The following is a 54803-nucleotide window of genomic DNA, read 5'->3' as shown; positions in this document are numbered from 1 at the left end:
GTTGCCCCCCTCGTCGACGACGGCGATGTTCATGGGCTGTCCGATTTCGGCGGCGCGCTTCTCGGCCGCGGCGATGATGTCGCGGGCTTCGGAGAGGGATGGCGAGGTCATGGGTTTCTCCTGATCTTGATGGTGCCTATGTGGATTGACTACTGGGTGCTGGCAGGGAGCGGACTGTTCAGGCCTTGACGTAGCCGTTGGGGTTGATGACGTACTTGGTGGCTGCGCCGGCGTCGAACTCGGCGTAGCCGCGGGGGGCGTCGTCGAGGGAGATGGCCTTGGCGTTGACGGCCTTGGCGATCTGGACCTTGTCGTGCAGGATCGCCATCATCAGCTGCCGGTTGTACTTCATGACGGGGCACTGGCCGGTGGTGAAGGACAGCGACTTGGCCCACCCCGTGCCGAGCGAGAGCGAGAGCGAGCCGTGCTTGGCGGCCTCGTCGATCCCGCCCGGGTCCCCGGTGACGTAGAGGCCCGGGATGCCGAGGGCGCCGCCGGCGGCGGTGATCTCCATGAGCGAGTTCAGCACCGTCGCCGGGGCCTCGTGGGAGGCGTCCCGGCCGTGGCCGCGGGCCTCGAAGCCGACGGCGTCGACGCCGCAGTCGACCTCGGGCACGCCGAGGATCTGCTCGATCTGGTCCTTCGGGTCGCCCTTCGAGACGTCCACGGTCTCGCAGCCGAAGGAGCGGGCCTGCGCGAGGCGGTCCTCGTTCATGTCCCCGACGATGACGACGGCGGCCCCCAGCAGCTGGGCGCCGACCGCGGCGGCGAGCCCGACGGGGCCGGCGCCGGCGATGTAGACCGTGGAGCCGACGCCGACCCCCGCGGTGACCGCGCCGTGGAACCCGGTGGGGAAGATGTCCGAGAGCATGGTCAGGTCCATGACCTTCTCGAGCGCCTGGTCCCGGTCCGGGAACTTCAAAAGGTTCCAGTCCGCGTACGGGACGAGCACGTACTCCGCCTGGCCGCCGACCCAGCCGCCCATGTCCACGTACCCGTAGGCGGACCCGGGCCGGTCCGGGTTGACGTTGAGGCAGATGCCGGTCTTGCGCTCCTTGCAGTTGCGGCACCGCCCGCAGGAGATGTTGAACGGCACCGAGACGATGTCCCCGACCTTGATGAACTCCACGTCGGGGCCGACCTCGACGACCTCGCCGGTGATCTCGTGGCCCAGCACGAGGTCCTTCGGCGCCGTCGTGCGCCCGCGCACCATGTGCTGGTCCGAGCCGCAGATGTTCGTCGTCACCGTCCGCAGGATCGCCCCGTGCGGGACCTTGCGCCCCACGTTCGCCGGGTTCACCCCGGGCCCGTCCTTGAGCTCGAACGTCGGGTACTCGGTGTCGATCACCTCGACCTTGCCCGGCTCCTTGTACGCAACCGCCCTGTTTCCAGCCATGATCACTTCCTCGTGCTCGATTAGCCCGTACCCGCTGGCCGGGCGCCGCAGCGCCCGCTGATGTGACGTGGAGCACCTGCCAGCCAGACCAGCGTGGACCCGTTCGCGAGGCGGGTGAACTACCCGTACAGGCGGCAGGTACCTACCCAATCGGGCGGCGCGCGCTGCAGAATTTCTCCATGGGGAAGGCAGCCGCGTCCGATGAACGGGACGAGTCCCGTTCCATCAATGGCGTCCAGGCCGTCGAGCGTGTGGTCCAAGCCCTCGAGATCCTGGCCCAGGAGGGCAGCGTCGCGGTCGGCGATGTGGCCGAGCGCATGGGCGTGCACAAGTCGACGGCCTCCCGCATCCTCGGGGCCCTGGAGTCGCATGGCTTCGTGCAGCAGAGCAGCCGCCGCGGCAAATACCAGCTGGGCGTCGGGCTCCTGCGTGTGGCGAGCTCGATTCCGCGCCGCCTGAGTCTGGTCCACACCGCACGGCCCGTGCTCGAGGATCTCGCGCAGCAGTACGGGGAGACAGTCAACCTGGCCGTGCTCCGCAATGTCTACGCCGTGAACGTCGACCAGGCCATGGGCTTGTCCAACGTGGCCAGCTACAACTGGATCGGGAACCTCACCCCCCTGCACGCGACGTCAAGCGGAAAGGTCTTCCTCGCCTATATGCCCGCGAGCGAGCGCGAGGATCTCCTCGGGCGGGCGAAGCTCGAGGCCTTCACCGCGCACACCCTTACACGCGAGCAGCTCGAAACGGAGCTCCCCGTGATCGTGCAGCGGGGTTATGCGATCACGCACGGGGAGCTCGAGGAGGGCCTCAACGCGGTCGCCGCGCCGATCTTCGGGCACACCGGCGATGTGATCGGCGCGGTGAGCCTCTCCGGCCCCGCCTTCCGCTTCGACCCGGAGGCCCACCCGGACGCCGTCAAGGCCGTCGTCGCTGCCTGCGAGGAGATCACCGAACTCATGGGCGGGCCGAGGCCCTGAGACCACCAACGGCTGCTGCCTCCTGTCGCCATGGGGCCTCATGACGACGACAGAGGCAGCAGCCGTTGTGCTGTGGCCGACCTATCCGTCCGACCGCCGCGTCGCTACTTCAGCCACGCCGCGACCTTGTCGGGGTTCGCGTCGATCCACTTCTTCGCGGCCGCCTCCGGATCCATGCCGTCCTTGGCGATGTAGCCGGCCACGGTGTTCTGGTCCTGGTTGGTCCACGAGAAGTTCTTGACGAGGGAATAGGCGGGGCTGCCGGAGTTGGCGAACTTCGTCGATGCGATCTTGTTGAGGTCGTACTTCGGGTAGTCGCACGCGACGGTCGCGCTGTCGGCGTCGCAGCCTTCCGTGTAGGCCGGGAGATTGACCTTCACGAGCGGGACTTCGGCCATGAACCACTGAGGGTCGTAGAAGTACCCGATGAGCGGGGTCTTGTTCTGCTCGGCCTGCCGGAACGCCTGGATGAGCGCGGGCTCACTGCCGGCGTAGACGACCTTGTAGTTGAGGCCGAGGTTCTTCACGAGCGCCTCGTCGTTCGTGACGAACGAGGGGTCGCCGTCGAGCAGCTGGCCCTGGCCGCCGGACTCCGAGGTCTTGAACAGGTCGGCGTACTTGTTCAGGTTCTTGTAGTCGGTGATGTCCGGGTACTGCTTGGCCATCCATGGCGGCACGTACCAGCCGATCACTCCGGTGTTGCCCGTGGGGCCGGCGTCAACGGCCGTCTTCTGCTGGTTGATGTACTTCTCGGTCAGGTCCGGGTGGCCCCAGTTCTCAATGACGACATCCACCTCGCCGCTGCCGAAGCCCTGCCACGCCACCTCTTCCTTGAGGGTCTTGTAGTTGACGGTGCAGCCGAGCTTCTCCTTGGCGAGCGTGCCGACGACATACGCGTCGGCCTCGTAGCCAACCCACGGGTTGAGGGCGATATTGAATGCGCCGCACTTCGCCGAGCCGCCGCTGGCGTTGGAGCCGCTGGAGATGTCACCTCCACCGCAGGCGGTGAGCGCCAGCGTCGAGGACATCACTGCGGCGAGGGCGACGGCGCCTAGCGCCTTGACACGTGGACTCTTGACGCCCGTACGGGCACTGTCCTTCTTCCAGACTTTCATGGGGCCTCCTTGATCAGGCGCTGCCGAAGCGGGCAGCCGCGTGCTGGGTGATGCGGTCGAGCATGATGCCGAGCGCGGTGATGGCGATGCCGGCGGCGAGGCCCTTGCCGAAGAGCTGGCCTTGCGAGAAGCCGGACACCACCAGGTAGCCGAGCCCACCGCCGCCGACAAGCCCCCCGACGACGACCATGGACAGGACGTAGAGCAGCCCCTGGTTGGCAGCGAGGACCACCGCCGCGCGGGACATGGGCAGCTGGACCTTCGAGACCATCTGCCACGAGGTGGTTCCCAGCGACTCCGCGGCCTCGACGGTGGTCGGCGAGACGCCCCGAATGCCGTCCGCGACGAGCTTCGTGGCGATCGGGACGCCGTAGGCGAGCGCCGCGACGATCGCGGTGAACCGCGTGGGCCCGAACAGGGCCAGAGCCGGGACGAGGTACACGAAGGACGGGATGGTCTGGAAGGCGTCCAGCACCGGCCTGACGATCGAGTCGACGAGCCTGCTTCGCCCCATCCAGACGCCGACGACGACAGCCACGGCCACCACGAGGAGGGTCGCGACGAGCGTGGTCGCGAGTGTCTTCATGCTCTCGTTCCAGAGCCCGGTTCCGAGGATGACCGCCACGCACACGAGCGTGACCGCGGTTGCCCGCCACCCGCCGAGGGCGAGGGCGACGCCGAGCAGCACGAGCGCCATGACCCACCAGGGGGACTGCGCGAGCAGCGACTCGAGCGGGTTGACCAGGAGCGCCGTGACGGTCTCCTTGAGCCATCCCGTGAAGCCGGAGAACGTGCTCACGGTCCAGTTGGTGGCTGCGGTGACCGCCTTCGCGAGCGGGCCGCCGAGGTCGGGCGACGCCGGGAACTTCGCGAGCGCCAGGTAGTTGTGCGAGAGGTAGACGGCGACGGCGGTGACCACCGCTCCGGCGATGATCACGAGGCGTCGTCCCCGCGGCCCGCGGAGGCCGCCGGCCCGAGTTCCGCGCTGGACGCGCGAGGCGATGCTCGAGCGTTCGGAGGCGGCCGTCGTCGTGCGGTCCAGCATGATGGCCATGAGGACGATGGCCAGGCCAGAGACGAAGGCCGAGCCGACGTCGAGCGACTGGAGTGCCTGCAGAACCGGCTGGCCGAGGCCGGGGCCGTTGATGAGCGCGGCGATCGTGGCCATGGAGAGGGCGGCCATCGTGCACTGGTTGATGCCGACGACGATCGTGCGCCGCGCCATGGGCAGCTGCACCTTGACCAGGGTCTGCAGGGCCGTTCCACCCATCGACGTCACGGCCTCGAGCGTGGTGGGCGAGACGTTCCGGATGCCGTGCTCGGTGATCCGCACGAGCGGCGGGAGGGAGTAGATGATCGTCGTGACGATGGCCGACGCGGGGCCGATGCCGAACACGAGCGCGAGCGGGGCGAGGTAGGCGAACGACGGGAGCGTCTGCATGAGGTCCAGCACCGGCGTGATGGCCGCGGAGACGCGCCGGCTCCGGGCCATCCAGATGCCCAGCAGGGGGCCGAAGAGGGCGCACAGGCCGACGGCGACGAAGGTCACGATGAGGGTGTCGATGCTCTGCTGCCAGTAGCCGAAGAAGCCGAAGAGCAGCACAGACACCGCGACCAGCAGCATCGAGCGCACTCCGGCCAGCGCGAACGCCAGCCACGCGAGCAGCACGGCAACCCCGAGCCATCCAACCTCGGGCACCGGCCGCACCGCCGAGGGCTGGCTGAAGAGGCCCTGCAGGAACGTCACGAGTCCGTTCAGCCCGTTGGTGATCGGCTGGACGACGTACTCGAAGAATGCCGAGCTCGTGCGGGCGGCATCGAAGCTGTCACGCACGCCGTTGAGCCAGATATGGAAGTCCGTCCGCTCGGCGCCGCCGATCTCAAGGGTCTGGCTCCCCCGGAAGAGGGCCCAGAAGGCGAGCCAGAAGAGGACGACGACGGCGAGCGCAAGCGGGCGCCAATGGCGCCGCAGGAAGGCGGATGCCTTGGCTTCCGGCCGCCCTGTCGGCGGGCGGGTTGCCGGTTCCGTGGAGTGCTCCCGCACTCCCGTGAGTGTGCTCATCGTGCACCACCCTCGCTGGGAGCCTCCTCCGCGACGACGACGCGCAGGATGTCGTCGTCGTCGACCACGCCCAGGAAGCGGTCGCCGTCGTACACCCGCGCGGGCAGCGAGGACTCAAGGACCTGCCGCGCGGCCTCCCGGACGATCTGGTTCGCCTGCATCACGGGCCCGTTGAGGGACTCGCCCTCGTGCGGCTGGCGCACGACGTACCGCAGGGTGAGCACGTGCGAGCGGGGGACCTCGGAGACGAAGTCCCGCACGTAGTCGTCCGCGGGGTTCGCGACGACATCGGCGGGGGTGCCGATCTGGACGATCTCGCCGTCGCGCATGATGAGGATGCGGTCGCCGAGCTTGAGCGCCTCCTGCAGGTCATGGGTGATGAACACCATGGTCTTGCCCACCTCCTCGTGCAGGCGGCAGACCTCGTTCTGCATGTCCCGGCGGATCAGCGGGTCGAGCGCGGAGAAGGGCTCGTCGAACAGGAGAACCTCTGGATCGACCGCGAGGGCCCGTGCCAGGCCCACGCGCTGCTGCATGCCGCCCGAGAGCTGGTCCGGGAACGAGTTCTCGTACCCCGAGAGTCCCACGAGGTCGACCATCTCCTGGGCCCGGGCGATCCGCCGCGACTTGCCCTCGCCGCGGACCTCGAGACCGTAGGCCACGTTGTCGATCACCTTGCGGTGCGGAAGCAGGCCGAACTGCTGGAAGACCATGGACATGTGGTTGCGGCGCAGGGCGCGCAGCTTGGTCTTGCTCGCCCGCGTGACGTCCTCGCCGTCGATCATGACCGTGCCGGCCGTCGGCTCGATGAGCCGCGTCAGGAGGCGGACGAGCGTCGACTTGCCCGAGCCGGAGAGGCCCATGACGACGAACACCTCGCCGCGGGCGACCTCGAAGGAGACATCCTTCACCGCCGCGACACACCCAGTCTTGCGCTGGAGGTCCTTCCGGCTGAGGTTCTCGTCGGGCGTGCCGATGATCTTGTCAGCCTTCTGGCCGAAGATCTTCCACAGGCGCTCGACCTTGAGGGCGGGTTCAGTGGAGTCCACGCGGGCTGTGGGGCGCGGAGTGGCAGGGTCTAGGGTCTGCGCAGTCATAATGGTTCCTCGTGCTGGGGGTGGGGGCAGAACGGCTCGGGCTCGGCGGGAAGGGGGACCGCCGAGGCGTTCGTGGATGGGGGGCTCAGGCGTGGCCGTCGACGGTGACTACCGGACTTCCTTCCGCATCCCGTGGCTGCTCTCCGCCGCCACGTCCCCGACGTGCTGCATGACCCAGTCGTGGAACGCGCCGATGTGGTGCTCGCTGGGCACCAGCACCCCGCCCTTGGCGTAGATCCTGGAGTGCATGCCCGGCTGGGTGCGCTCGCACGCGTCGAAGTCCTGCTGGTTCACCCGGTGGAACAGCTCCACCGAGGCCGAGACGTCCTTCCCGGACTCCACCACGCTGGGCAGGTACAGCCAGTCGCACTCCACGACCGTGCGGTCCGCTGCGAGCGGGAACATCCGGTGGATGATCACGTGGTCCGGGACCAGGTTCACGAACACCGTCGGCTTGATCGTGATCGCGTAGTAGCGCCGGTCCTGGTCCTCCGCCACCCCCGGGAGGTGGTCCAGGCCCTCGGAGCCGTCCACCGTGAAGCCCTTGATGTTCTCCCCGAACTCGGCCCCGTGGCCCACGAAGTACTGCGCGGCCAGGCCGTCGGCGAACTCCGGCAGGACCTCGGTCAGCTCCGGGTGGATCGTGGCGCAGTGGTAGCACTCCATGAAGTTCTCGATGATGAGCTTCCAGTTGGCCTTGACGTCATAGGTGATCCGCCGCCCCAGGGACAGGTTGGCCACGTCGTAGCCGTCGATCTTGTGGACGTCGCCGAGGCGCTCCTCGATCGCGCCCATGACGTCTTCCTCGAACGAGGGGGGTTCCTCGGCCAGGCACAGCCACACGTAGCCGAGGTACTCACGGATGTGCACCTTGACGAGGCCGTACTCGTGCCGGTCGATGTCCGGCATCTTGGTCAGGTTCGGCGCCGCGATGAGCTTGCCGTCCAGGTCGTACGTCCACGCGTGGTACGGGCACTGGAACGAGCGCTCGACCGTGCCCGAGTCCTCCATGCACAGCTTCACCCCGCGGTGGCGGCAGATGTTGAAGAAGGCGCGGACCTCGCCCTTGCGGTTCTTGGACACGATCACGCTCTCGCGCCCGATCTGGACCGTCTTGAACGATCCCGGCTTCTCCAGGTCCGCCGACCGGACCGCACAGAACCACATCTGCTCGAGGATCCGCTCCTGCTCCGCCCGGAACACGGCCTCGTCGACATACGTGGAGCCCGGCAGCGTCGCAATCAGGCTCTCCGAGATCCTCTCGCCGCCGTGAGGCGCGAACTTCTCCGGGGTGGTCGTCATGTCTTCTCCCTCTGGGTAGCACTGATCACTTCGCGGGAGCCGCACTCTGACGGAAGGCAAGGAGGTCACTTCATTGCGTCAGATGCAACTTGATTCGGCATGCACAACAGTGAGTCATGTCACAGAGGGGTGTCAAGCACTTTTGCGCCTTGGGGGGAGAATGTCACCCCGCCGAAACACGTGCCGGAGATGGGTCAGTCGACCCGGGTCAGGGGTAGGGACGACGACGTCCACCCGCCGGCCTGAGGACCTGCGGGTGGACGGTGAATCAAAGGGTGGACGGTGAATCGGGCCTCAGCGGGCGAGCTTCTTGAGGTTGACGCTCGGGTCGGCCAGGGCTCCGGCGTCGACTCTGATGCGACGGTCGATGATGCGACGTGCCGCGCGGACGGCGAGGCCGCCGTCGACCGCCGCGCAGCCGATGAGGTACCCCTCCGGGTCGAGGCGGAAGGCGATGGACGGGGTCCCGTCGAGCTCGCGCAGGATCGTTGTCCCGTCGGCCGTCATAGAGCCCACGCCCTCGACGTGGACGCCGTGCCGGTCGGACCAGAACCAGCTTGCCCCGTGCTCGGGACGGTCGTGGCCCAAGAGCGCCGCGGCCGCCGTCGTGCCCGTGTTCATGGCGTGCTCCCAGTGCTCCGCGCGGCGCAGAAGGGTCCCGTCGGCAGTCCTGATGCGCGAGGAATCACCCACGGCGTAGACGCGGGGATGTGCGGTGCGCTGATGCTCGTCGACGATCACGCCGTTGTCGGTCTCGAGACCGGCCGCCTCGGCGAGGCGCGTGTCGGGGACGATGCCGATGCCGACGAGCACGACATCGGCATCCACGGTCTCGCCCGAATCGAGGGCAATGTGGTGCCCGGAGTCGTCGACGGTGATGGCGGTGGGGATGCCGGTGACGAGCTGGACGCCCTTCTCCTCGTGCATGTCGTGGAGGCGGCGGGCCAGTTCCGGCCCGACGGCGGGGATGAGAGGCGGGTCCACGGGATCGATCAGGGTGACCTCGGCCCCGAAAGCGAGCGCCGAGGAGGCCGTCTCCGCCCCGATGAGGCCAGCACCGATGATGGCCAGGCGCGTCCCCGGCGCGAGGAGGGAGCGGAGCCGGTCGGCGTCCTCGCGGGTCCGCAGCTCGAGAACGGAGTCGAGGTCCCCGCCGGGGATAGCCAGTCGGCGCGCCAACCCGCCCGTGGCAAGCACGATGGCATCGGCGGTCAGCGTCCGGCCGTCCTCGAGGACCACCTCCCCGGCGTCGGGATGCACACTGACCGCGAGGCCGGTGACGACCTCCACGGAATTCTCGGCGAACCATTCGGCCGACGAGAGCTGAATGTCCTCGGTGCTGTGTGTGCCGAGCAGGTAGTCCTTGCTCAGCGGCGGGCGGTCGTAGGGCAGGCCGGCCGGATCCACGATCGTGACCGCGCCGTCGAAGTTCCGGGCACGCAGCTCCTTTGCCGTCGTGAAACCAGCCATCCCGCCGCCGACGATGATCACGGACTTCAGGGACATGGGGGATTACCTCCGTTAGCGAGTGGACGAGCAGCTGGGCCGAGGCATCGGCCCGACGTTGGGCGACAGCCAGGCTCCGCCGTCGACGCATCATCCCGGTCCGCCTCAACGCGGACCGCCAACTCGATGGCAGAGCGAACGGAGCTTGGCTGCCACAACGAAAGGACAAACATTCTGTGAACCGCACTTGACGCAACTGAACGCGCTATGCGCAACAGTGTGGGTGATCTCACAGATGGTGTCAAGGCTCAGGTCCGAGCGATGGCGGCGATGTCCTCGCTGAAGTCGTCCAGGACGGCCGGGGTCACGGTCGCCCTGGTCTCCTTGATGGCGATGAGGTAGTCGTCGGTCGAAACCGCTGCTGAATCCTCGGTCCCGCTGTAGACGGCGGCCTCGAAGGCGCGCTGCGAGGCCTTGCGAGCGGCGAACTCGATGTCCGCCGGGGTGAACCGCTCCGAGCTGTCCACGAGGAGGTCGACGTCGATCGCCTCCACTCCGACCGGCGGAAGATAGCGGCGCCAGATGGCGCGGCGCGCCTCGGCGTCCGGCAGGCCGATCGGGATGAGGTAGTCGAACCTCCCGTGGCGCAGGAAGGCCTTGTCGAGGGAGCGGATGAAGTTCGTGGCGCAGATGAGGATGCGCCCGTTCTGCTCGCGGAAGGCCGGGATGATCTTCAGGAGCTCGTTCGTGACGCCCTGCAGGCGCGAGGAGGCCTCGCCCGTGCGGTGGGCGGCGATCTCCTCGACCTCGTCGATGAACACGACCGCGTGCTCGAGGTCCTGGATCTCGAGGAACGTGTGCCGGAGCGCGGCGGCGAGGCCCGCCGGGTCGGCGGCGAGCCGGGACGGGGAGACCTCGACGAAGGGCCAGCCGAGGCGCGAGGCGACGGCCTTGGCAAAGGTCGTCTTCCCGGTGCCGGGCGGGCCGAAGAGCACCACGGCGCGCGGCGGCCGCACGCCGAAGTTCTCCGCGACGTCGGGCTTCGCGAGCGGGAGCACGAGGCGCCGCTCGATGATCTCCTTCTCCTCGCGCATCCCGGCCAGCTGGTCCCAGAGCCCCCGCGGCAGGATCCTGCCGCCGAGGTCGGTCAGCCGGGCGGCCTCCTGCGGCTGGAGCGGGATGGTGCGCTCGAAGTAGGCCAGGTCCCGGGTCTCGTAGCCGCTGTTGCGGTACGCCTTCGCCCCGGTCTCCCCCGCGGGCAGGAGCGCCGAGATGTGGAAGAGCCCGCGGGCGAGCAGGCGCTTCTCGAGCTCGGCGAGCAGGGCGCTGCCCAGCCCCTGCCCGCGCCAGGACTTGGCGAGGCCGAGCATGAGCACATGGGCACGGTCGCTGATGGCGCGGGCGACGACGACGCCGACCACCGTCTCCTGCACGAGCGCGACGAACGAGAGCCCCTCGGGGCATGCGTGCAGGATCTCGTTGAGCCCGTGGGCCGGGGCGGCGTCGGTGTCCCTCGTCTCCTCCCAGACTCGGACGACCTGGTCGAGGTCGTCGGCGTGGAACTCACGGATCTGCCACTGGGCCATGGAAGGGACCGCCTCTCGTCATTGTGAAGTGGTGTCCCTGAAGAGTATTCGGGACGGCACCGAACAGGAAAAGTGACGCTTTCCGACCTTTAATGTTCAGGATTAACGTGGCTGAGCAGGAGCGCGTCGCCAGCGCAGGATCGCCCGAGGGTTGTCCGAGGGCGTTCGGGGCCAGCCCCCTCGCCGTGGGAAGATCGAGACCAGCCGAAATCCAGAGACGGGTGAAGGGGCGCACAGATGAGCTTCGAGATCAGCACTTACAGGGACTACGCCGCGCTGGCGGGCCCTCCCAGACTGAACATGGTGACGGCGCCGGGGCTCCGCGCCGCCGTCGCCGATGCCCTCCGGGCCGGGCAGAAGCGCCTCGTGCTGGATCTAGCGGGCACCGACTTCATCGACTCCTCCGGCCTGGGCGCGCTCGTGGCCTGCCTCCGCGAGGCCCGGCAGGCCGGCGGCGACCTCCGGGTCGCCAACATCGGGCAGCAGGTCGAGATGGTGCTCGAGCTGACCGGCACGCGGCGGATCATCCTGGCCTACCCCAGCGTCGACGCGGCGTACGCGAACGCCTGAGCTCGGCGCGCGACGGCGACGACCTCCCCGCCGTCGAACATCACCCGACGGCGGGCGCGATGCCCGTGTGCGCCTCGAGCCTGCGCAGGAGCGCGTCCTGGAACCCCGGGTCGGTGGCGGCAGGATGGGGTCGGCGCGCCCTGCCGTGATGCCAGTAGCCGCCCGAGCGCGGGGAGATCTCCGCGGCGTCGGCGGTGGCGAGCCACTCCTGCGTGCGGTGCCCCTCGCCGAGGTCGTCCGGCGCGCCCGGACCGCCCATCCTGGTCGGGACCCAGCCCGGGTCGACGGCGTGGGCCATCGTGTCCGGCCGCAGCCGGGCGTACGCCATGGCGAGCGCGGTGACGTAGAGCTTGCTGTCCGAATAGGCCCGAGGGCGTGCACGGGCGAGGTCGACGCCGCGCAGGTCGGCCGAGCCCGACAGGTGCATCGAGCTGCTCAGGTAGACGAGCCGCGCCGCCCGCGCCATGAGCGCGGTCAGCGCGTACGGCGCGACGACGTTCACGGCCAGGACCTCGGGCCCCCGCAGGACCCCCGCGTTGTGGATGACGGCGTCGAACCGCCCGATCTCGTTGGCCTCCTGCGCGAGGCGCACGGTCTCGCCCAGGTCCGCGAGGTCCGCGTAGACGACGGCGCGCATCGCGTCGCGGAGGGCAGGGTCGGCGATGCGGCCGGGGCGGCGGGCGTGGAGGACGACGTCGTGCCCGGCCTCGGCGAGCGACGTCACCGTCGCGAGGCCGAGCCCCGCGGAGGCTCCGGTGACCAGGATCAGTGCCATGGCCTCCACCGTAGGCAGGCCCCGCCGCCGAGAGGGAGGCCCCTGCGAGTGCCCCCCCGGACGGGACGGCGTCAGTAGCGCCCGAGGATACTCTCGAGGGCGGCCCTGATCTCGGCCTCGCCGTGCGGCTCCTGCTCGACGGCCACGGCCGCCGTGGCTCCGCCGACCGTCACGCTGAAGCGGCCGCCGATGAACTTCACCGTCACCCCTGGCTTGCTGGCCTTGCGGAACTTGACCACGGGAACCCCTCTTCCGAGCCTTCGATGTCTTGGCTCCAGAATGCTCCCGGTCCCTCACAGGATGGGGAAGCAACGCGCGAGGATCCCCGCAGGCTTCGCGGGCATCAAGGCTTTGACGCCACTGATCCTCAGGAATTCCCGCTGGCTCGCGCCGCCTACGATTCCACCTCCTCGCGGTGCCTTCTTGACCGATAAAGACAGCTCTCGTACTATATCGGTACAGAAACCATCCGAAAGGAGCCACAAGCCGTGGAACTTCTTCAGTACGCAGCCCACACCCCCGCCTTCACGGCGAGCGTGGCGCAGTCCGCCCTGCCGCACGCGCCGGTCGTGACGGATGACGCCGCCCCTCGGCAGCGCTCGTGGGCCCGGTCCACCCGCGCCGCCGTATCCGCCGCCCTGCACCGCGCGGCCGAGGCCATTGCCCCGACGGGCGCCGCCGACGCCGCCGTCCCAGCGAGGCAGATGGGCTGAAATACTGGCCGACATGGGCAAGGTGACGCTGCAGACCATCGCCGACGAGCTCGGGGTGAGCCGGATGACGGTCTCCAACGCGTTCTCCCGCCCCGACCAGCTCTCCGCCGATCTCCGTGACCGCATCCTCGCAGCGGCCACCGAGCTCGGCTACGCCGGCCCCGACCCACGCGCCCGCGCGCTCAAGCGGGGAAGCACGGGAGCGGTCGGCGTCCTGCTCACCGACTCGCTCACCTACGCCTTCACTGACGAGGTGGCCATGCGCTTCTTCAGCGCGATCGCCGAGGAACTCACCAAGCAGGGGCTCGCCCTGACCCTGCTCTCCGCGGCCGAGACGGGCGGGCACGTGCCGGCGCGCGACGTCGGCATGGACGGCGCCCTCGTCTACTCCTGCGACCCCCACTCGCCCGCCGTCGACTGGCTGCTCAAGCGCCAGCTGCCCCTCGTGTACGTCGACCAGACCGACCGGCCCGGCATCCCGAGCGTCAACGTGGACGACCGCGGCGGCGCCCGCGCGGCCGCCCGGCACCTCGTCGACCTGGGGCACCGCCGGATCGGGCTCCTGTACAGCACCCTGAGCCGGGAGCTCGAGGTTGACGCGGACCCGCAGCCCTCGGCGCTGGCCCACGCCACGCGCGAGCGGTACCTCGGCTGGAGGGACGAGCTGGACGCCGCCGGCGCTGAGACGGTCAGCATCGGGGTCCCGATCGGCGGCCGCGACCACCACTACCGGGCGGGCCAGGCGCTCCTCGAGCGCCCCGAGCGGCCGACGGCGGTGCTGTGCTTCTCCGACGTGATGGCCGTCGACGTCGTCCGCGCGGCGCAGGACCTCGGGCTGCGCGTGCCCGAGGACCTCTCCGTCGTCGGTTTCGACGACAGCCCGGTGGCCACGCAGCTCCGGCCCGCCCTGACCACCGTGCGGCAGGACTTCGCCGAGAAGGGCCGGCTGGCAGCGACCCTCCTGACCGAGGCCCTCGCCCGCGGCGGCACCCCCGCGCGAGCAAGGCACCACCTGCTGCCGACCGAGCTCATCGTGCGCGGGAGCACGGCCCCGCCGTCAGGTCGGTGACACGAGGTCTGTGGGCCCGTGCTTGGTGGCCTTGTGCTGGTCGCCGGACTCGCGCGCGCAGTGGCTGCTGCAGTAGATCCCCTTGTCCGTCTCGACCCCGTGGCCGATGACGCGACAGCCGCAGTGCTCGCAGGCGGGCGCCATCATGTGGATAGCGCACTCGAAGCTGTCGAAGGTCCCGGTCTGCTGGCCCATCGTGATCGTGAAGGACCTCGCGTAGTCGTTCCCGCAGACGTCGCACCGTGCCATGGCGATTCGCTTCCTCTCTCTACTAGGCCCCTCCATTAGACGCTCACTCGAGGGGATGCTGTAGGGGCGGCTCGGTCGGTGTGGGCCATTGCGCTCCGGCGCGTAGAAGCGCAGCATCGGGGCAGGGAGGCGCGGGGCTGGGACCACTTCTAGTGAGGAGTCAACAGTGCCTGAGATCGAGGAGAGCGTCTCCATTTCGCGTCCGCCCGAGGAGGTCTTCGACGTCGTCAGCAATCCCGAGAACATCCCGAAGTTCGACTCGTCCGTCGTCCGGGTCGAGCTCCTCGGGGAAGGCCCCGTTGGCGTCGGCACCCGCTTCCGCGGAACGAGCAAGGTCCTGGGCCGGAGCTTCGAGTGGACGGCCGAGGTGGTCGAGCATGATCCGCCGCGGCGCTCCACGTCCAAGTCGGTGGAGGGAAAGATGGAATTCACCGTCTCCATGACCTGCGAGCCGGCGGACGGCGGAACGAGGCTCACGCAGCGCATCGAGGCGGGCACGGGACTGGGCGGCATCTTCGGGCGGGTGGGAGACACGCTCGTGCAGAGAACGCAGGCCCGCACGGTCCGGGCGAACCTCGAGAGCCTGGCCGAGTACCTCGCCGAGCATCCCAGCCTGTAGTCCCGGGCTCCCGGGCTCAGCCCTCAGCCGGCCTCCGGCTGAACCCGCCCCAGCTCCTCCCGCGCGTTGCGCGCGAGGCCGTGCTACCGCCGGACGGTGTTCGCGTAGCGGTCCGCCGGTCGCTGCTCGTCCCCGCGCTCGCGTACGACGCTGGGCCCGCCGTCTGGTGGCCGTCGCCCCTCGCGCAGGGGTCGGGTGAGCGGGAGGAGGAGCCGGAGCGGGTCCTGGCGTAGCGGACCCCAAGTCCGGAGGCTGGCAACGTGGGGCTTCAGGTCGTGAAGCGCGAGGGCCTGAGGAAGTCGAGGTTCTCGACGGTTTCCTTGCCGAGGGCCTCGAGGGCGGCGATCTCGCCGTATCCGGAGGCCATCTTGAAGCCCGCCCCGGAGAAGCCGGTGGCGGTGTAGATCCGACTGTCGGCGCTCAGCCGGCCGAGCAGCGGATTGCCGTCGCTCGTGAAGAGGTCCGGGAACGCGTCGGTGCGGACGATGTTCGGGTAGAGGCCGGGGAAGAACTCGCCCACCGTCTCGGTGGTCTCGGCGGTCTCCTCGGGGGTGAGGTCCCTCGAGATGGCCTCGAACCCGGCCACGGGTTTGCCGCGGCCGTCCAGGGTTGCCTTGACCGTGGCCCCGTCGACGCTCGGGGCGCCATACATGGAGCGGTCGTCATAGATGCGGATGAAGATGGGGAACAGCTCGGGGGCGAAGAGCGCGGGGTCCTTCGCGACGAACCACGAGAGGAAGATCCGCTTCATCTGGACGTGCGCCCGCAGGGCCTCGGGGAGGAGCTTCTGGGACCAGCCGCCGGAGGCGACGATGGCGTTCTCGAAGGTCCAGGACCGGTCCCCGGAGCTCACGACGACGCCGTCGGCGGTCTCGCGGATCCCGTCCACCGGGGTGTCGGTGAGCACGGTGGCGCCGTTGGCCTGCGCCGCGGCGACCGCGGCGGTGACGGCCTGGTCGGTCCGCAGCGCGCCGGCGTGGGGGTCGTAGACGGCGACGTCGTCCGGGCGCAGGTTGTGCTGCGGGTACCGCTCGGCCATCTCCTCGCGGGTGAGGATCCGGTGCTCGGCCCCGGTCGCGCGGGTGGTCTCGAGGACATGGGAGAGGTAGCGCCGCCCGGCGGTTCCGATCGAGAGCCCCCCGCAGCGGATCAGGACGTGCTGCCCGGTTTCCTGCTCCAATTCCGCCCAGAGCCGCTGGGAGCGTTCGAGGATGGGGTAGTAGGCGGGGTTCCCGCGGTAGATCTTGCGGAAGAGGCGGGTGTCCCCGCCCACGGCGCTGCGGCCGTGCGCGGGGACCTTCGCTTCGAAGCCGACCACCGAGTCGGACAGGCGGGAGGCCTGCCACAGGGCCATGCTGCCGATGCTGCCGAGGCCGATGACGGCCAGCTTTCCATCTGTCATTTTTTCGTCAGAGCACTTTCTCGAGGAAGGACTGGGGGCGGGATCCCCGCGGGTTGGCTATCCAGCGACCGTCGCGTCCGCGAGGTCCAGGGCGCGGTCCACGACGTCGAGCGCCTCGCGCAGGAGGTCGTCGTCAATGTTGAGCGGCGGCACGATGTGGATCCGGTTGAAGTTGGCGAACGGAAGCACCCCGCCGGCCTTGATCGCGCCGATGACGGCGTTCATCTCGGGGCTCGTGCCGCCGTACGGGGCGAGCGGCTCGCGGGTGGCGCGGTCGCGGACGAGCTCGATGGCCCAGAATGCGCCGAGGCCGCGCACATCGCCGACGGAGGGGTGGCGCTCCCTGAATCCGGCCAGCGCGGGGCCGATCACCTCGCGGCCGAGCCGGATGGCGTTCTCGACCATGCCCTCCCCCGCCATCGCGTGGATCGTGGCGACAGCCGCGGCACACGCGAGCGGGTGGCCCGAGTAGGTGAGCCCACCGGGGTAGACGCGCGTGCGGAAGGTGTCATGGATCTCGTCCGAGATGATGACGCCGCCAAGCGGAACGTAGCCCGAATTGACGCCCTTCGCGAAGGTGATGAGATCCGGCGTGACCCCCCAGTGGTCGACGGCGAACCACGCCCCCGTGCGGCCGAAGCCCGCCATGACCTCGTCCGCGATGAACACGATTCCGTGCCTCCGGGTCAGCTCGCGGACGCCCTCCAGGTACCCGGGCGGCGGGACGTAGATGCCGGCGGTGCCCGGAACGGTCTCGAGGATGACGGCGGCAATGCTGCCCGCGCCCTCGAGGACGATCATGTCCTCGAGGTGCTTGAGCGCGCGCTCGGTCTCCTCGGCCTCCGTGGTGGCGCCGAAGTAGGAGCGGTAGGGGTACGCAGGCAGGAAGTGCACGACCCCGGAGTCTCCGTAGTCATTGGGCACGCGCCGCGGATCGCCAGTGACGTTGACGGCGAGCTGCGTTCCGCCGTGGTAACTGCGGTACGCCGAGAGGATCTTCCTCCGGCCCGTGTGGAGGCGGGCCATGCGGATCGCGTGCTCGTTGGCATCGGCGCCGCCGTTCGTGAAGAACACGCGGTTGAGGCCCTCCGGGGCGAGTCCGGCGATGAGCCGGGCCGCCTCGGAGCGGGCGTGGTTGACGTGCTGTGGCGCGATCGTGCACAGCCGCTCCGCCTGGCAGAGGATCGCCTCGACCACCGCCGGATGCTGGTGCCCGATATTCGTGTTGACGAGCTGCGAGGACAGGTCGATGAAGCGGCGTCCCTCGCCGTCCCAGACCTCCGAGCCCGCGGCCTTGACGATGGTCATGGGGTCGATGAGGTCCTGCGCGGACCAGGAGTGGAAGACGTGCGCGCGGTCGAGCTCGTAGGCGCGGCGGCCGACGGCGAGCTCCTCCTCGGTCGGCGCGGGCGCCCCGCCCAGGGTGTCAGTGGTCATGGTTCTGCTCCCTCGTGGGCCGGTCAGGAGTTGGTCGGGAAGCCGAGGTTGAGGCCGCCGTGGCTCGGGTCGAGCCAGCGGCTCGTGACGACCTTGCCCCGGGTGAAGAAGTGCACGCCCTCGGCGCCGTACGCGTGGCTGTCGCCGAAGAGCGAGTTCTTCCAGCCGCCGAACGAGTAGTAGGCCATGGGGACGGGGATCGGGACGTTGATCCCGACCATGCCCACCTGGACCTCGTTCTCGAAGCGGCGGGCCGCGCCGCCGTCGTTCGTGAAGATCGCGGTGCCGTTGCCGTACGGGTTGGCGTTGATGAGGGCGAGCCCCTCGTCATAGCCGGACACGCGTACCACGGAGAGCACCGGGCCGAAGATCTCGTCCTGGTAGATGCTCATCTCGGGCGTGACGTGGTCGAAGAGCGTGGGGTTGAGGAAGAAGCCGTCGCCCTCGGCGTCAGGCGTGGGGTTGCGGCCGTCGATGACGAGCGTCGCGCCCGCCTCCTCGCCGGCGTCGATGTAGCCGGCCACCTTGTCGCGGTGCGCCGCGGTGATGAGCGGGCCCATGTCGCAGCCGCGCGTGCCGTCGCCGACCCGCAGCGTGCGGGTGCGCTCGGCGATCTTGGCCACGAGCTCGTCGGCCACCGAGTCGACGGCGACGAGCGCCGAGATGGCCATGCACCGCTCGCCTGCGGCGCCGAAGCCCGCGTTGACCGCGGCGTCGGCGGCGAGGTCGAGGTCGGCGTCGGGCAGGACGAGCATGTGGTTCTTCGCCCCGCCGAGGGCCTGAACGCGCTTGCCGTTCGCGGTGCCGCGCTCGTAGACGTACTTGGCGATCGGCGTCGAGCCCACGAAGGAGACGGAGGCGACATCGGGCGACTCGAGGAGCGTGTCGACGGCGTCCTTGCCGCCGTGAACCACGTTGAACACGCCGTCGGGCAGCCCTGCCTCCTGCCAGAGGGCGGCGAGCCAGTTCGCGGCCGTGGGGTCCTTCTCGCTGGGCTTGAGGACGACCGTGTTGCCCGCTGCGATGGCCACGGGGAAGAACCACATGGGCACCATGGCGGGGAAGTTGAAGGGGGAGATGATCGCCGCGACGCCGAGGGGCTGGCGGATCGAGTGGACGTCGACCTTCGTGGAGGCGTTCTCGGTGTAGCCGCCCTTGAGGAGGTGGGGCATGCCGCACGCGAACTCGACGACCTCCTGGCCGCGCGCGATCTCGCCGAAGGCGTCGTCGAGGACCTTGCCGTGCTCCGCCGTGATGATGGCCGCGAGCTCGGCCTTGCGCTGGTTCAGCAGCTCGCGGAAGGCGAAGAGGATCTGGGTCCGGCGGGCGAGCGACGTATCGCGCCAGGCCGGGAAGGCGGCCTTGGCCGCCGCGATCGCCGTCTCGGTCGTGGCCCGGTCGGCGATCGCGACGCGGCCGCTGGTCTTCCCCGTCGCAGGGTTTACGATCTCGCCGAGGTGCACGCCGGCCTCCGGCTCGACGGGCTTCCCGCTGATCCAGTGGGTGACGGTCTGCATGAACGTTCCTTTCGACGATGGAGGAGCTGATTCCTATCGTCAACAATCTGCAACATGAGCAACACCTACATGATGTTCTGAATTAAGGCGTAGCTCTTTACACTATGTCCATGCCGTCCATCGGGAAGCCCGTCCTCACCGTCCGGAGCACCCTCGACCTCGCCCCCCTCGCCGTCGGCAAGCCCGAGGTGCTCGTCGGTGCGGAGCGCCTCGACGCCCCGGTGCGGTGGATCCATATCGCTGAGGGCACCGAGATGAGCGAACTCCTCGAAGGCGGCGAGCTCGTGCTGACCACGGGCCTCGCCTTTCGGCGGGACCGTGAGGACCCCGAGGCCGCGGCGCGGACGTTCCTCGAGCGGTTCCTCGCCGCGGGAGCCGCGGGCGTCGTCGTCGAACTCGTCGGGGACGACGACGAGCCCGACGCCGAGGCCGCCGCCGTCCTCAGGCGCGCCGCGGCCGGGGCTGCAGGGCCCGTCGTCCTGCTCTCGCGGCGCACGCGGTTCGTCCACGTCACGGAGCACGTGCACCGCGTGCTGGTCAACGCCCAGCTTGAGCGCGTCGAGCGCGCCCGGCGCGTGCACGAGGCGTTCACCGCGCTGAACCTCGAGAGCGCGAGCGAGCAGCGGATCGTCGACCGCACGGCGGAGCTGCTCGGCAGCGCGGTGGTCTTCGAGGACACGGCCCGGCGCGTGCTCTCCTACGCCCCGCGGGACGCGGACGCGACCCAACTCCTGCGCGACTGGCCCGAGCGGTCAAGACTCTCCGGGTACACGGGACGCACCGAGCGGGCGGCCAGCGGCGAGGGCTGGCTCCAGACGCCGGTCGGCCTCCCGGGCCAGCGCTGGGGGCGCCTTGTCGCCCCCGAGCTCCTCACGGGAGGCGATCCGGCGGCGGAGGGCGACGCCGTCCAGGTCCTCGAGCGCGCCGGCCAGGCCCTCACCATGGCGCGCATGGCCGGCAGGGACCGCCGCGAAGTGCTGCACCAGGCGCGTTCAGGCCTGCTCCACGAGCTGCGCCAGGCGACGCCGCCCGCCGACGCGGAGGCCGTGGCGCGGGCCGCGTCCCTCGGCCTCGACGCCGCGGACGCCTACGTGCCCGTCGTCGTCCGCCTGGACCGGGCGCCGGCAGAGCCGCCCACCGGCCTGCAGCTGCGCGAGCGCGCCGTGCTCGAGGCGCTCGACGCCCTCGCGTCGAAATCCCGCCAGCCGCTGCTCGCGGCGAGCCTGCGCGCCGGCTCCATCGCGGTGCTGCTCTCCGTCCCCGGGCCGGCACTCGAGGACTCCGCGCTGCACCGGCTCGCGGGGTCGCTCTCTGTTCCGGGGTCGTCGTGGACCATTGGCGCCGCACCGGCCCATCGCTCGCTCGTCGCGGCCGCGCGGTCCCTCGACGCCGCCGACCAGGTCGCCGAGACGGCCGCCGCGCTCGAGGCCCGCGACCGCCCGTTCTACCGCTTCGCCGATCTCCGGCTACGGGGCCTCGTCGCCCTGCTGCAGGACGATCCACGGGTGCGGGCCTTCGCACGAGCCGAGCTCGCGCCGCTCCTCGACCCCGTCGACGAGGACTCCCTGGCCCTGCTCGAGCAGTACCTGCGGCACGGGGGCAACAAGGCTTCCCTGGCCCGGGGCTCGCACCTGAGCCGGCAGTCGCTCTACGCGAGGCTCGCGAAGCTCGAGGAGCGGCTCGGTGCTCCCCTGGACGACGCCGAGTCCCGCGCGGGCCTCACGCTCGCCCTGCTGTGGCACCGGTTGGGCCGGGCGAGGGCCAGCCGCTAGGCGGACCGATTCGCCGAACGATCAGGGCCCGCTTCGGCAGATTCTCGCCGAAGCAGGCCCCCTGCTCGTGGAAGCTAGTGGCGGATCTCCAGCCTGCTGCCCTTCGACTGCGAGATGTGCGCCTGGTCGAAGAGCGGCGCGCCGCTCAGGGATGCCTCGGAGAACGATCCCGAGCTGGTCGAGACGTAGTTGTAGACGCCCGGCTCGACGAACCTCACACTGAATCCCTGCTGGGTCGGCGCGCCGACGGCGTTCCACTGCAGATCGACGTCGAGCGTGGTCCCATCCGTGAGCGGCACGGTTGCCTTCGCGTGGACCGCGTTGCGGTTGAAGTCGAAGACCTCTGCGGGGGCCATCCCGTCCACGTACTGCAGAAGCTCATGAGTGCACTCATTCGCCATGAAGTCGTAGTACGCCACCATGGGGCCGAACCCCTTGTCGAAGGCCAGCAGATCCTTGCGAGACACGATGCATCCGTCAGGGCTCCTCGTCTCAGAACTCGCGAAGGCGAATTCCCCGCTGTACTTGTCACTGACCACCTGGGTTGCTGCGGAAGCGGACGGCGCCATGAGGAGAGTGACCCCCATGGCCGCGACCAGTGCCGAAGCGAAGGAACGGACGGAAGCGCGCATTTTGCACCTGACTTTCGAGGAGTTAACTGCCGGTGCAAATGATGGTCGCATCGCAGTTATGGCCGGGACAAGGGGTTAATCCAATCGTTAGCGTTTTTAGCTCGCTCCCGTGATCAGAGCTGGTGCGCCCCGGATCCAACAGGTAGCGCCAGCACACAAGACAGGTACCGACTACTCGTGACTGTCGGTTTGCCTGATCCGTAAGCTCCGGATTGAGCCATCATGTGGGCCAACCCTTGACGCGACATCCAAGACGTGGCTCTCCCTACGCAGGAGGAACTGATGCGGTTCTCAACAGGATTGGTCCCGCGGCGTGCGGGGATCATCGGCGTGATTCTGGCGGCGCTCATGGTTGCCGGAGGCATTCAGCCAGCTGTGGCGGGGACGGTGACCTCCACGATCCCGGTCGGGTCGACTCCAACTCAGGTTGCCATCACCCCAGACGGGTCGACGGCCTACGTCACGAACTTTAATTCGGACACGGTGTCGGTCCTCAGCGTGGCGTCCGGCATGGTGACCTCGACGATTCCTGTCGGGTCAGGTCCAAAGGATGTTGCGTTCAGCCCGGATGGGTCGAAAGCCTACGTTGTGAATTTGCGTTCCTCCACGGTGTCGGTCATCCGTGCTGATTTGGGTACGGTGACCTCAACGATCCCTGTAGGCGGGCTACCGTATGGCGTTGCGTTCGCCCCGGACGGGTCGAAAGCCTACGTCACCAACTACAGTTCCGGCTCGGTATCGGTCATCAGTGTCGAGTTGGGCATCGTGACCTCCACGATCCCAGTAGGGCTGGGTCCGGAAGGCCTTGCATTCACTCCAGATGGGTTGAAGGCCTACGTCGCCAATTTGGGTTCCGGCACGGTGTCGGTGATCTCTGTGGCCGCGGGCACGGTGACCTCCACGATTCCGGTGGGGCCAGGTCCGCAAGCTGTAGCGTTCGCGCCGGACGGCTCCATGGCGTACGTGACGAACCGCAACGCCAACACGGTCTCGGTCATCAGTGTTGGGTCGGGCACGGTGACCTCCACGATCCCGGTAGGGTCGGGGCCGGAAGGCGTTGCGTTCACCCCGGACGGGGCGACGGCCTACGTCGCCGACACCGATTCCAACACGGTCTCGGTCATCAGTGTTGGGTCGGGCACGGTGACTTCCACGATCCGGGTAGGGTCGCGTCCGGAAGGCGTTGCATTCACCCCGGACGGCGCGACGGCCTACGTCACGAACGCCGGTTCCAACACTGTGTCGGTCATCGATGTGCTGTCGTCACCCCCGGTGTTCACCGCGGCCACCCCGCCGACCAAGGCGAACACCCGTGCCGCCTATAGCTACACGTTCGCCGCCACGGGTGCCCCGGCCCCGACCTTCCAGGTGTCCTCCGGCGCGCTGCCCGCAGGGCTGACCCTGAACGCCACCACGGGGGTCCTGTCCGGAACCCCGACCAAGGCCGGCAAGTTCACGTTCAGGGTGACCGCCACCAACGGAGTCAGCCCCGACGCGGTCACGAACCGCATCACCATCACCGTGACCAAGGCGAACGCGCGCTAGACGGGGATGATGAGGTCCGCCCGGGATCTAGTCGCCTCGATAACGCGGGCGTTGGCCTCGTCGGACCGGAGCACCCAGTCTCGGGCGTGCTCAGGCGGCTTGCCGAACTCGATGTGCCGGCGGATGAGCCGCTCGACCCGTGCCGCCGGCTCCGCGTCCACGTACCAGACCTCGCTGATCCACGACCTGGCCGCGGCCCACGCCCCGTCCTCGAGTAGGAGATAGTTCCCCTCGGTGACGACGAGCCGAGCCTCGGGCGGGACGGCGATGGCGGCCGCGATCGGCTGCTCGAGCTCCCGCTCGAAGCCCGGCGCGTACACGGTACGACCGCGCTCCGACGCGAGGCGAGCGAGCAGCGCGGCGTACCCGTCGGCGTCGAATGTCTCCGGCGCGCCCTTGCGGTCGGCGAGGTGCAGGCGCTCGAGCTGGACGTCCGCGAGGTGGAAGCCGTCCATGGGGACGTGCGAGGCCCAGTCCTCGCCGTGCTCGTCCCGCACCCGCCTCAGCAGAAACTCGGCGAGGGTCGACTTCCCCGCCCCGGGCGGGCCGCAGATCCCGAGGATGGCCCTGCCGCCATCCTCGGGCACGAGGGCGGCGGCCCGGCGGGCGAGGTCGTCGAGATTCTGCGTCTTCAGGGTCGGCGCCTGCGCCCGACGATGGCCTCGGCCGTGCCGACGAGAGCCACGGCCGCAATGACGGCGACGATGAATCCGAGGACGTTGAGCTCGAAGATGTCGCCGGTTCCAAGGAGGTTGGCCACGAGGCCTCCGATCACGGATCCGGCCAACCCCAGCAGCAGCGTGGCGACCAGGCCGAGGTTCTGCCTGCCCGGCTTGATCAGACGCGCAAGGGCACCGATGATCAGCCCGGCGACGATGAATCCAATCATCCTTCTTCCCTTCTTCCCGCAGCATTCGAGCCGGAGGTTCTTCCTACCCCGAAGGACGGACCCTCAATCGAGGCAGAACTCGTTTCCCTCGACGTCCTGCATCACGATGCAGGACTCGTTCTCGTCGTCGGCGGGCAGCAGCCGGACGCGGACCGCGCCCAGCGCGACGAGCCGCGCGCACTCGGCCTCGAGCGCGGCCAGGCGCTCCTCGCCCACGAGCCCGGTCCCGACCCGCACGTCGAGATGCACGCGGTTCTTGACGACCTTGCCCTCGGGGACGCGCTGGAAGAACAGCCGCGGGCCCACGCCGGAGGGGTCGACACAGGCAGACCATGAATCCTGCTGTTCAACCGGGGGCGGGACGACGTACCCCAGCACGTCGCACCAGAAGAGGGCGACGCGCTCGGGCTCCGCGCAATCGAAGGTGACCTGGACCTGCTTCACCGGCGCCATTCGCCCACCCTAGCCGCGCTTGCAGGGCGGGGGTCAACCCCCAGGCCCGGGGAGAGCGTCCCCCGCGGAGGCGCCGCCCGCCGTCGTCCGCGACCGCCACGCGCCCTCCCACTGACGCGTCATCGCGGGGTAGACGACGAGCAGGCGGAACGGCCGGATCGCCGCGAGGTACAGGCGCCCGAACCAGCCGTTGGGGCGGACGAGCACGGCGCACGAAGGCCGTCGGCTCGACGGGAGGCGGTCCGAACCGGGCGTGAGCCCGGCTCGCGGGCTCACACCGAGTACTCCACCGGCCTCCCGAACCACGTACGGGAGGGGTTGCTCACGGATGGCGCCTCGCGGTGGACGTCCGGCTGGGCGGCCCAGGCGACGGCGTTCGCGAGCACCCGCCGGACCTGCGGGTGGTGGTAGACCGGGTACTCCTGGTCGCCGGGGCTGAAGTAGAAGATCCGGCCCTTGCCGCGCGTGAACGTCACCCCCGAGCGGAACACCTCGCCGCCCTCGAAGGAGCTCACGAAAATCAGGTCGTCCGGGTCCGGGATGTCGAAGAGCTCGCCGTACATCTCCTGCTGCGGGATGACGATCGGGCTCTCGACGCCGCGCGCGATCGGGTGCGAGGGCTTGACCGTCCACACGAGCTCGCGCTCGCCCTCGTTGCGCCACGCGAGTGAGCAGCTCGTGCCCAGCAGGCGCGTGAAGATCTTCGCGAAGTGGCCCGAGTGCAGCACGATGAGGCCCATCCCGGCCAGGACGTGCCGCTGGAGGCGGTCGACGACGTCGTCCGCGATCTCGTTGTGCGCGCGGTGGCCCCACCACAGGAGCACGTCGGTGCCAGCGAGGGTCTCCTCGTCGAGCCCGTGCCCGTCGTCGTAGATCGTCGCCGTGTCGATGCCGGCGCCCGGGTAGTACCCGCGCAGCCCCTCGGCGATGGCCCCGTGCATCCCGCCGGGGTACATCTCGGCCATGGTCTCGGGCTCGTTGTGCGCCTCGTGGACCCCCTCGTTCCAGACGAGGATGCGCAGGCCGTCCGCGTTCACCGGGAAGGCGTTCACAGCGCCACCTCCCGCTGCTCGCGGGCCGAGCGGTAGCAGGCGTCGATGATCTGCGCCCGGTTCAGGGCCACGGAGCCGTCGACGGCGCCCCAGCCCGCCTCGCCGCCGCGGACGGCGTCGACGAACTCCTCGACGACGGCCTGGTGGCCGCGGCCGGGCTCGGCCTCGAGGAGGTAGTCGGCGTTCTCGCCGTCCTTCTCGGTGTAGACGTGCAGGTCCGCGACCGGCGTCATCGAGGCCCCGACGGCGCGCAGCGAGGCGCCGCCGTCGGTCGCGTAGACCAGGAAGTCCAGGAGGTCCTCCTCCTCGCGGTAGCTCGCCCAGCCTGCCTCGATCAGCAGCGTCGCGCCGCCCTCGAGCCGGAGGAACGCGGAGGCGAAGTCCTCGACCTCGAAGGGGTGGTCCGACTTCATCGCCGTGTACCGGGCGTTGCCGCCGCGGCCGCGGGGGCCGAGCTCGGCGTGAGTGGCCGCCGTGACCGAGACGACCTTGGGCTCGCCGAGGAGGTGCAGCGCGTAGTCGAGCACGTGCACGCCGATGTCCGCGAGCGGGCCGCCGCCCGCGAGCTCGGGATTCGTGAACCAGCTGCCGAGCAGCGGGATCCCCGAGCGGCGCAGCCACGAGGCCTTGGCGTAGTACGGGCGGCCCAGCTCGCCGGAGTCGATGACGGACTTGAGCTTCTGGATGTCGCCGCGCCGGCGGTGGTTGAAGGCGACGTCGAGGACGCGGCCGTTGCGCCGCGCGGCGTCGACCATCGTCTGCCCCTCCTCGGCGGTGCGGGCGAGGGGCTTCTCGCTGAGCACGTGCAGGCGCCGGTCCAGGGCGGCGACCGCGATGGGCGCGTGCAGGAAGGTCGGGACGGCGACGCTCACGGCGTCGAGGCCCTCGAGCTCGATGAGGTCCTCCCACCGGGCGAAAGTGTTGGGGATCGCATACTCCGTCGCCAGGGAGAGGAGCAGCTCCTCCTCCATGCCGGCGAGCGCGACGATCTCGACGCCGGGGATGGTGCTGTAGGCCTTGAGGTGCTGCTGGCCCGCCCAGCCGATGCCGACGACACCGACCTTGAGGGGTGCCGGTGCTGCGGATTCTTGGTTGCTCACGATCGTTCCTTTTCTTGGATGGTGGAGACGGGGGCTAGCCCTTGACGGACCCGGCCGTCATGCCGGAGACGATGCGCTTCTGGCACAGCAGCACGAGGACCACGAGGGGGATGGTGATGAGGACGGAGGCGGCGCTGATCGTTCCCAGGGGCTGGTCGAACTCGCTCGCTCCGGTGAAGAACGCGATCGCGACGGGCACGGGTCGGGCGTCGGGCGAGGTCGTGAGCGTGACGGCGAGCAGGAACTCGTTCCACACCGAGACGAAGACGAGGATCGCCGTCGTCGCGAGACCCGGCACAGCGAGAGGGAGGATGACCTTGCGGAACGCCTGGAACGGCGAGGCGCCGTCGATGGCGGCGGACTCCTCGAGCTCCCGCGGGATCTCCCGGAAGAACGAGGTGAGCGTGTAGATGGCCAGCGGCAGTGCGAACGTGAGCTTGGGGATGATGAGCCCGAGCAGCGTGTCGTAGAGGCCGATCTCCCGCCAGATGGCGAACATGGGGGCGGCGATCGCGATGGCAGGGAAGGTGGTCACCGAGAGGATGAGGGTGAGGATCAGCCCCTTGCGGCGCATCGTGAGCCGCGCGAGCGCGTAGGCGGCGAACGAGGCGAACACCAAGGCCACGCCCGTGGTGACCACCGCGATGACCACGGAGTTCCGCAGCGCGAGCAGGAACTCGGCGTTCTGCAGGACCGCGAGGTAGTTCTCGAGCGTGGGTTCGCTCGGAAACAGCTCGCCCTTCCCCAGGCTGGCCCCCGCCTTGAGCGAGGTGTTGACGAGCCAGTAGAAGGGCACGAGCGAGAACGCCATGACGGCGAGCGCGAAGATCCACACGAGGGGGTGGAGCTGGGCCCGCCCACGGGGCGTGCGCCGCGTCGCCGCGGTGCCGACCCTCCCCGCCCGGACCCGGCTGGGACGTTCCAAGAGCGTTGTCATCGGTTCTCCTTTGCGGCGGCGCGGATGTTGCTGCCGGCGAAGCGGATGTAGACCATGGACACCGTCATGACGGTCAGGAAGGTCAGGATCGACAGGGCCGAGCCCTCGCCGACGAGCCGGTTCTCGCGCAGCTCGCGGTACGCGAGCATCGACATCGACTCAGTGCCGTTGGCGCCCCTCGTCAGGACGAAGGGGAGGTCGAAGACGCGCAGCGAGTCCATCGTGCGGAAGATCGCCGCGAGCACGATCGCGGGCTTGAGCAGCGGCAGGGTAACGCCCCAGAACGTCTGCCACGGGCCGGCGCCGTCGAGCTCGGCCGCCTCGTACGTCTCCCCAGGGATGACCTGGAGTCCGGCGAGGATGAGCAGGGCCGCGAACGGCGTCGTCTTCCACACGTCGGCGAGAACGACGACGGCCATCGCGTACCCGGGCTCGCCGAGCCACACGATGTCCCCGCCTGGGAGGCCGAGAGACGAAAGCACCGTGGTCACGAGGCCCAGGTTGGGCTCGAACATCGTCTCCCACGTGATGGCGCTGACGACCGTGACGATCGCGTACGGCAGCAGCACGACCGTGCGCAGCAGGGCCCGACCGCGGAAGGCCAGATTGAGCAGCAGCGCCATTGCGGTGCCCAGGATGAGCTCGAGCGAGACGGACAGGCCCGCGAAGGTGAAGGTCTGCCCGACGGCGGTCCACCACTCGCTACTCGTGAGGGCCGCGGCGTAGTTCTCGAGACCGACGAAGCGGGACAGGCCCGCCTGCCGGACGCTGTACTGGTTGAGCGAGAGCCACAACGCGTAGCCGATCGGCAGGGCCGCGACGAGGGCCATGAGGATCAGCGACGGCGCGGTCATGCGTGCGGCGAGGCGCCGTTCGGCACGGTCGCGGTCGGCGGTGCCGCGGTCCGTGCTTCCGTGGCCGCGGATCAGGGTTGGCAGGGCCATGTCAGAAGCTCTTCTGGGCGGTTTCGATCTCTTCGGCCATGGCCTTGACGGCCTCGTCCGTGGAGGCGGTGCCGGAGAGGACCGCGTAGACGTTCTTGTTGATGGCCTGGGAGATCTGCGGGTACACAGGCGAGACGGGCCGGGGCTTGGCACCCTTGACCGAGGCGAGGAGCTCCGGTGCGAACGGCATCTTGGCCTGCACCTCCGGGTCCAAGTAGGCGGCCTCGTTGACAGGGGCCTGGGAGTTGTCCATCGCGACGTGCTTCTGCCACTCCGGGCTCGTGGCGAAGGAGATGTAGGCGACGGCGGCGGACGGGTTGGCCGAGTGCGCCGAGATCGAGAAGTTCCAGCCGCCGAGTACGCCGCTGGCCGGGCGCGTCCCGTCGAACGAGGGCAGCGGGGCGACCCCGAAGGTGTCCTTGAGCGGCGTCGCGTTGAGCAGCCGGTAGACGTGCGGCCAGTTGCGCTGGTAGCCGAAGTTGCCGGACTCGTAGGCCAGCCGCGTGGGGTCCTCGTTGTACGTCAGCACGGCCCGGTCCGCCGAGCCGTTCTTGAGGCCGGCGGCCATGAAGTCGAGGACGTCGCGCGTGATGTCGTTGTCGACGACGACCTTCCCGTCCTCGTCGAGCACGTCGCCGCCGGCGCTGTAGAGCAGCTCGAGGAAGTTCACCGTGAGGCCCTCATACTGCTTGCCCTGGTAGACGAGGCCGTTGCCGGGGGCCTTGGCGGCCTCCTCGTACAGCTGCTGCCAGGTCTCGGGTCGGGCGACCTTGTCCTTCTGGTAGTAGATGAGGCCAGCGTTGGTGTAGAACGGCGTCGCCCACTGCTTGCCCTCGTAGGTGACGGCCTTCACCGTGGAGGGGATGAGCCCGTCCCCGATGCCCTCGACCAGGGCGGTCTGGTCCAGAAGCCAGCCCTGGGAGGCGAACTCGGCCGTCCAGATCACATCGGTCATGAAGATGTCGCACTCCGTGGACTTCCCCTCGAGCCGCTGGACCGCCTGCGTGCGGGCCTCGTCCGTCGTCGCGCCGATCTCGGTGTAGGTGGCCGTGAGCCCGGGATTCGCGGCGGCGAAGGCCGCCGTCGTGTTCTTGTGGATGCCGCTGACATCCTTGCCTCCGCAGATCGTGATGCTCCCCTTGGCATCCTTGGCGGAGGCGGGGTCGACGGCGGGGGCGCTCGGGCCGCCGCTCGAGCCTCCGCAGCCCGTCATGAGCACGCCCGCGGTCACGGCCGTTGCGAGGGCTTGGGCCAGTCGCCGATGTCCTGGCGCTGCGAATCGCTTCACTGCTGTCCTTCCGTGTGTCCATGGCCCGGGCGCAGCGGCGTCATTGCCGTCGCTGGGAGCCGGGGTGCGGGCGAAAGCCGCCTGCCGCCGTCGTGCCTCGAGGGCCGCGGTGCTGCAAATACTTGCAGGATGATGTGATCTACGTCAACAACTCGGGTTACTGAAGCCAAAGTCCCCTGTATTTGCAGGGAGATAGCGTTTGCGAAACTCCTGGCCCGCGATGGACGAGACGCGACCATTTACCTCGGCAGGGGGGCGCCTCCCGGAGATGCAGGTGCGAACGCGCGTCGAATTCCGCGAGCGGTTGCGAACCCGGTGTGGACCTCTCGCAAGCGTTTGCGCTACGATCCGCACGTGGTCGGCATTGAGGCAGTAGCGAAGAAGGCGGGGGTCTCCATCTCGACCGTGTCCCGGGCCCTGAGGGACGTCCCGGGCGTCTCGCCGGCAACGAGGGACCGGGTACGGGGCGCGGCCGCGGAGCTAGGCTTCGTACTGTCGGTCAGCGGCTCACGCCTGGCCACGGGCAGAACCGGCACGGTCGCGATCATCATCCCGACGGCGGGCACCTGGTTCTTCGGGCAGATCATCACCGGCGCGGGCGCCGTCGTCCGTGCCGCCGGCACCGACCTGCTGCTCTTCGAGCTCGGCGATCCCGAGGGACGCCAGCGGTTCTTCACGGACCAGCGACTGCGCGGCCGCGCCGACGGCGTCATCGTCCTCTCCGTGAACCTCACGCCGAGCGAGACCGAGATGATGCGGCAGCTGGACATCCCCGTCGTCTCGCTCGGCAACAAGATCGAGGGCTTCGGCTGCGTGCGCGTGGACAACCACGCCGCAGGCGTCTCGGCCGTGCGGCACCTCCTGAACCTCGGCCACGAGCGCATCGGGTACATCGGCATCGACAACCGCGCGAACGTCACGTCCGGCAGCACGGTGCTGACCGAGCGGGCCGCCGGGTACCGGCAGGCCATGGCGGACGCGGGCCTCGCCGTCGAGCCCGGCTTCGAGCAGTGGGAGGTCAACACGGCCGACGGCGGGCGGCGCGCCATGTCGCGGCTGCTCTCCGCCCAGGTGATGCCGACCGGCGTGTTCATCGGGTCCGACGAGATGGCCTTCGGCGCCCTCGACGTCCTGCGCTCCTCCGGCCTGTCCGTGCCGGGTGACGTCTCGGTGATCGGCTTCGACAACCACGCGTTCTCGGACATCGTGGGGCTCAGCACGGTGGACCAAGGCGTGCGGGAGCAGGGCGAGGCCGCTGCGCGCCTCCTCCTCGACGCCATCGAGGCGCCCGACCGCGAGCGCGCCGACGTCGTCCTGCCCACCCAGCTCGTGCTGCGCGGCAGCACGGCGCCGCCACGGCCGGCGCGGACGAGGGAGCCGGCGGAGCAGAAGACCCCGGAGCTGCCGGCCGGCCGCTGAGCGCGTCCCTTGCGGAATCCTGCGCGAACCCTTTCCCACCTCTAGCGCGAACCGGTAGTACTGGCGCGAGAATGGCACCCATCGGGGTGAATTTCGGCCATCGATGCATTGAAACAATGCAGATTGCCCGGTGGCCACAAAGGGGGGAAACATGGAACACGTGGGCTTGGGGGCATCGTCATGAGGGTCCTCGTGGCGGATGGTGACCAGGAATCGCGCGAGGCGCTCGAAGCGGCGGTGCGGAAGGCCGGCCACGAGTGCCTCACGGCGTCGGACGGCGACGGCGCGTGGGAGCTCTTCCTCGAGCAGTCGCCGCACGTCGTCGTCGCCGACCTGCTGCTGCCCGGCCATGACGGGCTCTCGCTCTGCCGCAGGATCCGCGGCCACGACGCCGCCGGCCGCACGTATCTGCTGGTGCTCGCCTCGTCCACCGCGGACGAGGACGTGCTGTCCGGGCTGGCCGCTGGCGCCGACGACTACCTCGTGAAGCCCGTGGACGCGGCCGCCCTCCACAGCAGGCTCATGGTCGCGCACCGGGTCACGACCCTCCACGCCGAGATCGCCCGCTACCGGTCCGCGCTCTCCGACCGGACCAGGACGGACCCGCTCACGGCGCTGAGCAACAGGCTGCGCCTGAGCGAGGACCTCGCAAGCATGCACGAGCGCACCCAGCGGTATGGCGAGCGGTTCGCGGTCGCGGTGTGCAGCGTCGACGGCTTCGCCGACTACCGCGAGCGGCTCGGCGAAGCCGCAGCGAACCGGGTCGTGCAGGTCATCGGCTCGGCCCTGGTCGCCGGGGTGCGCAAGAGCGACCTCGTCTACCGATTCGGCGGCGCGGAGTTCGCCATCGTCCTCCCGCACCAGGCCTGGGCGGGCGCCCTCGCGGCCATGGACAGGCTCCGGCAGACGGTCCAGGACCTCAACATCGAGGACGGGGAGAGCCCGGCGGGGGTGCTGACCCTCAGCGCGGGTGTCTCCGTCGTCGGGCCCACGCGGGCCGTGAGCTCCGAACGCCTCATCGAGGAGGCAGACCAGGCCCTCTCCCGGGCCCGGTCCAGAGGGGCGAACAGGGTCGTGTTGGCAGAACCGGAGGTGGAGATCGTCGGCCCGGGCTGGTGACGGACGGCCCTGAGGACGAGCAGCTAGGCTGAGGGAGATCGCGGAAAGGGGCACACGTGGAACCAGTGCAGATCCCGGGCGGCAAGGGGAGGCTCGTGCTCCGCCCGGACGGAGTGCTGCATCTGCAGTGGAACGAACATGTCGTCATCGAGGGCCGGGACGCGAAGGCCGCGATGGACGCCGTGAACGAGGTCTGCAAGGGCACCTCCCATCCCATGCTCGTGGACATGGCCACGACGAAGTCGGTCACCCGGGAGGGCCGCGCCGTCTTCTCGATCCCGTGCGCCGCTTCCAGGATCGCCCTGCTGGGGTCGAGCCCCGTGGACCGGGTGATCGCGAACTTCTTCCTGGGCGTGCACACTCCACCCTGCCCCACGCGCTTCTTCACCTCCCGGGCGGAGGCCATGGCCTGGCTCGTCGACAGCAGGGACGAGGGCTGGACCCCTGGCCGCGGGGACGCGCGGCGCCGCCGCGCGAGCTGACCCATGGCCCCCAGTCCCCAGGACGACGAGCTGCGTGCCCCCTCCGACCCGCGCCTGCAGCAGCTCGTCGACGCCATCCTGATCCTCGCCTCGGGCGACCTGAGCGCCCGCGTCGAGCCCTCCGAGGCGGGGGACGACCTCGATGCCGTCATCACCGGCGTGAACCTCCTCGCCGAGGAGCTTCACTACATGTACGCGGAGCTCGAGAACCGGGTCGAGGAGCGGACCGCCATGCTCCTGCGGACCCAGGCGGAACTCGAGCAGCTGGCCGTCACCGACGTGCTCACGGGGCTGCCCAACCGCTCGATCCTGAGCACCATCACGGCCCGGACCGCGCACGCGGCCGCCGTCATCATGGTGGACCTCGACTCCTTCAAGGAGATCAACGACACCCTCGGGCACGACACGGGGGACACGGTCCTGGTCGAGGTCTCGCGGCGGCTCAAGTCGGCTGTCCGCGGCAGCGACGTCGTCGCCCGCCTGGGCGGCGACGAGTTCGCGATCCTCATCCGCGACACGACCGAGCATGAGGCCGCGCAGATCGCCCGGCGGGCCCTCGACGCGCTCCAGGAGAACGTGGCCGTGGGCGACGTCTCCGTGCGGGCGACGGCGAGCATGGGCGTGAGCGTGGGCCCCGCCGACTGGCCGCAGCGCCTCAGGGACGCCGACATCGCGATGTACGAGGCGAAGTCGCGCGGGCGCAACAACGTCCAGCTGTTCCGGCCGGAGATGCTCAACGCCACCACCGAGCGGGCCAGGACGGCGGCGGAGCTCCGCACTGCACTGCAGGAGGACGAGCTCGAGCTCGTCTACCAGCCCGTCGTCGACCTCGACTCGGGCCGGGCCGTCGGCGTCGAGGCCCTCGTGCGCTGGAACCACCCGACGCGCGGCATCGTCATGCCCGGCACCTTCATCCCCATCGCCGAGGAGATGGGCCTCATCGTCGACCTCGGCCGCTCGGTCCTCGAGCAGGCGATCGCCCAGATGCGGGTCTGGATGGACGAGGCCCCCGACCTGGCGCCGTTCACGGTGCACGTGAACCTCTCCGCCACAGAGCTGCGGCGCCCGGGCCTGGACCGCGACATCAGCGCGTGCCTCGAGGCCTACCAGGTCCACCCGGGCCGGCTCGTCCTCGAGATCACCGAGACGGTGCTCATGACGCGCGGCAGCGAGGAGGCACGCGTGCTCAGCCGGCTGAACGACCTCGGCATCCACCTCCAGATCGACGACTTCGGCACCGGGTACTCGTCCATCAGCTACCTGCGCGACCTCCCGGCCCAGACCGTCAAGGTGGACCAGTCGCTCATCAGCACCATTGACTCCGACCCGGACCAGGCGCGGTTCGTCGAGGCGGTGCTGCACCTCATCTCCTCGGCGGGCCTCAGCGCCGTCGTCGAGGGCGTCGAGACCGCCCGGCAGGCGGAGCTGCTCCATGCCATGGGCTGCCCTTATGCCCAGGGGTTCTTCTTCAGCCGGCCGGTGCCGCCCGAGCGCGTCCTGGGGGTGCTGGCCGAGTTCTCGTCCGCCCACGGCTAGTCTTGGTGCATGCGACGCCTCGCCGACCGGATCCGGCTCCTGCCGAAGGTCATCAGCCTTGCCTCGCATGCCCCCCGCAACCCGGGCGTGGCCTGGGAGCGCTACTGGACCAGCGTCGGCGCCGAGGGCGGGCAGATCCTGTGGGACTCCGGGCGGCGCGACGAGGGCCGCCCCTACGAGGAGCTCATCCGCCGGTACCTGGACACCGGCCTGCCCATCGTCGACGTCGGCTGCGGCAACGGGATCTGGACGCGCTGGCTCGCCGAGCGGTTCCCGCGCGCGATCGGCGTCGACCTCTCGGAGAGCGCCGTCGCGCAGGCCGCCGAGGAGGCGGCCGGGGTGCCGAACGCGGAGTTCGACGCCGTCGACGCCCTCGCCGAGGGCGCCGGGGCTGCGCTCCACGAACGGTACGGCGAGGCCAACGTCTTCGTGCGCGGCGTCTTCCACATCCTCAAGCCCGAGGCCCAGCGCCGGCTGGCCGCGAACCTCCACGATATGGTCGGCTCGCGCGGCCGGGTCCTCCTCGCGGAGACCAACTTCCGCGGCTCCGGCCTCGCCTACCTCCAGCACCTCGGCGCCACGAGCGGCTACATCCCGGGCCCGCTCCGGAAGGCCATCGAGATGCTGCCCCGGCCCGGGCACTTCGGCGCCGCCGAGGTCCGGCGTGCCTTCCCGGGCTCCGAGTGGCACCTGCTCGAGGAGCGCGACGTCGTCATCGAGACCGTCCCGATGGCCGAGCCCGGCGTCCCCGAGCGCATCCCCGGCTACTGTGCGGTGCTCGCCCGCCGCTGACCGGCTGGAAAATGGCCGCTCAACGGAGGCGATATGGCCACTCAACTGGGGGATGTGGCCACTCAAGAGGAAGGACATGACCCCTCAACGGTGAGTGGCCACCTTCTCTCGCTTGAGTGGCCAGTTCCCCTCAGCGGACCGGGCGCAGGACCCTCGCCGCCCTGAGGACCGCCTCGGTGACCTCGGCCAGGCCCGGGGAGTCGAGCGTCCAGGCCTGCCAGTAGAGGGCCAGGTCCTCGGTCCAGGCCGGGTCGAGCTCGACCAGCAGCCCCCCCGGGTCCTGCTGGTCCGGCACCATGCCCCACCCGAGCCCCGCGCTCACCGCCTCGACGTACTGCACGGAGTCCGGGATGAAGTGCTGCGGCGGCGCGGCGTCGGGCGCGACGCGGGCGAGGAGCGCGAGCTGGTGGGAGTCCTTGCGGTCGTACTGCATGACGGGCGCGGCCGCGAGCGCCTCGGGCGTCGCGCCGCCGGGGAACCACCGCTCCACGAACTCCGCCGAGGCCTTCGCCCGGTACACCATCGTCCCGAGCGGCCGGACGCGGCAGCCCTGCACGGGGCGCGGGTCCGCGGTCACGGCGCCGACGGCGTCGCCCGAGCGCAGGAGGTCCGCCGTGGCGTGCTCGTCGTCACGCAGAAGCTCGACGGCGATGCGGCCTCCCAGCGCGACCTCGCGGATCGCGGGCGGGAGCCACGTCGCGATCGAGTCCGCGTTGGCCACGATCGGCACCCGCAGCCGCTCGGCGACGCCGCCCGCCGCCCCCGGCCGGGCGCCGTCGTGCGCCTCCTCGGAGCGGAGGGCGAGGAGCGCCTCGTCGGCGAGGAGCAGGAGCTGGCGGGCCGAGCGCAGGAGCCGCTCGCCGGCCGGCGTCGGGACGACGGGCTTGAGCCGGCGAACCAGGACGCTGCCCACGCTCTTCTCGAGCGCCTTGATGCGCTGGCTCACGGCGGACGGCGTGAGGCGCAGCTCACCCGCGGCGGCCTCGAACGTCTCGTGGTCGACGACGGCGGCCAACGCCCGCAGCTGCTCCAAGTCCATGAGGGGAAGACTAGTCCGGGGGCTTGCGCCTCGCCGGGCCGGGTAAATCGCAGGGGCACACCTGCCGCCCAGCAAGGAGGGGACCATGGCCGAGACAGCACCCGGGACCGCATCGGGACGGAGCGGGCCCGACGTCGTCGACATCCTCACGAGCGACCACCGGGAGATGGTCGAGCTCATCGGCCGGATCGAGGGCGCTGCCGACGCGGCGGCCCGCCGGGACCTCGCCGACACGGTGATCGCCGAGGTCATGCGGCACGCCGTCGCGGAGGAGATGTACGTCTATCCGGCCGTCGAGAAGCATGTGCCGAACGGCAGCGAGGACGTCGAGCACGACAAGGGCGAGCACGCCGAGATCGTCGAGGTCATGAAGCGGCTCGAGGACGTCGACGCCGCCGAGCCGCACTTCCTCGAGCTCGTCCGCGAGCTCGAGGGCAAGCTGCGGCATCACGCCGACGACGAGGAGTCGGAGCAGTTCCCGAAGCTGCGCGAGCACCTCCCGGCGGACGACCTCGTCGAGCTCGGGCGGAAGGTCGAGGCCGCGAAGAAGATAGCGCCGACCCGGCCGCATCCGAGCGCGCCGCACTCCGAGCTGTTCCACAAGACCGTGGGGGCCGGCGTCGGCCTCGTCGACCGGCTGCGGGACCGGCTCATGGGGCGGGGCAGGGACTGAGGACCTGTTGAGGGGCGCCCCTCCGGGGCGCCCCTTCACTCGTTGCGCGACCTACGCGCCCGCCCAGCACTCGACCGCCACGGGGCCGGCGCTCGTGCCGGCCCGCGAGACGGTGGCGAGCGAGCCGTCGTCGCCGATCCGGTAGCACGTGACGTGCGCGGACACCTCCCCGCACACGAGCAGGAACCGTCCCGACGGGTCGATGGCGGCGCCGGCGGGCTGCGTCTCGGTGCCGATCCTGCCCACGAGCTCAAGCAGACCGCCCTCGCGGACGGCGAAGCACGCGAGCGTGCTCGAGGAGCGCTCGGTCGTGTAGAGGAAGCGGCCGTCCGGGGTGAGCCGCAGGTCCGCGGCCCAGATCACGCGGGGGCCGGGGTCAGGGCTCGTCGACGAACGCACCGCGCCGGGCCCGAGGCCCAGGCCCTCGACCGCCGAGACGCGCTGGAGCAGCTCGAGCCGGCCGTCCTCCGCCTCGCGCGCGTAGACCGCGACCGTGCCGGAGAGCTCGTGGACCACGTACGCGCGGTCGCCGGCATCGTTGAGCCGGAGGTACCTGGGGCCGGACCCCGGCTCCGCGGCGACGTGCCCGCTCGGCGTGAGGACCCCGCCGTCCGCCTCGGAGCCGTCCGCGGGGAACCAGCTGATGCGGTCGTCGCCGAGCGAGGTCGCGTAGAGGAAGCGGCCGTCGGGGCTCACGACGGCGCAGTGCGCGTTCTGGCCCGTCTCGTAGGTCCGCGGGGCGCCGCCCTCCGCGCCCGGGAGGGGCACGCGGTCGAGCCGGCCGCTGCCGTACGAGGCGCTGTAGAGGTCCCGGCCGCCCGGCGCGACGGTGATGAAGCAGGTCGAGGCGGGCAGCTCGCGCTCGCGCGCGCCGCCGTCGCCCGCAGCGGTCCGCGCGCCGTCCGGTCCGAGGTCGACGACGGTGGGCCGGGGCCCGTTGCAGCCGGCGTACAGCGTGCCGTCCGGTCCGACGGCGAGGGCCGCGGCGCCGTCGAGCCCCTCCACGCGGCCGAGCGGCGAGAGCGTGCCGGTCTCCGGATCGAGGGCCAGGGTGTCGACGGTGCCCGCTCCGGGGCACGCGAGGGCGACGAGGGTGTGCTCGGACATGCGGGGCGCCTTTCTCTGGTCTCTGCCCCCGTTTCTACCCGGCCGGGGTGGGGGGACACACTGCGCGGGTCATTAGAGTTCTTCATGGTGCTTCAGAAATCATGAGTTGTTCTTATCTAGTCCCGCCCGTACCGTCGAAGGCGTGATCCTCTCCTTCCTCGCCGGCCTCGGCGCGAGCCTCGGTCTCATCGTCGCCATCGGCGCCCAGAACGCCTTCGTGCTCCGTCAGGGCATCCGGCGCGAGTGGGTCCTGCCGGTCGTGCTCGTATGCGCGGTGAGCGACGCGGCGCTCATCTTCGCCGGCGTGGCGGGGATCGGGGCCGCGGTGCAGGGTGCCCCGGGCCTCCTGGACGCGATCCGCTGGATCGGGGTGGCGTTCCTCGCCGCGTACGGGGCCTTCGCGGCCAAGCGGGCACTCAACCCCGGATCGCTGCAAGCCTCCGACGGCCGCGGCGCCGGCACGGCCTGGGCCGCCGTCGGGACCGTGCTCGCGCTGACCTGGCTCAACCCGCACGTCTACCTCGACACGCTCGTGCTCCTGGGCTCGCTCGCGAACGCCCAGGGCGAGGGGCGCTGGGCCTTCGGCGCGGGCGCCGCGACGGCGAGCGCGGTGTGGTTCCCGCTCATCGGCTACGGCGCGCGCTCACTCTCGGGCGTCTTCGCCCGGCCCGCCGCGTGGCGGGTGCTGGACGGCTTCGTCGCCGCGCTCATGTGGACGCTCGCGGCGATGCTCGCGTTCGGCGGCTGACGCACGACGGCGCGTGCCGCCTCCGCAATCCACTTTGCGGATCGAGTCACGCAGGATGACAGAAGTCGGGCAGGGAGCGGCTTTAATGGTCAGGTGGTGGGAGGAGCCTGATGATACGTGCCCTGATTGTGGAGGACAGCCCGGACATCACGGGCCTTCTCGCGTCAACCCTCAGCCGCCAGGGCTATGAGACCGCGTCCGCCGCCACGGGGCACGCCGCCCTCGACGCCGCGCGTCGACTCCGGCCGGACCTCATCACGCTCGACCTCGGCCTGCCGGACATCGACGGCCTCGACGTGTGCCGCAGCCTGCGCTCCTTCACGGACGCGTACATCCTCGTCGTCTCGGCCCGCACCGACGAGGCGGACAAGCTGGCCGCCTTCGAGCTCGGCGCCGACGGCTACCTGACCAAGCCCTTCAGCCCGCGCGAGCTCGCCGCGAAGGCCGCGTCCCTCGTCCGCCGCCCCCGCACCGCGCTGGAGGAGGAGACCGAGGAGGACACCGCCGCAAGGGTGCAGCGCGGGCTCCTCCCCGAGCACGCCCCGTCGCTGCCCGGGTACGACCTCGCGGGCGCGTGCCGGCCCAGCCGCAGCGTGGGCGGGGACTTCTTCGACTGGGAGTCCGACGGCGGCTCGCTCGCCGTGAGCCTGGCCGACGCCATGGGCAAGGGCATGGGCGCCGCGCTCGTGGCCGCCACCGCCCGCGCGGTGCTGCGGCCCGGACGCCTCACGCGCAGCGCCGCGGACCTCGTCCAGCGCGCCGCGGGCAGCCTCGACCCCGACCTCATCCGCCTCGGCTCGTTCCTCACCCTCCTGCACCTGCGCCTCGACGGCCCGACCGGCCGCGTCACCTACGTCGACGCGGGACACGGCCTCGGGATCCTCGTCCAGGCCGACGGCCCCTGGGAGCGGGTCGTGAACAGCGGCCCGCCGCTCGGCCTGCTCCCGGGGGCCGTGTGGACCGAGCACGAGCTCGGGCTGCCGCCCGGCGGCACGGTGGTCATGATCAGCGACGGCCTGCTCGACCCGTTCCCCGGCATTGAGGAGGCGCTCGGCGCCGTCGCCTCCGCGGCCGCAGCCGCCCCGGACGCGCGCTCCGCCGTCGAGGCGATCCTCGCCCTCGGCGACGTCGCGGAGGATGACCTCACCGCCGTCGTCCTGCGCCGAGCCAGCAGATGAGCGGGTGCCCGGCGGCGGCCGGCCCGCGGGCAGACCTGCGGGCCGGGCGTGCCACCGCGGCGGCCCTCCTCGCCCTGCTGTTCGCTGCCCTCGTGCTGCTCGCCCCCACGGCCCCGGCGGCCGCCTCAGCTGACGTCGCGGCGGCGGACGACGGCGCGGGGCCGGGCCCGCTGCTCGGCGCGGCCCTCGACTGGGGCACCGATTCGGCGGCAGGCCACGCATCCCGCCTGGGCGCGCCCGCGGCCCTGTACGCGAAGGCCGTCCCGCTGCCGCTGAACGGCCAGGAACGGGCGTACCTGCACAGCTTCTTCGCCCAGGTCTCGGCCGAGGGCGCAGACGCCCTCCTCACAGTCTCCCCGCAGCGCGGCCTCGACGGCGTCGGCGACGCGGAGGCCGGGGCGTTCGCGCGGGACGTCGCGGCGGCCGCCGAAGGCTTCGGCGGGCGGGTGCTCGTGAGCTTCGCGCCGCAGATGAACGCCCCGTGGGTCCCGTGGGGGCAGCGGCCCGGCGCCTACGTCGAGGCGTACCGGCGCGTGGCCCAGGCCGTGCACGCCGAGGTCCCGCGGCCCGTCATGGTCTGGGCCCCGGCCGCGGGCACCGACTACCCCTTCCGGCCCGCGTCCCGGACCGCCCCGCCCGGGGCGCAGCTGTCCGAGCTCGACACCGACCGCGACGGCGCCTTCGGCCCCGGCGACGACCCCTACGCGCCGTACTACCCGGGCGACGAGGCCGTGGACTGGGTGGGGCTGAGCCTCTATCACGACGCCTCCGCGGGCACGGCGGCCCCGAACACCCTCCCGGCCCCGGACGCCTTCGTGCGCGGGCTCGGGGGCCCGGCGGGCACGGCCGACGGCGCGGGCTTCTACGGCGCCTACGCCGAGGCGCGCGGCAAGCCCCTCCTCGTCGAGACCGCCGCGTACTACTCGCGCCAGGCCGGCGGCCCGGGCGAGCTCGAGGTCAAGGCCGCCTGGTGGCGGCAGGTCTTCTCTGCCGTCGAGTCGGACAGGTACCCGCGGCTCGCCGCCGTCCTCTGGAACGAGACGCTCGAGCGGCGCGCCGACGGGGCCGCCGTCGTGGACTGGCGCGCGACGGCGGAGCCGCAGCTCGCCGCCGACTTCCTCGCCGCCGCCCGCGCCGCCGGGGTCACCACCGGTCCGCTGCGAACGCCCGCGCGACCGAACGGCGGGCTCGCCGAGACCGGCAGGGGCACCGTCCTGGCCGGCCCGGCCGGGTGGGCCGCTGCGGCCCTCGTGCCCGGCCTCGCGGCCGGGCTCTGGGTCCTCGCGCACCGGCGCGAGGCGCGGCGCCTGCGGTATGACGACGACTCGGGCCGCGACCAGCGCATCGACCTGCTGCGCGGCCTCGCGATCATCCTCGTGGTGGTGAACCACCTCGCCCTGCCCTCGCTCTTCCAGCTCGGCACGCAGGAGGCCATCGGCGTCGTCTCGGGCGCCGAGTTCTTCGTGCTGCTCTCGGGCGCCGTGGTCGGCATGGTCTACGGGCCGGCCGCCGCGCGGGACCTGGCCGAGGCAACCGGACGCATGCTCGGGCGGGCATGGAAGCTCTACGTGACCGCCCTCGGCGTCGTTCTCGCGGTGTGGGCCCTGAGCCTCGTCCCCGGCGTGGACGCCCACGCGGTGACGACCTTCACGGACCAGGGCACGGGCGCCGCGGGACGGGGAGCGGCCGGGCGGGTCTACGACCTGTACAGCGGCATGGAGGGCCTGCTCGAGTACCCCGTGCCGGCCGGCCTGGTCCCGCAGGTGCTCCTGCTCCAGTTCGGCCCGTGGCAGTTCAACATCATGGGCCTCTACGTCGTCCTGCTCCTGCTGGCCCCGCTCGTCCTCGCCGCGCTGGCCCGCGGCTGGACCTGGCAGGTCCTCGCCGTGAGCCTCGCCGCATATGCCCTCGGAAGCATCTACCGGGTCCACGTGCTGCCGGCCCAGTTCGAGGACGCCTTCCCCGTGCTCGTGTGGCAGGTGCTCTTCGTCCTCGGCCTCGCCGCGGGCTACCACCGCGCGCGGCTCGTCGGGTGGTTCGGCGACGGCCGCCGGCGCCCGCTGCTCGCGCTCTGCGTCGCCGGCGCGGCCGCCTTCACCGTCTTCGCGTGGTGCAGCCCCTACCTCGGCATCCCGCAGGACGTCCGGCTCGGCCTCGTGCCCGAGGGCGCCTTCAGCACCGCGTACGACGCTTTCTTCGCCCGCACCTACCTCGGCCCCGGGCGGCTCGCGAACGTGCTGCTGCTCGTCGTCGCCGGCTACGCGCTCCTGACGGCGTTCTGGCGGCCTATCCAGTCCTCGGTCGGGAGGTTCCTCGTCCCACTGGGCCAGGCGACGCTGTACGTGTTCGTCGTGCACGTCTTCCTGGCCCTCGCCATCGCGAACATCCCGGGCCTCGACGGGGACAACGTCCTGGTCAACACGCTGGCCTACGTCCTCATCCTCGCGGCGCTCTGGGTCATGGTGAGGACCAAGTTCCTCTTCCGGGTGATCCCGCGGTGAGCACCATGCAGAATGGACCCATGCTGGGAGCTAGGGGGTTCGGGGAGGAGCCGCGCGACAGGAGCGCCCTCATCGTGGAGGACGGCGCCGACACGGCCCTCGTGCTCGAGGCGGCGCTCGCGCGGCAGGGCTTCGTCACGGAGACGGCCGCGACCGGCCACGCCGCCCTCGAGGCAGCGCGCCGCATGGGGCCGGACATCATCACCCTTGACCTGGGCCTGCCCGACATCGACGGCCTCGAGGTGTGCCGCACGCTGCGCTCGTTCACCGACGCGTACATCGTCATCATCTCCGGCACCTCGGACGAGGACCACCGCCTCGACGGCCTCGAGTTCGGCGCCGACGACTTCCTGTCCAAGCCCGTCAACCCGCGCGAGCTCGCGGCGCGCGTGGAGGCGCTCATGCGGCGCCCGCGCGCTCCTCGCCCCTTCTCGAGCGAGCTCGAGACGGCCGCCCGCGTCCAGCGCGGGCTCCTCCCCGCCCAGGCCCCGTCCATGCCGGGCTACGACGTCGCGGGCGCGTGCCATCCGAGCCGCAGCGTCGGCGGCGACTTCTTCGACTGGGAGTCCGACGGCACCGTGCTCGCCGTGACGCTCGCCGACGCGATGGGCAAGGGGATGGGCGCCGCGCTCGTCGCCGCGACGGCGCGCGCCGCGCTGCGCGGGGGCCGGCTCGAACGCGGCGCCGACGCGATCGTCCGCCGGGCGGCCGAGGCCCTCGAGGCGGACCTGGCGCGGCTGTCCTCCTTCATCACGCTCCTCCACCTGCGGCTCGACGGCACGAGCGGCCGCGTCGACTACATCGACGCCGGCCACGGCCTCGGGCTGCTCGTCCACGCGGACGGCAGCTGGGAGCGCGTGGTCAACGGCGGGCCGCCCCTCGGGCTCATGCCCGGCGCGGCATGGAAGGCGGGGGCCCTCACAATCGAGCCCGGGGACGCGATGGCCGTGATCAGCGACGGCGTCCTCGACGCCTTCGCGACCCTCGCCGAGGCGCTCGAGGCCGTCGCTGGGACGATCGCCGGATCGGCTCGGGCGGCGGAGGCGGTGGACGGGATCCTGCGGCTCGCCCCCGATGCCGAGGACGACGTCACCGCCGTCGTCCTGCGCCGCCAGCCAGCAGAAGCAGCAGCAGGGACAGCCCCAGCAGAGTCGCCGTGAGCCTGCCCTGGCTCCGCCTCGTCGCCGCCCTGGCCGTCCTCGCCGGCGTGAACTACGTCGGCTGGCGGTGGGTCGCGTCGGTGAACTGGGACGCGTGGTGGATCGCCGTCCCACTCATCCTGGCGGAGACCTACTCGCTCATCGACGTGACCCTGTTCGCCCTCACGATGTGGCGGCTCAAGGACCGCGGCGAGCCCCCGCCCGCTCCGCCTGGGCTGACCGTGGACGTCTTCATCACGACTTACAACGAGCCGATCGACCTCGTCTTGGAGACCGCCCTCGCGGCGCGGGCCATCCGCTACCCCCACACGACGTGGGTGCTCGACGACGGCGCCCGGCCCGAGCTGCGGCGGCTCGCCGAGGAGAACGGCCTCGGCTACGTCTCCCGCGGCCCCGAATGGGACGGGATGCCCCGGCACGCGAAGGCGGGCAACCTCAACAACGCCCTGCAGGAGACCCAGGGCGAGTTCCTCCTGATCCTCGACGCGGACCAGATCCCCGATCCGCTCATCCTCGACAGGACCCTCGGCTACTTCTCGCACCGTCGCGTCGCGCTCGTGCAGACGCCGCAGTGGTTCTTCAACGTCCCGGACAGCGACCCGCTCGGGAGCCAGGCGCCGCTCTTCTACGGGCCCATCCAGCAGGGCAAGGACGGCTGGAACGCGGCCTTCTTCTGCGGCTCGAACGCGATCCTGCGCCGCGAGGCGCTCATGCAGCTCGGCCTCGTCGGCTACGTCCGGGAGACACAGGGCCGGGTCGTCAAGGCGCTCGAGGCGGGCCGCGGCGTCGTCCGGCGCGCCCTCCGCCGGCCGGAGGCCCAGGCCGACGGCGTGCAGGGGCTCCTGCGCGAGGTCGACCGGGCGCTGCGCACGGGCCGGCAGCAGCTCGACGCGGGCGCGTCCATCGCCGAGGTCACCTTCCGCGTGCAGAACCAGGTCAACGGCGCAGTCAAGTCTCTCGTCGCGGCAGACCTGGCCAAGATCGGGACCCTCGCGGCGGACCTCGCCGAGATCGAGGCCCTCGAGCGCGAGCTCAGCGGCACCCCGGACGAGCGGCTCGTCGAGGTCGCGCCGATCGACGCCGCCGTCGAGCGCCTCTCCGCCCGCGACTGGTCTCCGCTCGGGGCGCTCGAATCGGTGCAGGCGGTGCTCGACTCGGTCACGGTCGAGCGGCGCGGCGAGGCCCAGCCGATCATGCCCCTCTCCACCATCTCGGTCACCGAGGACATGTCCACCTCGATGCGCCTGCATGCGATGGGCTGGCGCAGCGTCTACCACCACGAGATCCTCGCGAAGGGCCTGGCCCCCGAGGACCTCAAGACCATGCTCACGCAGCGGCTCCGCTGGGCGCAGGGGACGATCCAGGTGATGCTCCGGGAGAGCCCGCTGCGCCTGCCCGGGCTCTCGCTCGGCCAGCGGCTCATGTACTTCGCGACGATGTGGAGCTACCTCGCGGGCTTCGCCGCGGTCCCGTACCTCGCGGCGCCGGTCATCTTCCTCGTCCTGGGCATCCTGCCCGTGCAGAGCCTGAGCTCCGACTTCTTCGCCCGCTTCGTCCCGTTCATGGCTCTGAACCAGCTGCTGTTCATCGTGGCCGCGCGCGGGGCCAAGACCTGGCGCGGGCAGCAGTACAGCCTCGCGCTGTTCCCGACGTGGATCAAGGCGTGCACGACGGCGGCGGCGAACGTCTGGTTCGGCCGTCCCCTGGGCTTCGCGGTCACCCCGAAGGCGCGGCAGGAGGGCGGGGACGCCCTCCTGGTCCTCAAGCCGCAGGCCGTCGTCGCGGGGATCCTCGTGGGCGCCACGGCGATCGGGACGGCGCGGCTGCTGGCCGGGCAGGCGGAGCAGCTGGGTACGCTGGTGAACATGGTCTGGACGGCCTACGATCTGCTCGCGCTGAGCGTGCTCGTGGGCGCGGCGCGGTACAAGGGGTTTGAGCAGCAAGGGGGCAATGAATGAACTTCGAGATCGTGGACCGCGGCGGGTATGCGGCCCTGGCCGGGACGGGCCGGCTCAACATGGTCAGCGCGCCGAGGCTGCGCGACGTCGTGAGCGAGGCCATCGGGCAGGGCCACAACAGGATCGTGCTGGACATGGCGGGCACGGAGTTCATCGACTCCTCCGGGCTCGGGGCGCTTGTGGGATGCCTCAAGGCCGCGCGGCAGGCCGGCGGCGACCTGCGGATCGCGAACGTCGGGCCGCAGGTGCAGATGGTCCTGGCGCTCACGAGCATGGACCGGATCCTCACGGCGTACCCGAGCGTGGACGAGGCCTTCCGCGATGAGTGAGGTGCTCGCCTCCGCCACGGTGCACGGTCCGGCAGAGCCGCAGGTCGTCGACGCGCTGCAGGACGAGTTCGCGAGGATCTGGCCGCACGCGGCGCAGATCCCGCCCGAGGACCGCATGCCCTTCGAGCTCGCCGTGGTCGAGGTGGCGAGCAACGTGGTCCAGCACGCCCACGCGACCGAGGGGAACGTCCTCGAGCTCGCGGTGGAGCTCGAGATCCGGCGCCACGTGCTCCTCGCGCGGCTCTACGAGATCAACGCCGAGCCCCTCCCGGACGTCCTCGGCCACGACCAGATCCCCCCGCCCGAGGCGGAGCACGGCCGCGGCCTCAGCATGGTGCGCCAGCTCGTCACGACGGTCACGTGCCGGCGCGAGCGGGACACCAACGTGTGGACGCTCAGCCGCGCCCCCGAGGCGACCTAGGGAACCCCCTGCCGCCCGGGATGGGGTCGGACGGAATCAGGCGTAGAGCTATCACTGTTTGCCCCACGCTGAAGCCCTCCCGCACGGGGTCCGTGGGGTCGAGGACGAGCTCGTTGAAGGACGTGCCCCAGACGCGCGGGCGATACCGGGGATCACCGCGTAGTCCCCGATGGAAGGGCTGGCCGGGCCTGAGCGGCGCCGGGACCTCATCGTGGATCGCCTGACCGGCGAGCCCAAGATCAGCCTTGGGCCTCCCCAAGGAGGTCGCGTTGCTGCCTGACAGGGAGGGCCGGGGCTAGCGGTCGGAGGGCTGGCGCGCGTCCCGCGCGCCCCCGCGGCGCTGCCACGGCCGCTGGGCCGCCACCACGCCGGCGACCAGGACGAGCACGGTCGCCAGGGCCCAGGCCCAGTCCGGGATGAGGCTCTGCTGGGCCTCCCCACGGCCCCCGGAGGCCCCCGCGCCGGTGGTCGGCAGACCCGCGCCCGACGCCGGCCACTCGCCGCGCGCGAAGGCCGGCCCCGCGCCGTCGAGCGCCTCCCCCTCCAGCTTCGAGCGCAGCGATGCGACCAGCGCCGGGTCCGCGGTGAGCCGCCAGTCCCCCGTGCGCCCCGCCGCCTCGGCCTCGGGCCGCTCGGTCTCCTGCCAGAGGACGAGCCGCAGGGCAGGGGTCGCGCCCGCCGCCGCGGCGACCTGGCCGAGCCATGCGCCCTTGACCTCGGCCTCGCCGGCGCCGGGCGCGCCCTCGACCCAGAGGGCGCCAGTGACGACGGCGAGGGGCTTGCCCCGCCCGGCGGCGAACTCGCCCACGAAGTCCCGGTCGGCGCCGTCGTCCGTCCCGTAGCCGAAGCTCCCCGCGAGCTCGGCGGCGAACTGGCCCGGCTCGGGCATCGTGTTGGGCGTGAGCTCGGGGGGCGTGCCGGCGTCGAAGACGCCGAAGTGCTGGGCCGTGAGGCCCACCCAGTCGACGGCGTCGTCCCCCGGGTAGTAGGGCTCGTACGGGGAGTCCTCGGGGCCCACGCTGCCGCTGCCGTCCGTGTCGAGGTCCGCGACGGTGTCCGGCGAGATCCCCTCGATCGCGCCGCGCACCCCCGCGAACGGGTACCCCGCGCCGTAGGCCGGGGCCCACAGGGTCTCCGCGCCGGCGCCGTGCACGTCCGCGGCAAGCGTCCGGAAGGCAGCCCTGTACGCCCCGGGCTGCTGCCCCCAGGCCGTCCACGTGCCGTTCATCTCCGGGGCGAAGCGGACCAGGATCGGGGCGGCCGCCCCCTCGCGGAGCCCCGCGAGGAGCTCGCCGAGCCGCCGCGCCTCGGCGTCGGTCGCGGCGGCGAGCCCGCGCTCCGGGGCGAGGCTGAGTACGAGCCGGGCCCGGTGGCGCGCCGCCTCCTCGGCGGCGTCCCGCACGGCCGCCCGCCCGGCGTCGTCCACCGGGTAGGCCACCGCGATGCCGACGGCGGAGGGCACCGCGCCGAGCCGGGCCGCGTACGCGGCGAGGCTGTCGCCGTCGTCCAGGAGGGGGCCGAAGGCGGGGAGCCCAGCGGGCGCCGTCGTCGGCGCGGGGGATGCGGACGACGGCGTGGCGGCGCCCGCCGCTGCGGGCGCGGCGGCCCCGAGGAGGGCCGCGAACGCGACGGCCAGGGCCGCCGCGCGGAGCCGGAAGCCCGTCCCCAGGCCTCTCACGCCCTGCGCGCCGCGAGGGCGGCGTTGAGGGCGTCGGCCGCGGACCGGCTGCTGTTGATCCGCCAGTCGACCTCCTTGTCGTAGTGGAACCACACGAAGCCGACGACGTCCGGCTGCGCGTTGAGGTACGAGACGAGGTCCGTGATCCACGCGGCCTTCGAACCACCGGCCTCGGCGGAGGCGGTCTCGGCGACGATGATGGGCTTTCCCGGGGCGAGGATCCTCAGCTCGGAGAGGCCCTGGCCGAAGAGTGACTGAGGCGAGGTCCACGCGCTCCAGGTCTGCGTGGTGCCCCAGTTGTAGCCGTCGAGGGCCACGGTGTCGACGTAGGCCGCGCCAGGATAAAGGCCCGCGAGCGGGGTCGACCCGGCGTACGGGACGTTCGGGCTCCAGACCCACTCGACGTTCGCCGCGCCGGTGGCCGCGACAACGTCGTGCACGTGCCGCCAGGCCGCGGCGTAGTCGCCGGCCTCGTTGCCGTTGACGCCCTCGGACCACGGGTACCAGTTGCCGTTCTTCTCGTGCGCGAAGCGCAGCTTCACGGGCTTGCCCCACGAGGCGAGGGCGCTGCCCCAGCCGGAGATGTAGGCGTCGAAGTCTCCGGCGGTGAGGCGGTCCAGCGAGTAGGCGGGCTGCTCGACGCCGCCGCCCCAGGTCCAGGGCTCCCACGTCAGGAGGGGGACCGCGCCGCGGGCGTGGGCGGCGTCGAGCTCGGCGAGGGGCGGGGCCTGCTGGAAGTCCTTGTAGAGCATGATGAGGCTCGGCGCCTCGCCCGCGAGCGCCGTGACCTCGTCAAGCTCTGCCGAGGCGAGCGGCCCGCCCGGATTCGCGACGCCGAACGCGAGCCGCGGGGGTGCCGCCGACGGGGTGACGGCGAACGACGCCGTGGCCCGGTCCCGGCTCGTCGTCGCCGTGACCGGCACGCTGCCCGTCGAGCCCATGGGGATCCGGACCGTAGTCTCGAACCAGCCGCTGCCCGAGGTCGTGAACGCGGCCGTCGCCGTGCCCACCGCGACCGTGCCGCTGAGCTTCCTGCCGAACGAGGTGCCCGTGACCGTCACAGCGGTCCCGGCTGGCCCGCTCGCGGGACTCAGGGTGATAGCCGCTGTGGAGGGGCTGTTTGGCTGGCCGTGCGGCTTCGCCGCCGCCGTGGCGGGTGCCGCCACTCCCAGGGCGCCGAGCAGGAGGGCGAGGAGGACAAGGAGCAGGGCGCGAAGGGTGGAGCGGAGCACGGAGGCCTCCTCGGGTGCGCGGGGCAGGGCACAGCCCTCCCAGTATTGCGACACCCAGTCACGTTTGTCCCACAAGTGTGAAAAGAATGTGAGTCAACTCCCGTTCGCTGGAGAAACAACGCAAAATCCCTCGACGTGACTCCGCGAGGACTTGACGCGCCGCGCAACTCCTGCCGTCAGGCCCAGACCCTGAACCCGCTGGGCTTGTCGTAGAGCTTCCTCGTCTCGTTGCCGTCGGCCGCGATCCAGAGCAGCGAGTCGTCCACCGATGCCTGGTCCACGATACCGGTGGTGATCTGCTTGTCCCACTGCCACACCTCGACGGTGCGACCCACCAGCTGGGACCAGTCGTCGCGCAGCCCCCTGCCGTTCTCTGTCTTCACCGCACTCGTCCTTCCCACTGTGACCCCCGTCATAGTCTCTTGATATGTAATTGATATATCAGAGTGCCGGGGGATGTCCAGTGTTGTCGTTTCTGCGGATCGGCCAGCGCCGCTCGGAGGCTCGAGATCAGCCACTTCGGCTCCGAGGGCCTGCTGCCATCGCCTGGCTCCAGTCCTACAGCCACGGCAGAGGAAATCCGGGGCGAGAAGGGCATGCGGAGGATCTACTCCTCCGCCGGGGTCAAGGTCATCGGCTCTGGCCTGGACGAGGAGGGCTTCCTGCGCCAGGTTTCCTCACCGTCGTGTCCTTGGTGGACCGGCTGGCCCGCTCGGTCGTCGACCGAGACCTCAAGGTGGACCGCAGCACGCTGTACCGGACCTTGGAGCGAAGCCGGGGCCTCAGCGTGATCCCGGCTAGGGACGCGGGGGGAGGGCACACTCAATCGTCCAGCAGGCTGCTGGACGATTGGGGCTCTGCCTTCAAGCCGTCATGGGCCTGTCTTCTTACCAGATCTCGCTGCGTCGATCTCGAGTTCCCCCATCTGGTCCCAGCCCGAGCCTTCGAGCTGGCGGCTGACGATCTGCGGAGTCTGGGCCAGGGCGGGGCGCATGGCCTCGAGCCCGGCCGTGAAGTGCGGGGCGTTGACGTGTGCCTCGGCAGTGCCATCCTGGAAGGCTTCCACAAGGACGTACTCGGTCGGGTCATCGAGCGAGCGCGACCAATCGAACCACAGGTTGCCCGGCTCTGCGCGCGTCGCTGCGGTGAAGTCGGCCACGATCTTGGGCCACTGCTCAGCGTGTTCGGGCTTGGTCTTGAACTTGACGACAACGAAGATCATGCAGGACTCCTTGGGGAAGGGGGGGCGGAAAGGGCCTGGCGGGAACCCGGAACGCAGGAGCCGAAGGCTGGGAACGGCCTCCCGTGCGGCGGCGGGGGGATTACGGGCGCTCGAGGAAGGACTCGACCTTCGCCGGGTCGCGCTCGACGACGTCGCCGAGGACCTCGTCCACCTTCGCCAGGAGGTCGGCGCCGAGGGCGACGCCCGAGGCCGTCACGTTGTCCTTCAGCTGCTCGGGGCGGGAGGCGCCGACGATGGCGGCAGAGACGTTCTGGTTCTGCAGGACCCAGGCGACGGCGAACGCAGCCATCGAGAGCCCAGCCTCCTCGGCGAGCGGGCGCAGGCCCTGGACGCGCTCGAGGACAGCGGGCTGGAGGTAGCGATGCTCGGTCTTCGTCTCGCCCTCATCGGTCGAGAACCGAGACGAGGCAGGTGCGGCCGCGCCTGGGGCGTACTTGCCGGTCAGGACGCCCTGCGCGATCGGCGACCAGACGATCTGACCGAGCCCGAGCTCCTCGCTCAGCGGCACGATCTCCGGCTCGATCACCCGCCAGAGCATGTTGTACTGCGGCTGGTTCGAGATGAGCTGGATCTTGAGCTCGGAGGCGAGCGAGGCGGCCTCGCGGATCTCATCGACAGTCCACTCCGAGACGCCGATGTAGTGCGCCTTGCCCGCATGCACGATGTCGGCGAACGCCTGCATCGTCTCCTCAAGCGGGGTCTCGTAGTCGTACCGATGGGCCTGGTAGAGGTCGACGTAGTCGGTGCGCAACCGGCGGAGCGAGCCGTTGATGGACTCCATGATGTGCTTGCGCGAGAGGCCGCGGTCATTCTTCCCTTCGCCGGTGGGGAAGTAGACCTTGGTGAAGATCTCCAGGCTCTCGCGCCGCACGCCGTCGAGCGCCTCACCCAAGGCGGTCTCGGCCTTCGTGCCGGCGTAGGCGTCGGCAGTGTCGAACGTCGTGACGCCGAGGTCCAAGGCGGTCCGGACGCACTCTGTGGCGGCGTCCTGGTCGATCTGGTCGCCGTGGGTGACCCAGTTTCCGTAGGCGATCTCGCTCACGTACAGGCCGGAGTTTCCAAGCTTGCGGTATTCCATGGGGCTCCTTTGGACGGGGAGACGGTGGAGGTCAATTGGTGCCGGCGCGGAGCCGGCGAGGTGGCGCGGTCGTGCCGCGCACCACGAGGCGGGGTTCGATGCGGCCGACGGCGGCCGGCGCACCGGAGAGGGCGGCGACGAGGGCTTCGGCCGCGAGCCGGCCTTGGTTCGCGACGCCGTGGTCCACGGTCGTGAGGTCAATGGCGGCGGCAAGCTCGTGGTTGTCGTAGCCGACGACCGAGAAGTCCCGCGGGACGGCCAGGCCGGCGCGGCGAAGCGTGGCAAGCGCCCCGAAGGCGAGCTCGTCCGAGGATGCCACGAGCGCTGTCGGCGGCTCGGCGCTGGTCAGCAGTGAGGACATGGCCGCGGCGCCGCCATCGACCGTGTTCTCCACCGCGAGCTCAAGCGCCGCGTCCCCGTGAAGACCGGCTTCGACGAGGGCCTGGCGGTAGCCGATGAGGCGCTCGGCCGGCGGGACGCCGCCGAGCGTCGAGTCGGGGGAGGCTCGCATGCCTATGAACGCGATGCGCTCGTGACCGAGGTTGATCAGGTGCCGCGTCGCCGCGAGTCCCCCCGCTCGGTCCTCGACCTGGACGGAGGACGTGCCTCCCCGCTCGGAGCCGACGAGCGCGACGACCTGCCCCTGGGCCGCGAGTGCCGCGAGCTCGGGGGGCTCGAGCTGGAGGGCGACGACGAGGGCCCCGTCGGAGCGGCCATGCAGTCTCGGTGCGGCGAAGAATTCCCTCCGCGCCTCGGGCGTTGGCAGCTCCGTGAGGAGGACGTCATAGCCCTCCCTGTTGAACACGCGCCCGGCCGCGGCAATGACTTCGGCAAAGAACCACTTGGCCAAGAGCGGGACGACGACGGCGACCGTGCGCGTGCGGCCGGTCGCCAGCCGCGAGGCGCTGGGCGACGCGACGTACCCGAGCTCATCGGCAGCGTCACGCACGCGCTTGCAGGTGGCCTCTGAGATGCCTGGGACGCCGCGAAGAGCGCGGGAGACCGTGGAAACCGATACCCCCGCGCGTTCCGCGACGCTCTGGACAGAAGCAGACATGCAACGAGCGTAGGCTTGGGTGCAGGGATTTCGCAAGCGATTGCGATTCGCTCCCGCACTCGTACCCACACACTTTCGGGCGGATACTTGACGAGGGGACAGCGGCAAGCAATGGAGTGGATGGATGGCCGAGGTCCAACGGGGCCGCAGTGCTCTGGCCCGGCTGCTCCGGGCGCTGAGTGAGCCGACACGCAGGCGCGCCTATGAAACCGTGGCGAAAGCCCGAGCGCCGATGTCCAGAGCCGAGGTGGCAGACCTTCTGGGCATAGGAGTCCGGCTCTCGGCCTTCCATCTGGACAAGCTCGTCGACGAAGGGCTCCTCGTCGCCCACTACGCCCGCGCGGAAGGCCGACGGGGGCCGGGCGCTGGACGGCCGGCAAAACGGTACACGGTCAGCGACCAAGCCTTGGAGGTCAGCGTCCCTCCGCGTCGCAACGACCTGGCCGCGCTCATCTTGCTGAGGGCGGCAGCAGGGGCCCGCCGGGATTTCCTGCCGCAGCTGGAGCGGGAGGCAACAGACGTCGGTCGCGCCCAAGGGACAGACGCAGAGGGCGGACTGCGGCAGGTTCTCGGGGAACTCGGATATGAGCCGGCCCCGGAAGATGGCGGGGTTCTGGCCCTGCGCAACTGCCCGTTCGCGGAACTCGCCCAGCAGGACCGGAGGCTGACGTGCGCGATGAACGTCGCCTTCGTGAGGGGGCTCGCCGAAGGAGCGGGCGAAGACCAGCACGTCTCCTTCCGGCCCGGCGAAGGCCGCTGCTGCGCGGCTCTGTCACCCCCGGAGGGAGCCAGGGACCTGCAGTCCTGAACCTAGTCTCTATCGACAGCCGGCATTAGCATTAATCGCACGGAGGGCACTCCGTGCCCGGGTCAGTGGCTCCGATGGAGGCGTCATGGAGAGCAGGGCGAAGGCCGGCGGCCACGCAATCCACCAGCAGCTCGTTGTCTTCCCACTGGGACTGCTCACAACAGCTGTCATCTTCGACATCATCGGCCTTCTGGCAGGCGAAGCCAGCTTCAACACCGCGGCGTTCCTGATGGTCGCAGCCGGGGTCCTGATGGGACTCGTGGCGGCCGTTTTCGGCCTCATCGACTACCTCGCCATCCCACACGGAACCCGGGCCCGACGGATCGGAGCGCTGCACGGAAGCGGAAATGTTGTCATGGTCGTCCTCTTCGCCCTCAGCTGGCTGCTCCGCCAGGGCGAACCGGACTACATGCCTACGGCTACCGCCTTCGTGCTCGCCCTGGCCGCAGTCCTGATCTCTTTCGCCACGGGCTGGCTCGGCGGTGAGCTCGTCGCACGGCTGGGAGTGGGGGTGGACGACGAAGCAGGGCTGAACACCCCGGCCAGCCTCACCACCCGGATCATGCTGGCCGCGCCCCGAGCGGCGGACAGCGGCAGCAGGCGGCGTCCCCGTCCTCCGCGGAACGCCTGATACCGCCCAACACGGACTCCAGCCCCAGGAAAGGGGGCAGATCAATGCCCGAAGACAAGTCCGAGTTCCAGCCGAAGGACCTCGGCACCGCACAGCGCATGGCCATGACAGGGCGAGCCGTGGCCCAGGGGATCCGGTACACGGTGAAAGGAAAGCACGAGACTCAAAGGGGCGCGGAATATGCCCTGGACCCCCAGGATGTCACCACTGTGATCCAGCAATGGCCGGAGGCCCAGAAGAAGGTGGCCGAGCAGATGGTCGCCAAGTACGGTTTCCCGAACGAGGGTACGCCGACCAGACTGACCTGGTTCCGCAACGGGCCATGGAAGCGGACTGAGATCACCAGCGATGCCGTGCTCCATCACTGGCCGACAGTCCACACCGACTTTCTCACCCAGACGATCGACTACCGGGTCCCGCCATCGGCGGCCAGCGCCATCGTCGAGTTCGACGGCTCCATCGTTGTCGACAGGACGAGAGGAGAGGTATCCGCACGCTGCGACTCCGAGGCGGCGAACGTCCTCGGGCTGAATATGGTGCACGAGATTGTCACGGGCAAGCGCAGCGCGGCCGACGCCCGTCACACGTCCGAGCAGAACACAGTCGCCTACAACCTGGGACGCGACGCCCCCTACGCAGAGCGTCTGCTGTTCGAAATCCCCCAGGG

The 54803-nt window shown here is 70.6% G+C and carries 55 protein-coding genes (2 of these 55 cut by a window edge); 23 read left to right on the top strand and 32 right to left on the bottom strand.

Annotation, left to right across the window (positions count from 1 at the left end):
* Positions 1-111 carry the 5' end (the start) of a GlcG/HbpS family heme-binding protein gene (locus tag ACUYMY_RS00535; protein WP_481701695.1) on the bottom strand. It extends 291 nt beyond the left edge of the window, so 111 of the gene's 402 nt are visible here — the first part of the coding sequence; the start codon lies at positions 109-111; its stop codon lies beyond the left edge, outside the window.
* Between the two features lie 67 nt (positions 112-178).
* Positions 179-1396: a formaldehyde dehydrogenase, glutathione-independent gene (gene fdhA, locus ACUYMY_RS00530; protein ID WP_481701694.1), complete on the bottom strand. Its 1218-nt coding sequence runs from the start codon at positions 1394-1396 to the stop codon at positions 179-181.
* Positions 1397-1575: 179 nt separating this feature from the next.
* Between fdhA and ACUYMY_RS00525 the strand changes: the two genes are divergently transcribed.
* Entirely contained in the window at positions 1576-2376 is an 801-nt protein-coding gene (locus tag ACUYMY_RS00525; RefSeq protein WP_481701693.1) for an IclR family transcriptional regulator, read from the top strand.
* 104 nt (positions 2377-2480) lie between these two features.
* On the opposite strand, the gene ACUYMY_RS00520 is transcribed toward ACUYMY_RS00525, so the two are convergent.
* The 6 genes from ACUYMY_RS00520 to ACUYMY_RS00495 form a co-directional block, all read right to left on the bottom strand.
* A complete protein-coding gene (locus ACUYMY_RS00520; protein WP_481701692.1) occupies positions 2481-3491 on the bottom strand; it encodes an ABC transporter substrate-binding protein in 1011 nt (336 codons plus the stop codon).
* A gap of 13 nt (positions 3492-3504) precedes the next feature.
* Entirely contained in the window at positions 3505-5553 is a 2049-nt protein-coding gene (locus tag ACUYMY_RS00515; RefSeq protein WP_481701691.1) for an ABC transporter permease, read from the bottom strand.
* The gene (locus ACUYMY_RS00510; protein ID WP_481701690.1) at positions 5550-6650 is read right to left on the bottom strand and encodes a quaternary amine ABC transporter ATP-binding protein; all 1101 of its coding nucleotides are present in this window, start codon (positions 6648-6650) and stop codon (positions 5550-5552) included. The genes ACUYMY_RS00515 and ACUYMY_RS00510 overlap by 4 nt, the downstream gene beginning before the upstream one ends.
* A 108-nt stretch (positions 6651-6758) precedes the next feature.
* Positions 6759-7952, bottom strand: a complete 1194-nt coding sequence (locus tag ACUYMY_RS00505; protein WP_481701689.1) for an aromatic ring-hydroxylating oxygenase subunit alpha — start codon at positions 7950-7952, stop codon at positions 6759-6761.
* A 294-nt stretch (positions 7953-8246) separates the two neighbouring features.
* On the bottom strand, positions 8247-9458 hold the full coding sequence (locus ACUYMY_RS00500; RefSeq protein WP_481701688.1) for an NAD(P)/FAD-dependent oxidoreductase: 1212 nt from the start codon (positions 9456-9458) through the stop codon (positions 8247-8249).
* A 248-nt stretch (positions 9459-9706) separates the two neighbouring features.
* Positions 9707-10984, bottom strand: a complete 1278-nt coding sequence (locus ACUYMY_RS00495) for an ATP-binding protein (RefSeq protein ID WP_481701687.1) — start codon at positions 10982-10984, stop codon at positions 9707-9709.
* Positions 10985-11221: 237 nt separating this feature from the next.
* On the opposite strand from ACUYMY_RS00495, the gene ACUYMY_RS00490 reads away from it, so the two are divergent.
* A complete protein-coding gene (locus tag ACUYMY_RS00490; protein WP_481701686.1) occupies positions 11222-11554 on the top strand; it encodes an STAS domain-containing protein in 333 nt (110 codons plus the stop codon).
* 40 nt (positions 11555-11594) lie between these two features.
* Here the strand turns inward: ACUYMY_RS00490 and ACUYMY_RS00485 are convergent, their stop codons facing one another.
* On the bottom strand, positions 11595-12329 hold the full coding sequence (locus tag ACUYMY_RS00485; RefSeq protein WP_481701685.1) for an SDR family NAD(P)-dependent oxidoreductase: 735 nt from the start codon (positions 12327-12329) through the stop codon (positions 11595-11597).
* A gap of 71 nt (positions 12330-12400) precedes the next feature.
* On the bottom strand, positions 12401-12568 hold the full coding sequence (locus ACUYMY_RS00480) for a hypothetical protein (protein ID WP_481701684.1): 168 nt from the start codon (positions 12566-12568) through the stop codon (positions 12401-12403).
* 249 nt (positions 12569-12817) lie between these two features.
* Between ACUYMY_RS00480 and ACUYMY_RS00475 the strand changes: the two genes are divergently transcribed.
* Together ACUYMY_RS00475 and ACUYMY_RS00470 are read left to right on the top strand one after the other, a co-directional pair.
* Positions 12818-13042: a hypothetical protein gene (locus ACUYMY_RS00475; protein WP_481701683.1), complete on the top strand. Its 225-nt coding sequence runs from the start codon at positions 12818-12820 to the stop codon at positions 13040-13042.
* 13 nt (positions 13043-13055) lie between these two features.
* Positions 13056-14111, top strand: a complete 1056-nt coding sequence (locus ACUYMY_RS00470; RefSeq protein ID WP_481701682.1) for a LacI family DNA-binding transcriptional regulator — start codon at positions 13056-13058, stop codon at positions 14109-14111.
* On the opposite strand, the gene ACUYMY_RS00465 is transcribed toward ACUYMY_RS00470, so the two are convergent.
* The gene (locus tag ACUYMY_RS00465) at positions 14100-14360 is read right to left on the bottom strand and encodes a hypothetical protein (protein ID WP_481701681.1); all 261 of its coding nucleotides are present in this window, start codon (positions 14358-14360) and stop codon (positions 14100-14102) included. The two genes, ACUYMY_RS00470 and ACUYMY_RS00465, sit on opposite strands and share 12 nt — an antisense overlap.
* 166 nt (positions 14361-14526) lie before the next feature.
* Between ACUYMY_RS00465 and ACUYMY_RS00460 the strand changes: the two genes are divergently transcribed.
* Positions 14527-14979 (top strand): SRPBCC family protein, encoded by a 453-nt coding sequence (locus tag ACUYMY_RS00460; protein ID WP_481701680.1) that lies wholly within the window; start codon positions 14527-14529, stop codon positions 14977-14979.
* 268 nt (positions 14980-15247) lie between these two features.
* Here the strand turns inward: ACUYMY_RS00460 and solA are convergent, their stop codons facing one another.
* From solA to ACUYMY_RS00445, 3 genes are read right to left on the bottom strand one after another with little or no spacing between them, the layout of a single operon-like run.
* The gene (gene solA / locus ACUYMY_RS00455) at positions 15248-16381 is read right to left on the bottom strand and encodes an N-methyl-L-tryptophan oxidase (protein WP_481701679.1); all 1134 of its coding nucleotides are present in this window, start codon (positions 16379-16381) and stop codon (positions 15248-15250) included.
* Positions 16382-16438: 57 nt separating this feature from the next.
* Positions 16439-17818 (bottom strand): aminotransferase class III-fold pyridoxal phosphate-dependent enzyme, encoded by a 1380-nt coding sequence (locus ACUYMY_RS00450; RefSeq protein WP_481701678.1) that lies wholly within the window; start codon positions 17816-17818, stop codon positions 16439-16441.
* 23 nt (positions 17819-17841) lie between these two features.
* Positions 17842-19335, bottom strand: coding sequence for a CoA-acylating methylmalonate-semialdehyde dehydrogenase (locus tag ACUYMY_RS00445; RefSeq protein WP_481701677.1), 1494 nt, complete (start codon positions 19333-19335; stop codon positions 17842-17844).
* Between the two features lie 110 nt (positions 19336-19445).
* Between ACUYMY_RS00445 and ACUYMY_RS00440 the strand changes: the two genes are divergently transcribed.
* Positions 19446-21107: a PucR family transcriptional regulator gene (locus ACUYMY_RS00440; RefSeq protein WP_481701676.1), complete on the top strand. Its 1662-nt coding sequence runs from the start codon at positions 19446-19448 to the stop codon at positions 21105-21107.
* A 74-nt stretch (positions 21108-21181) separates the two neighbouring features.
* Here ACUYMY_RS00440 and ACUYMY_RS00435 read toward each other — a convergent pair whose 3' ends face one another.
* Positions 21182-21574: a hypothetical protein gene (locus tag ACUYMY_RS00435; protein WP_481701675.1), complete on the bottom strand. Its 393-nt coding sequence runs from the start codon at positions 21572-21574 to the stop codon at positions 21182-21184.
* Between the two features lie 447 nt (positions 21575-22021).
* Between ACUYMY_RS00435 and ACUYMY_RS00430 the strand changes: the two genes are divergently transcribed.
* On the top strand, positions 22022-23284 hold the full coding sequence (locus tag ACUYMY_RS00430; protein WP_481701674.1) for a beta-propeller fold lactonase family protein: 1263 nt from the start codon (positions 22022-22024) through the stop codon (positions 23282-23284).
* Here ACUYMY_RS00430 and ACUYMY_RS00425 read toward each other — a convergent pair.
* From ACUYMY_RS00425 to ACUYMY_RS00385, 9 genes are all read right to left on the bottom strand, one after another.
* Entirely contained in the window at positions 23281-23871 is a 591-nt protein-coding gene (locus ACUYMY_RS00425; RefSeq protein ID WP_481701673.1) for a nucleoside/nucleotide kinase family protein, read from the bottom strand. The genes ACUYMY_RS00430 and ACUYMY_RS00425 overlap by 4 nt on opposite strands.
* Before the next feature lie 44 nt (positions 23872-23915).
* Entirely contained in the window at positions 23916-24173 is a 258-nt protein-coding gene (locus tag ACUYMY_RS00420; RefSeq protein WP_481701672.1) for a GlsB/YeaQ/YmgE family stress response membrane protein, read from the bottom strand.
* 63 nt (positions 24174-24236) lie between these two features.
* Complete coding sequence (locus ACUYMY_RS00415) at positions 24237-24626, bottom strand: VOC family protein (RefSeq protein ID WP_481701671.1); 390 nt, start codon at positions 24624-24626, stop codon at positions 24237-24239.
* Between the two features lie 33 nt (positions 24627-24659).
* A complete protein-coding gene (locus tag ACUYMY_RS00410; protein ID WP_481701670.1) occupies positions 24660-24902 on the bottom strand; it encodes a DUF2867 domain-containing protein in 243 nt (80 codons plus the stop codon).
* Complete coding sequence (locus ACUYMY_RS00405; protein WP_481701669.1) at positions 24899-25678, bottom strand: ThuA domain-containing protein; 780 nt, start codon at positions 25676-25678, stop codon at positions 24899-24901. The genes ACUYMY_RS00410 and ACUYMY_RS00405 overlap by 4 nt, the downstream gene beginning before the upstream one ends.
* Positions 25675-26778: a Gfo/Idh/MocA family protein gene (locus ACUYMY_RS00400; RefSeq protein WP_481701668.1), complete on the bottom strand. Its 1104-nt coding sequence runs from the start codon at positions 26776-26778 to the stop codon at positions 25675-25677. Before ACUYMY_RS00400 ends, ACUYMY_RS00405 begins: the two co-directional genes overlap by 4 nt.
* 34 nt (positions 26779-26812) lie before the next feature.
* Entirely contained in the window at positions 26813-27715 is a 903-nt protein-coding gene (locus ACUYMY_RS00395) for a carbohydrate ABC transporter permease (protein ID WP_481701667.1), read from the bottom strand.
* Entirely contained in the window at positions 27712-28659 is a 948-nt protein-coding gene (locus ACUYMY_RS00390) for a carbohydrate ABC transporter permease (protein ID WP_481701666.1), read from the bottom strand. Before ACUYMY_RS00390 ends, ACUYMY_RS00395 begins: the two co-directional genes overlap by 4 nt.
* 1 nt (position 28660) lies before the next feature.
* Positions 28661-29947, bottom strand: a complete 1287-nt coding sequence (locus ACUYMY_RS00385) for an ABC transporter substrate-binding protein (protein WP_481701665.1) — start codon at positions 29945-29947, stop codon at positions 28661-28663.
* A 354-nt stretch (positions 29948-30301) separates the two neighbouring features.
* On the opposite strand from ACUYMY_RS00385, the gene ACUYMY_RS00380 reads away from it, so the two are divergent.
* The 5 genes from ACUYMY_RS00380 to ACUYMY_RS00360 all read left to right on the top strand — a co-directional run bounded on the left by ACUYMY_RS00380 (position 30302) and on the right by ACUYMY_RS00360 (position 35295).
* Positions 30302-31366 carry a LacI family DNA-binding transcriptional regulator gene (locus ACUYMY_RS00380; RefSeq protein ID WP_481701664.1) on the top strand — a complete coding sequence of 355 codons (1065 nt, stop codon included), beginning with the start codon at positions 30302-30304 and terminating at the stop codon, positions 31364-31366.
* 180 nt (positions 31367-31546) lie between these two features.
* Positions 31547-32485 carry a GGDEF domain-containing response regulator gene (locus ACUYMY_RS00375; RefSeq protein ID WP_481701663.1) on the top strand — a complete coding sequence of 313 codons (939 nt, stop codon included), beginning with the start codon at positions 31547-31549 and terminating at the stop codon, positions 32483-32485.
* A 56-nt stretch (positions 32486-32541) separates the two neighbouring features.
* Positions 32542-32967 carry a DUF7793 family protein gene (locus ACUYMY_RS00370; RefSeq protein WP_481701662.1) on the top strand — a complete coding sequence of 142 codons (426 nt, stop codon included), beginning with the start codon at positions 32542-32544 and terminating at the stop codon, positions 32965-32967.
* A gap of 3 nt (positions 32968-32970) precedes the next feature.
* Positions 32971-34503, top strand: coding sequence for a putative bifunctional diguanylate cyclase/phosphodiesterase (locus tag ACUYMY_RS00365; RefSeq protein ID WP_481701661.1), 1533 nt, complete (start codon positions 32971-32973; stop codon positions 34501-34503).
* Positions 34504-34512: 9 nt separating this feature from the next.
* On the top strand, positions 34513-35295 hold the full coding sequence (locus ACUYMY_RS00360; RefSeq protein ID WP_481701660.1) for a class I SAM-dependent methyltransferase: 783 nt from the start codon (positions 34513-34515) through the stop codon (positions 35293-35295).
* Positions 35296-35425: 130 nt separating this feature from the next.
* Here the strand turns inward: ACUYMY_RS00360 and ACUYMY_RS00355 are convergent, their stop codons facing one another.
* Positions 35426-36334: an ArgP/LysG family DNA-binding transcriptional regulator gene (locus tag ACUYMY_RS00355; protein WP_481701659.1), complete on the bottom strand. Its 909-nt coding sequence runs from the start codon at positions 36332-36334 to the stop codon at positions 35426-35428.
* Positions 36335-36419: 85 nt separating this feature from the next.
* Here ACUYMY_RS00355 and ACUYMY_RS00350 point away from each other — a divergent pair, with 85 nt between their 5' ends.
* Positions 36420-37007: a hemerythrin domain-containing protein gene (locus tag ACUYMY_RS00350; RefSeq protein WP_481701658.1), complete on the top strand. Its 588-nt coding sequence runs from the start codon at positions 36420-36422 to the stop codon at positions 37005-37007.
* Positions 37008-37058: 51 nt separating this feature from the next.
* Here the strand turns inward: ACUYMY_RS00350 and ACUYMY_RS00345 are convergent, their stop codons facing one another.
* Positions 37059-38114, bottom strand: a complete 1056-nt coding sequence (locus ACUYMY_RS00345) for a lactonase family protein (RefSeq protein WP_481701657.1) — start codon at positions 38112-38114, stop codon at positions 37059-37061.
* A 145-nt stretch (positions 38115-38259) separates the two neighbouring features.
* On the opposite strand from ACUYMY_RS00345, the gene ACUYMY_RS00340 reads away from it, so the two are divergent.
* The 7 genes from ACUYMY_RS00340 to ACUYMY_RS00310 all read left to right on the top strand — a co-directional run bounded on the left by ACUYMY_RS00340 (position 38260) and on the right by ACUYMY_RS00310 (position 46409).
* Positions 38260-38862 carry a LysE/ArgO family amino acid transporter gene (locus tag ACUYMY_RS00340; protein ID WP_481704919.1) on the top strand — a complete coding sequence of 201 codons (603 nt, stop codon included), beginning with the start codon at positions 38260-38262 and terminating at the stop codon, positions 38860-38862.
* A 110-nt stretch (positions 38863-38972) separates the two neighbouring features.
* Positions 38973-40040, top strand: coding sequence for a SpoIIE family protein phosphatase (locus tag ACUYMY_RS00335; protein ID WP_481701656.1), 1068 nt, complete (start codon positions 38973-38975; stop codon positions 40038-40040).
* A complete protein-coding gene (gene opgC, locus ACUYMY_RS00330; protein ID WP_481701655.1) occupies positions 40037-42541 on the top strand; it encodes an OpgC domain-containing protein in 2505 nt (834 codons plus the stop codon). Before ACUYMY_RS00335 ends, opgC begins: the two co-directional genes overlap by 4 nt.
* Before the next feature lie 20 nt (positions 42542-42561).
* Positions 42562-43701, top strand: a complete 1140-nt coding sequence (locus tag ACUYMY_RS00325) for a SpoIIE family protein phosphatase (protein WP_481701654.1) — start codon at positions 42562-42564, stop codon at positions 43699-43701.
* On the top strand, positions 43698-45659 hold the full coding sequence (locus ACUYMY_RS00320) for a glycosyltransferase family 2 protein (protein ID WP_481701653.1): 1962 nt from the start codon (positions 43698-43700) through the stop codon (positions 45657-45659). Before ACUYMY_RS00325 ends, ACUYMY_RS00320 begins: the two co-directional genes overlap by 4 nt.
* Positions 45656-45988, top strand: coding sequence for an STAS domain-containing protein (locus tag ACUYMY_RS00315; RefSeq protein WP_481701652.1), 333 nt, complete (start codon positions 45656-45658; stop codon positions 45986-45988). The genes ACUYMY_RS00320 and ACUYMY_RS00315 overlap by 4 nt, the downstream gene beginning before the upstream one ends.
* A complete protein-coding gene (locus ACUYMY_RS00310; protein ID WP_481701651.1) occupies positions 45981-46409 on the top strand; it encodes an ATP-binding protein in 429 nt (142 codons plus the stop codon). The genes ACUYMY_RS00315 and ACUYMY_RS00310 overlap by 8 nt, the downstream gene beginning before the upstream one ends.
* Positions 46410-46704: 295 nt before the next feature.
* On the opposite strand, the gene ACUYMY_RS00305 is transcribed toward ACUYMY_RS00310, so the two are convergent.
* The 6 genes from ACUYMY_RS00305 to ACUYMY_RS00280 form a co-directional block, all read right to left on the bottom strand.
* Positions 46705-48087 carry a glycoside hydrolase family 26 protein gene (locus tag ACUYMY_RS00305; RefSeq protein WP_481701650.1) on the bottom strand — a complete coding sequence of 461 codons (1383 nt, stop codon included), beginning with the start codon at positions 48085-48087 and terminating at the stop codon, positions 46705-46707.
* Positions 48084-49319 carry a glycoside hydrolase family 26 protein gene (locus ACUYMY_RS00300; protein ID WP_481701649.1) on the bottom strand — a complete coding sequence of 412 codons (1236 nt, stop codon included), beginning with the start codon at positions 49317-49319 and terminating at the stop codon, positions 48084-48086. The genes ACUYMY_RS00305 and ACUYMY_RS00300 overlap by 4 nt, the downstream gene beginning before the upstream one ends.
* 176 nt (positions 49320-49495) lie before the next feature.
* Positions 49496-49702 (bottom strand): hypothetical protein, encoded by a 207-nt coding sequence (locus ACUYMY_RS00295; protein WP_481701648.1) that lies wholly within the window; start codon positions 49700-49702, stop codon positions 49496-49498.
* Positions 49703-50190: 488 nt separating this feature from the next.
* A complete protein-coding gene (locus ACUYMY_RS00290) occupies positions 50191-50541 on the bottom strand; it encodes a putative quinol monooxygenase (RefSeq protein ID WP_481701647.1) in 351 nt (116 codons plus the stop codon).
* A 100-nt stretch (positions 50542-50641) separates the two neighbouring features.
* Positions 50642-51640 (bottom strand): aldo/keto reductase family protein, encoded by a 999-nt coding sequence (locus tag ACUYMY_RS00285; RefSeq protein ID WP_481701646.1) that lies wholly within the window; start codon positions 51638-51640, stop codon positions 50642-50644.
* Between the two features lie 31 nt (positions 51641-51671).
* Entirely contained in the window at positions 51672-52697 is a 1026-nt protein-coding gene (locus tag ACUYMY_RS00280; RefSeq protein ID WP_481701645.1) for a LacI family DNA-binding transcriptional regulator, read from the bottom strand.
* Between the two features lie 124 nt (positions 52698-52821).
* Between ACUYMY_RS00280 and ACUYMY_RS00275 the strand changes: the two genes are divergently transcribed.
* From ACUYMY_RS00275 to ACUYMY_RS00265, 3 genes are all read left to right on the top strand, one after another.
* Positions 52822-53505 carry a helix-turn-helix transcriptional regulator gene (locus ACUYMY_RS00275; RefSeq protein WP_481701644.1) on the top strand — a complete coding sequence of 228 codons (684 nt, stop codon included), beginning with the start codon at positions 52822-52824 and terminating at the stop codon, positions 53503-53505.
* Between the two features lie 85 nt (positions 53506-53590).
* Entirely contained in the window at positions 53591-54136 is a 546-nt protein-coding gene (locus tag ACUYMY_RS00270; RefSeq protein ID WP_481701643.1) for a DUF2231 domain-containing protein, read from the top strand.
* Positions 54137-54180: 44 nt separating this feature from the next.
* A protein-coding gene (locus tag ACUYMY_RS00265) for a hypothetical protein (protein ID WP_481701642.1) crosses the window boundary here: on the top strand, positions 54181-54803 show its 5' portion. It continues 121 nt past the right edge of the window; only the first 623 of its 744 coding nucleotides appear in the window; the start codon lies at positions 54181-54183; the stop codon falls past the right edge of the window.

The organism is Sinomonas sp. T428B (assembly GCF_056780155.1).
Note: the sequence above shows the minus strand (reverse complement) of the source record. Positions and strands in the feature narration are given on the sequence as shown.

Excerpts from the sequence above, each read along its gene's own strand:
- ACUYMY_RS00365 (WP_481701661.1), top strand. The coding sequence starts at position 32,971 with ATGGCCCCCAGTCCCCAGGACGACGAGCTGCGTGCCCCCTCCGACCCG.
- ACUYMY_RS00280 (WP_481701645.1), bottom strand. The coding sequence starts at position 52,697 with ATGTCTGCTTCTGTCCAGAGCGTCGCGGAACGCGCGGGGGTATCGGTT.
- ACUYMY_RS00495 (WP_481701687.1), bottom strand. The coding sequence starts at position 10,984 with ATGGCCCAGTGGCAGATCCGTGAGTTCCACGCCGACGACCTCGACCAG.
- ACUYMY_RS00290 (WP_481701647.1), bottom strand. The coding sequence starts at position 50,541 with ATGATCTTCGTTGTCGTCAAGTTCAAGACCAAGCCCGAACACGCTGAG.
- solA (WP_481701679.1), bottom strand. The coding sequence starts at position 16,381 with ATGACAGATGGAAAGCTGGCCGTCATCGGCCTCGGCAGCATCGGCAGC.
- ACUYMY_RS00310 (WP_481701651.1), top strand. The coding sequence starts at position 45,981 with ATGAGTGAGGTGCTCGCCTCCGCCACGGTGCACGGTCCGGCAGAGCCG.
- ACUYMY_RS00345 (WP_481701657.1), bottom strand. The coding sequence starts at position 38,114 with ATGTCCGAGCACACCCTCGTCGCCCTCGCGTGCCCCGGAGCGGGCACC.
- ACUYMY_RS00355 (WP_481701659.1), bottom strand. The coding sequence starts at position 36,334 with ATGGACTTGGAGCAGCTGCGGGCGTTGGCCGCCGTCGTCGACCACGAG.
- ACUYMY_RS00415 (WP_481701671.1), bottom strand. The coding sequence starts at position 24,626 with ATGGCGCCGGTGAAGCAGGTCCAGGTCACCTTCGATTGCGCGGAGCCC.
- ACUYMY_RS00515 (WP_481701691.1), bottom strand. The coding sequence starts at position 5,553 with ATGAGCACACTCACGGGAGTGCGGGAGCACTCCACGGAACCGGCAACC.
- ACUYMY_RS00470 (WP_481701682.1), top strand. The coding sequence starts at position 13,056 with ATGGGCAAGGTGACGCTGCAGACCATCGCCGACGAGCTCGGGGTGAGC.
- ACUYMY_RS00360 (WP_481701660.1), top strand. The coding sequence starts at position 34,513 with ATGCGACGCCTCGCCGACCGGATCCGGCTCCTGCCGAAGGTCATCAGC.
- fdhA (WP_481701694.1), bottom strand. The coding sequence starts at position 1,396 with ATGGCTGGAAACAGGGCGGTTGCGTACAAGGAGCCGGGCAAGGTCGAG.
- ACUYMY_RS00510 (WP_481701690.1), bottom strand. The coding sequence starts at position 6,650 with ATGACTGCGCAGACCCTAGACCCTGCCACTCCGCGCCCCACAGCCCGC.
- ACUYMY_RS00430 (WP_481701674.1), top strand. The coding sequence starts at position 22,022 with ATGCGGTTCTCAACAGGATTGGTCCCGCGGCGTGCGGGGATCATCGGC.
- ACUYMY_RS00500 (WP_481701688.1), bottom strand. The coding sequence starts at position 9,458 with ATGTCCCTGAAGTCCGTGATCATCGTCGGCGGCGGGATGGCTGGTTTC.
- ACUYMY_RS00275 (WP_481701644.1), top strand. The coding sequence starts at position 52,822 with ATGGCCGAGGTCCAACGGGGCCGCAGTGCTCTGGCCCGGCTGCTCCGG.
- ACUYMY_RS00450 (WP_481701678.1), bottom strand. The coding sequence starts at position 17,818 with ATGACCACTGACACCCTGGGCGGGGCGCCCGCGCCGACCGAGGAGGAG.
- ACUYMY_RS00270 (WP_481701643.1), top strand. The coding sequence starts at position 53,591 with ATGGAGAGCAGGGCGAAGGCCGGCGGCCACGCAATCCACCAGCAGCTC.
- opgC (WP_481701655.1), top strand. The coding sequence starts at position 40,037 with ATGAGCGGGTGCCCGGCGGCGGCCGGCCCGCGGGCAGACCTGCGGGCC.
- ACUYMY_RS00375 (WP_481701663.1), top strand. The coding sequence starts at position 31,547 with ATGAGGGTCCTCGTGGCGGATGGTGACCAGGAATCGCGCGAGGCGCTC.
- ACUYMY_RS00445 (WP_481701677.1), bottom strand. The coding sequence starts at position 19,335 with ATGCAGACCGTCACCCACTGGATCAGCGGGAAGCCCGTCGAGCCGGAG.
- ACUYMY_RS00420 (WP_481701672.1), bottom strand. The coding sequence starts at position 24,173 with ATGATTGGATTCATCGTCGCCGGGCTGATCATCGGTGCCCTTGCGCGT.
- ACUYMY_RS00395 (WP_481701667.1), bottom strand. The coding sequence starts at position 27,715 with ATGACAACGCTCTTGGAACGTCCCAGCCGGGTCCGGGCGGGGAGGGTC.
- ACUYMY_RS00485 (WP_481701685.1), bottom strand. The coding sequence starts at position 12,329 with ATGGCACTGATCCTGGTCACCGGAGCCTCCGCGGGGCTCGGCCTCGCG.
- ACUYMY_RS00520 (WP_481701692.1), bottom strand. The coding sequence starts at position 3,491 with ATGAAAGTCTGGAAGAAGGACAGTGCCCGTACGGGCGTCAAGAGTCCA.
- ACUYMY_RS00325 (WP_481701654.1), top strand. The coding sequence starts at position 42,562 with ATGCTGGGAGCTAGGGGGTTCGGGGAGGAGCCGCGCGACAGGAGCGCC.
- ACUYMY_RS00490 (WP_481701686.1), top strand. The coding sequence starts at position 11,222 with ATGAGCTTCGAGATCAGCACTTACAGGGACTACGCCGCGCTGGCGGGC.
- ACUYMY_RS00505 (WP_481701689.1), bottom strand. The coding sequence starts at position 7,952 with ATGACGACCACCCCGGAGAAGTTCGCGCCTCACGGCGGCGAGAGGATC.
- ACUYMY_RS00440 (WP_481701676.1), top strand. The coding sequence starts at position 19,446 with ATGCCGTCCATCGGGAAGCCCGTCCTCACCGTCCGGAGCACCCTCGAC.
- ACUYMY_RS00285 (WP_481701646.1), bottom strand. The coding sequence starts at position 51,640 with ATGGAATACCGCAAGCTTGGAAACTCCGGCCTGTACGTGAGCGAGATC.
- ACUYMY_RS00390 (WP_481701666.1), bottom strand. The coding sequence starts at position 28,659 with ATGGCCCTGCCAACCCTGATCCGCGGCCACGGAAGCACGGACCGCGGC.
- ACUYMY_RS00315 (WP_481701652.1), top strand. The coding sequence starts at position 45,656 with ATGAACTTCGAGATCGTGGACCGCGGCGGGTATGCGGCCCTGGCCGGG.
- ACUYMY_RS00525 (WP_481701693.1), top strand. The coding sequence starts at position 1,576 with ATGGGGAAGGCAGCCGCGTCCGATGAACGGGACGAGTCCCGTTCCATC.
- ACUYMY_RS00465 (WP_481701681.1), bottom strand. The coding sequence starts at position 14,360 with ATGGCACGGTGCGACGTCTGCGGGAACGACTACGCGAGGTCCTTCACG.
- ACUYMY_RS00350 (WP_481701658.1), top strand. The coding sequence starts at position 36,420 with ATGGCCGAGACAGCACCCGGGACCGCATCGGGACGGAGCGGGCCCGAC.
- ACUYMY_RS00335 (WP_481701656.1), top strand. The coding sequence starts at position 38,973 with ATGATACGTGCCCTGATTGTGGAGGACAGCCCGGACATCACGGGCCTT.